This window comes from Brevundimonas sp. (genome assembly GCF_050729455.1).
GTDB lineage: Bacteria > Pseudomonadota > Alphaproteobacteria > Caulobacterales > Caulobacteraceae > Brevundimonas.
The window spans coordinates 1-55276 of sequence record NZ_JBOHLI010000012.1; the positions used below are offsets into that span (position 1 = coordinate 1).

Annotated in this window: 55 protein-coding genes and 1 tRNA gene (1 of these 56 cut by a window edge); 17 read left to right on the forward strand and 39 right to left on the reverse strand. The window is 66.6% G+C overall.

Annotated elements, in window-relative coordinates; all coding sequences use genetic code 11:
• Positions 1-413: 413 nt before the first annotated feature.
• Positions 414-1718, reverse strand: coding sequence for a LytR/AlgR family response regulator transcription factor (locus ACREEF_RS04705; protein WP_431564455.1), 1305 nt, complete (start codon positions 1716-1718; stop codon positions 414-416).
• A gap of 221 nt (positions 1719-1939) precedes the next feature.
• On the opposite strand from ACREEF_RS04705, the gene ACREEF_RS04710 reads away from it, so the two are divergent.
• The gene (locus tag ACREEF_RS04710; protein ID WP_431564456.1) at positions 1940-3397 is read left to right on the forward strand and encodes an alpha/beta fold hydrolase; all 1458 of its coding nucleotides are present in this window, start codon (positions 1940-1942) and stop codon (positions 3395-3397) included.
• Between the two features lie 20 nt (positions 3398-3417).
• Positions 3418-3543: a hypothetical protein gene (locus tag ACREEF_RS04715; RefSeq protein WP_431564457.1), complete on the forward strand. Its 126-nt coding sequence runs from the start codon at positions 3418-3420 to the stop codon at positions 3541-3543.
• A 167-nt stretch (positions 3544-3710) separates the two neighbouring features.
• On the opposite strand, the gene tatC is transcribed toward ACREEF_RS04715, so the two are convergent.
• The 3 genes from tatC to ACREEF_RS04730 are packed head-to-tail and all read right to left on the reverse strand — an operon-like array spanning position 3711 to position 5415.
• Positions 3711-4598 carry a twin-arginine translocase subunit TatC gene (gene tatC / locus ACREEF_RS04720; RefSeq protein WP_431564458.1) on the reverse strand — a complete coding sequence of 296 codons (888 nt, stop codon included), beginning with the start codon at positions 4596-4598 and terminating at the stop codon, positions 3711-3713.
• On the reverse strand, positions 4595-5170 hold the full coding sequence (gene tatB, locus ACREEF_RS04725) for a Sec-independent protein translocase protein TatB (protein WP_431564459.1): 576 nt from the start codon (positions 5168-5170) through the stop codon (positions 4595-4597). The genes tatC and tatB overlap by 4 nt, the downstream gene beginning before the upstream one ends.
• Positions 5171-5196: 26 nt before the next feature.
• Positions 5197-5415, reverse strand: a complete 219-nt coding sequence (locus tag ACREEF_RS04730; RefSeq protein ID WP_431564460.1) for a twin-arginine translocase TatA/TatE family subunit — start codon at positions 5413-5415, stop codon at positions 5197-5199.
• Positions 5416-5525: 110 nt separating this feature from the next.
• On the opposite strand from ACREEF_RS04730, the gene rnhA reads away from it, so the two are divergent.
• A complete protein-coding gene (gene rnhA, locus ACREEF_RS04735; protein ID WP_431564461.1) occupies positions 5526-5978 on the forward strand; it encodes a ribonuclease HI in 453 nt (150 codons plus the stop codon).
• Positions 5979-5999: 21 nt separating this feature from the next.
• Here rnhA and ACREEF_RS04740 read toward each other — a convergent pair whose 3' ends face one another.
• Genes ACREEF_RS04740 through ACREEF_RS04750 form a run of 3 tightly spaced genes read right to left on the reverse strand, consistent with a single transcriptional unit; the run spans position 6000 to position 7983 of the window.
• Positions 6000-6458, reverse strand: coding sequence for an NfeD family protein (locus tag ACREEF_RS04740; RefSeq protein WP_431564462.1), 459 nt, complete (start codon positions 6456-6458; stop codon positions 6000-6002).
• A 3-nt stretch (positions 6459-6461) separates the two neighbouring features.
• On the reverse strand, positions 6462-7490 hold the full coding sequence (locus ACREEF_RS04745; RefSeq protein WP_431564463.1) for an SPFH domain-containing protein: 1029 nt from the start codon (positions 7488-7490) through the stop codon (positions 6462-6464).
• 25 nt (positions 7491-7515) lie between these two features.
• Positions 7516-7983, reverse strand: a complete 468-nt coding sequence (locus ACREEF_RS04750) for an NUDIX hydrolase (RefSeq protein ID WP_431564464.1) — start codon at positions 7981-7983, stop codon at positions 7516-7518.
• A 77-nt stretch (positions 7984-8060) separates the two neighbouring features.
• On the opposite strand from ACREEF_RS04750, the gene ACREEF_RS04755 reads away from it, so the two are divergent.
• From ACREEF_RS04755 to ACREEF_RS04770, 4 genes are all read left to right on the forward strand, one after another.
• The gene (locus tag ACREEF_RS04755) at positions 8061-9464 is read left to right on the forward strand and encodes an FAD-binding oxidoreductase (protein WP_431564465.1); all 1404 of its coding nucleotides are present in this window, start codon (positions 8061-8063) and stop codon (positions 9462-9464) included.
• A gap of 94 nt (positions 9465-9558) precedes the next feature.
• Positions 9559-10332, forward strand: a complete 774-nt coding sequence (yaaA, locus tag ACREEF_RS04760) for a peroxide stress protein YaaA (protein WP_431564466.1) — start codon at positions 9559-9561, stop codon at positions 10330-10332.
• A 64-nt stretch (positions 10333-10396) separates the two neighbouring features.
• Positions 10397-11194, forward strand: a complete 798-nt coding sequence (locus ACREEF_RS04765) for a 3-hydroxybutyrate dehydrogenase (protein WP_431564467.1) — start codon at positions 10397-10399, stop codon at positions 11192-11194.
• A 21-nt stretch (positions 11195-11215) separates the two neighbouring features.
• On the forward strand, positions 11216-12256 hold the full coding sequence (locus tag ACREEF_RS04770) for a patatin-like phospholipase family protein (RefSeq protein WP_431564468.1): 1041 nt from the start codon (positions 11216-11218) through the stop codon (positions 12254-12256).
• Here the strand turns inward: ACREEF_RS04770 and ACREEF_RS04775 are convergent.
• Both ACREEF_RS04775 and ACREEF_RS04780 read right to left on the reverse strand, forming a co-directional pair.
• Entirely contained in the window at positions 12253-13173 is a 921-nt protein-coding gene (locus ACREEF_RS04775) for an L-threonylcarbamoyladenylate synthase (RefSeq protein WP_431564469.1), read from the reverse strand. The genes ACREEF_RS04770 and ACREEF_RS04775 overlap by 4 nt on opposite strands.
• Complete coding sequence (locus ACREEF_RS04780; RefSeq protein WP_431564470.1) at positions 13170-13721, reverse strand: cytochrome b; 552 nt, start codon at positions 13719-13721, stop codon at positions 13170-13172. The genes ACREEF_RS04775 and ACREEF_RS04780 overlap by 4 nt, the downstream gene beginning before the upstream one ends.
• Before the next feature lie 122 nt (positions 13722-13843).
• Between ACREEF_RS04780 and ACREEF_RS04785 the strand changes: the two genes are divergently transcribed.
• Entirely contained in the window at positions 13844-15628 is a 1785-nt protein-coding gene (locus tag ACREEF_RS04785; protein WP_431564508.1) for an acyl-CoA dehydrogenase, read from the forward strand.
• 59 nt (positions 15629-15687) lie between these two features.
• Here the strand turns inward: ACREEF_RS04785 and ACREEF_RS04790 are convergent, their stop codons facing one another.
• Positions 15688-16500: a trypsin-like serine peptidase gene (locus ACREEF_RS04790; RefSeq protein WP_431564471.1), complete on the reverse strand. Its 813-nt coding sequence runs from the start codon at positions 16498-16500 to the stop codon at positions 15688-15690.
• A 64-nt stretch (positions 16501-16564) separates the two neighbouring features.
• Between ACREEF_RS04790 and ACREEF_RS04795 the strand changes: the two genes are divergently transcribed.
• From ACREEF_RS04795 to ACREEF_RS04805, 3 genes are all read left to right on the forward strand, one after another.
• Entirely contained in the window at positions 16565-18742 is a 2178-nt protein-coding gene (locus tag ACREEF_RS04795) for a S9 family peptidase (protein ID WP_431564472.1), read from the forward strand.
• Entirely contained in the window at positions 18739-19281 is a 543-nt protein-coding gene (locus ACREEF_RS04800; RefSeq protein ID WP_431564473.1) for an N-acetyltransferase family protein, read from the forward strand. The genes ACREEF_RS04795 and ACREEF_RS04800 overlap by 4 nt, the downstream gene beginning before the upstream one ends.
• 99 nt (positions 19282-19380) lie before the next feature.
• Positions 19381-19457, forward strand: a tRNA-Asp gene (locus ACREEF_RS04805).
• Between the two features lie 188 nt (positions 19458-19645).
• Here ACREEF_RS04805 and ACREEF_RS04810 read toward each other — a convergent pair.
• From ACREEF_RS04810 to rpmF, 15 genes are all read right to left on the reverse strand, one after another.
• Complete coding sequence (locus tag ACREEF_RS04810; protein WP_431564474.1) at positions 19646-23221, reverse strand: M1 family aminopeptidase; 3576 nt, start codon at positions 23219-23221, stop codon at positions 19646-19648.
• Positions 23222-23231: 10 nt separating this feature from the next.
• The gene (locus ACREEF_RS04815) at positions 23232-24125 is read right to left on the reverse strand and encodes an ABC transporter ATP-binding protein (protein WP_431564475.1); all 894 of its coding nucleotides are present in this window, start codon (positions 24123-24125) and stop codon (positions 23232-23234) included.
• A gap of 91 nt (positions 24126-24216) precedes the next feature.
• Positions 24217-25167 carry a transcriptional regulator GcvA gene (gene gcvA / locus ACREEF_RS04820; protein WP_431564476.1) on the reverse strand — a complete coding sequence of 317 codons (951 nt, stop codon included), beginning with the start codon at positions 25165-25167 and terminating at the stop codon, positions 24217-24219.
• Positions 25164-26168: a cysteine synthase A gene (locus ACREEF_RS04825; protein WP_431564477.1), complete on the reverse strand. Its 1005-nt coding sequence runs from the start codon at positions 26166-26168 to the stop codon at positions 25164-25166. Before ACREEF_RS04825 ends, gcvA begins: the two co-directional genes overlap by 4 nt.
• A gap of 68 nt (positions 26169-26236) precedes the next feature.
• Positions 26237-27643 (reverse strand): dihydrolipoyl dehydrogenase, encoded by a 1407-nt coding sequence (gene lpdA, locus ACREEF_RS04830; RefSeq protein ID WP_431564478.1) that lies wholly within the window; start codon positions 27641-27643, stop codon positions 26237-26239.
• A 2-nt stretch (positions 27644-27645) separates the two neighbouring features.
• Positions 27646-28125 carry a glutathione peroxidase gene (locus tag ACREEF_RS04835; RefSeq protein ID WP_431564479.1) on the reverse strand — a complete coding sequence of 160 codons (480 nt, stop codon included), beginning with the start codon at positions 28123-28125 and terminating at the stop codon, positions 27646-27648.
• A 72-nt stretch (positions 28126-28197) separates the two neighbouring features.
• Positions 28198-29472: a pyruvate dehydrogenase complex dihydrolipoamide acetyltransferase gene (locus ACREEF_RS04840; RefSeq protein WP_431564480.1), complete on the reverse strand. Its 1275-nt coding sequence runs from the start codon at positions 29470-29472 to the stop codon at positions 28198-28200.
• On the reverse strand, positions 29469-29777 hold the full coding sequence (locus ACREEF_RS04845) for a DUF5076 domain-containing protein (RefSeq protein ID WP_431564481.1): 309 nt from the start codon (positions 29775-29777) through the stop codon (positions 29469-29471). The genes ACREEF_RS04840 and ACREEF_RS04845 overlap by 4 nt, the downstream gene beginning before the upstream one ends.
• The gene (locus ACREEF_RS04850; protein ID WP_431564482.1) at positions 29777-30094 is read right to left on the reverse strand and encodes a DUF5076 domain-containing protein; all 318 of its coding nucleotides are present in this window, start codon (positions 30092-30094) and stop codon (positions 29777-29779) included. Before ACREEF_RS04850 ends, ACREEF_RS04845 begins: the two co-directional genes overlap by 1 nt.
• Positions 30091-31425: a pyruvate dehydrogenase complex E1 component subunit beta gene (locus ACREEF_RS04855; RefSeq protein ID WP_431564483.1), complete on the reverse strand. Its 1335-nt coding sequence runs from the start codon at positions 31423-31425 to the stop codon at positions 30091-30093. The genes ACREEF_RS04850 and ACREEF_RS04855 overlap by 4 nt, the downstream gene beginning before the upstream one ends.
• A 3-nt stretch (positions 31426-31428) precedes the next feature.
• Positions 31429-32415: a pyruvate dehydrogenase (acetyl-transferring) E1 component subunit alpha gene (gene pdhA, locus ACREEF_RS04860; RefSeq protein ID WP_431564509.1), complete on the reverse strand. Its 987-nt coding sequence runs from the start codon at positions 32413-32415 to the stop codon at positions 31429-31431.
• 157 nt (positions 32416-32572) lie between these two features.
• Complete coding sequence (locus tag ACREEF_RS04865) at positions 32573-32893, reverse strand: FtsB family cell division protein (protein ID WP_431564510.1); 321 nt, start codon at positions 32891-32893, stop codon at positions 32573-32575.
• 149 nt (positions 32894-33042) lie between these two features.
• A complete protein-coding gene (eno, locus tag ACREEF_RS04870; RefSeq protein ID WP_431564484.1) occupies positions 33043-34320 on the reverse strand; it encodes a phosphopyruvate hydratase in 1278 nt (425 codons plus the stop codon).
• A gap of 79 nt (positions 34321-34399) precedes the next feature.
• Complete coding sequence (locus tag ACREEF_RS04875; protein ID WP_431564485.1) at positions 34400-34996, reverse strand: hypothetical protein; 597 nt, start codon at positions 34994-34996, stop codon at positions 34400-34402.
• 109 nt (positions 34997-35105) lie between these two features.
• The gene (rpmF, locus tag ACREEF_RS04880) at positions 35106-35288 is read right to left on the reverse strand and encodes a 50S ribosomal protein L32 (protein WP_114816620.1); all 183 of its coding nucleotides are present in this window, start codon (positions 35286-35288) and stop codon (positions 35106-35108) included.
• A gap of 208 nt (positions 35289-35496) precedes the next feature.
• Between rpmF and ACREEF_RS04885 the strand changes: the two genes are divergently transcribed.
• Positions 35497-36372 (forward strand): hypothetical protein, encoded by an 876-nt coding sequence (locus ACREEF_RS04885; RefSeq protein ID WP_431564486.1) that lies wholly within the window; start codon positions 35497-35499, stop codon positions 36370-36372.
• Between the two features lie 88 nt (positions 36373-36460).
• On the opposite strand, the gene ACREEF_RS04890 is transcribed toward ACREEF_RS04885, so the two are convergent.
• The 4 genes from ACREEF_RS04890 to lipA are packed head-to-tail and all read right to left on the reverse strand — an operon-like array spanning position 36461 to position 39587.
• Entirely contained in the window at positions 36461-37024 is a 564-nt protein-coding gene (locus tag ACREEF_RS04890; protein WP_431564487.1) for a sugar O-acetyltransferase, read from the reverse strand.
• Positions 37021-38151: an NAD(P)/FAD-dependent oxidoreductase gene (locus ACREEF_RS04895; RefSeq protein WP_431564488.1), complete on the reverse strand. Its 1131-nt coding sequence runs from the start codon at positions 38149-38151 to the stop codon at positions 37021-37023. The genes ACREEF_RS04890 and ACREEF_RS04895 overlap by 4 nt, the downstream gene beginning before the upstream one ends.
• Before the next feature lie 4 nt (positions 38152-38155).
• Entirely contained in the window at positions 38156-38608 is a 453-nt protein-coding gene (locus tag ACREEF_RS04900) for a type II toxin-antitoxin system RatA family toxin (protein ID WP_431564489.1), read from the reverse strand.
• A 7-nt stretch (positions 38609-38615) separates the two neighbouring features.
• Positions 38616-39587: a lipoyl synthase gene (gene lipA / locus ACREEF_RS04905; RefSeq protein ID WP_431564490.1), complete on the reverse strand. Its 972-nt coding sequence runs from the start codon at positions 39585-39587 to the stop codon at positions 38616-38618.
• 197 nt (positions 39588-39784) lie between these two features.
• Between lipA and ACREEF_RS04910 the strand changes: the two genes are divergently transcribed.
• Both ACREEF_RS04910 and ACREEF_RS04915 read left to right on the forward strand, forming a co-directional pair.
• Positions 39785-41341, forward strand: a complete 1557-nt coding sequence (locus tag ACREEF_RS04910) for an AMP-binding protein (protein WP_431564491.1) — start codon at positions 39785-39787, stop codon at positions 41339-41341.
• A gap of 106 nt (positions 41342-41447) precedes the next feature.
• On the forward strand, positions 41448-41867 hold the full coding sequence (locus tag ACREEF_RS04915) for a DoxX family protein (protein ID WP_431564492.1): 420 nt from the start codon (positions 41448-41450) through the stop codon (positions 41865-41867).
• Between the two features lie 21 nt (positions 41868-41888).
• On the opposite strand, the gene ygiD is transcribed toward ACREEF_RS04915, so the two are convergent.
• The 3 genes from ygiD to ACREEF_RS04930 all read right to left on the reverse strand — a co-directional run bounded on the left by ygiD (position 41889) and on the right by ACREEF_RS04930 (position 44055).
• Positions 41889-42644, reverse strand: coding sequence for a 4,5-DOPA dioxygenase extradiol (ygiD, locus tag ACREEF_RS04920; protein WP_431564493.1), 756 nt, complete (start codon positions 42642-42644; stop codon positions 41889-41891).
• An 81-nt stretch (positions 42645-42725) separates the two neighbouring features.
• Positions 42726-43193: a hypothetical protein gene (locus tag ACREEF_RS04925; RefSeq protein WP_431564494.1), complete on the reverse strand. Its 468-nt coding sequence runs from the start codon at positions 43191-43193 to the stop codon at positions 42726-42728.
• A complete protein-coding gene (locus ACREEF_RS04930; RefSeq protein ID WP_431564495.1) occupies positions 43168-44055 on the reverse strand; it encodes a D-alanyl-D-alanine carboxypeptidase family protein in 888 nt (295 codons plus the stop codon). Before ACREEF_RS04930 ends, ACREEF_RS04925 begins: the two co-directional genes overlap by 26 nt.
• Before the next feature lie 112 nt (positions 44056-44167).
• Between ACREEF_RS04930 and ACREEF_RS04935 the strand changes: the two genes are divergently transcribed.
• The 3 genes from ACREEF_RS04935 to ACREEF_RS04945 are packed head-to-tail and all read left to right on the forward strand — an operon-like array spanning position 44168 to position 46998.
• Positions 44168-45532, forward strand: a complete 1365-nt coding sequence (locus tag ACREEF_RS04935) for an MFS transporter (protein WP_431564496.1) — start codon at positions 44168-44170, stop codon at positions 45530-45532.
• Positions 45533-46321: a nucleoside triphosphate pyrophosphohydrolase gene (mazG, locus tag ACREEF_RS04940; protein WP_431564497.1), complete on the forward strand. Its 789-nt coding sequence runs from the start codon at positions 45533-45535 to the stop codon at positions 46319-46321.
• Complete coding sequence (locus tag ACREEF_RS04945) at positions 46321-46998, forward strand: HAD family hydrolase (RefSeq protein ID WP_431564498.1); 678 nt, start codon at positions 46321-46323, stop codon at positions 46996-46998. The genes mazG and ACREEF_RS04945 overlap by 1 nt, the downstream gene beginning before the upstream one ends.
• On the opposite strand, the gene ACREEF_RS04950 is transcribed toward ACREEF_RS04945, so the two are convergent.
• The 7 genes from ACREEF_RS04950 to ACREEF_RS04980 all read right to left on the reverse strand — a co-directional run.
• The gene (locus tag ACREEF_RS04950) at positions 46989-48617 is read right to left on the reverse strand and encodes a Na+/H+ antiporter (RefSeq protein ID WP_431564499.1); all 1629 of its coding nucleotides are present in this window, start codon (positions 48615-48617) and stop codon (positions 46989-46991) included. The genes ACREEF_RS04945 and ACREEF_RS04950 overlap by 10 nt on opposite strands.
• A gap of 4 nt (positions 48618-48621) precedes the next feature.
• Positions 48622-49950, reverse strand: coding sequence for a GTPase HflX (gene hflX, locus ACREEF_RS04955; protein ID WP_431564500.1), 1329 nt, complete (start codon positions 49948-49950; stop codon positions 48622-48624).
• Positions 49951-50196: an RNA chaperone Hfq gene (gene hfq, locus ACREEF_RS04960; RefSeq protein ID WP_003164861.1), complete on the reverse strand. Its 246-nt coding sequence runs from the start codon at positions 50194-50196 to the stop codon at positions 49951-49953.
• Positions 50197-50346: 150 nt separating this feature from the next.
• The gene (locus ACREEF_RS04965) at positions 50347-51108 is read right to left on the reverse strand and encodes a class I SAM-dependent methyltransferase (RefSeq protein ID WP_431564501.1); all 762 of its coding nucleotides are present in this window, start codon (positions 51106-51108) and stop codon (positions 50347-50349) included.
• Between the two features lie 10 nt (positions 51109-51118).
• Positions 51119-51979, reverse strand: coding sequence for a D-amino-acid transaminase (locus ACREEF_RS04970; protein ID WP_431564502.1), 861 nt, complete (start codon positions 51977-51979; stop codon positions 51119-51121).
• Positions 51979-53388 carry a sigma-54-dependent transcriptional regulator gene (locus tag ACREEF_RS04975; RefSeq protein WP_431564503.1) on the reverse strand — a complete coding sequence of 470 codons (1410 nt, stop codon included), beginning with the start codon at positions 53386-53388 and terminating at the stop codon, positions 51979-51981. The genes ACREEF_RS04970 and ACREEF_RS04975 overlap by 1 nt, the downstream gene beginning before the upstream one ends.
• A gap of 9 nt (positions 53389-53397) precedes the next feature.
• Positions 53398-55276: the 3' portion of an ATP-binding protein gene (locus tag ACREEF_RS04980; protein WP_431564504.1), read on the reverse strand. The gene runs 374 nt beyond the window's last position; the window shows 1879 of its 2253 coding nt (coding positions 375-2253); the start codon falls outside the window, past its right edge; its stop codon occupies positions 53398-53400.

Below are 55276 nucleotides of genomic sequence, written 5' to 3' on the forward strand. Positions count from 1 at the left end.
TGCGCAGGATGAAAGCTGCGCGGCCCGGCCTGTTGCTCACCCCACGCTGCGAGGCGTAACTAACCCAAGGACTCTGGTCGCCGCTGGATGAAACCTCAGAGGCACGTCATATGCGCCTCGCTCGAACGAAAACCTATCGCGATTGAAAATCGCAGAGTTTGCGTTTCATCCGCCCCCGAGTCGCGCGGTTTGCGTTTGGCGTTTGGCCTCTAGACGCTGGATTCGCTGATGTGGTTAGTCGCAAGCAATGAATTACAGGTCAGTTTTCTTAGTCGCTGCGACTCCAGCGCGACTCCCGGTCTCACCTGGGAAAAGCGATCTGGATTGAGGTCGGCGTCTTCCATCTGCAGACATTCGCCAATTATCGGAAAGGCCGACACTAGCCCGCTTGGGTCAGCATATTGTCGAGCAAATCAGTTGGGTTCATCGAGGGCGTCGCGAACGGTCGGAAGGCGATTTCGACTGATGGGCAAGGGCGAGCCTTCATCCATCAGCAATCGACCCCGTCCGCCGTCGCGCTCGAAGCCGCGGACATGGGCGAGGTTGGCGATCACCGAGCGGTGGACCCGAAGGAAGCTCGTGGACAGTTCCTGTTCGAGCCGATCGAGACGGGCGGCGTGCAGCAAGCGCCGCCCGTTCGTCAGGCGCAGTTCGACATAGTCGTCCGCCCCGACGACGGCCACGATGTCGGCGAGCGGCACCCGCTCGACCCCGCGTGACGAGGCCACCGTCAGACAGTTCGGACGAGCGGCGGCGCGGGTGAGCGCGACCTCCCGCTCCTGATCGTCGCGCCCCAGTCGCACCACCTCGGCCATCAAGAGGGGCAGCACGAGGCCGGCGGCGAACAGAAAATAGGACAGGTCGACCAGCCAGTTGGGGAAGAGCACGCCGATCGCCATGAAGGCGCCAAGATAGGCCAGGCTCAGACGGGCGCCCGGCAGACGACGACGCGCCCCGACAGCGGCCGCCATGGTGGAAAGCGCCAGTCCAACCAGCAAGGCTGCCGCCGTCTTCAGATCAAAGCCGGGGGCCAGCCAGGTCGCCGCCACGGCCGCCACGGCAAGGGCGATCAGCGGACGGCGCGCCTGCGGCCAGAAACGCGACACGACATAGGAGACCAGCAGAACGGCGAAGGCGGCGGTCAGAACCCAGATGCCGACCAGACGCAGGCCATGAACGGGATAGGCATAGGGAACCAGGGCCCTCAGGCTTTCAAAGACGGCTTGCAGGCCCGCGACCCCGGCCAAGCCCGCCAGAGCCAGGCTCGAACCTGTGCGGCGCAGGCTGTAGATGACGCCAAAGCCGAAGGCGGCGGCGAACAGGGTGCCGGCCATGAGGAAGGTGATCGCCACCGGGATCGTGCGCGACGGCCAGGGATAGGGCGCGACCATGATCCCGCCGATGGGCCCGTCCAGACGCACCACCCCATGGAATGACGACAGGCGGACCACGACGACATTGTCCGCGAGCCGCCACATCCGCTGCGGAATCGGGAAGGCCGCTTCGTAACGGCCCGGTGTTTCCATCGCCGGCGAAGCGCCCGGTCGTCCGTTGGCGCCCAGCTTCTGACCGTTGAGCCAGGCCTCAGAGGAGGCGGCGCCGACGACATACAGAGCGACAGGATCGTCGCCGGTCGGGCGCTGCGCGACGGAGCGAAGCCAAAGCTCCCTCCCCTGCGGGTCGATGACGCCATCGACCGGGCGACAGTCGCGGAGCATGGGCGCCGCCGCGCCAGCTTCACCGCGACACATCTCCCAGTCTTGATCCTGCGCCCGCAGCGCCGTCGGAAGCGAGGTAAAGAGAATCGCGATGAGAAGAATGCGCCACATGGCGACGACCTTATCGTCATTCGCCGCAAAGCGCTGCCGTTCACCGACGTAGGCCGACCATTGGCCGAAGTGCGCCCCACAGCGCCGAAAGGCCTGCTTCAATCGTGGTCATGAAACACACATCGCTGAACCGCCGCTCCATCCTCGCCGCCGCCGGCCTCTCCCTTCCCGGCCTGGCGCTTCTGTCCGGCGCCGCCCGAGCCCAGGAGGCCCAGCCCGAAGCCGGTCCCTTCCGCTACAAGTCTGGTGACGGCCAGGAAGTCGACGCCGAACGCGGCTTCTTCGAGGTGCCCGAGGATCGGCGCATCCCCGGTTCGCGTCGCATCCGCCTCGGCTATGTGCGCTTCGCCTCGACCGCGAAAAACCCCGGCCCGCCCATCGTCTATCTGGCCGGCGGACCGGGCGGATCCGGCGTGCGCACCGCAATGGGCCCGCGCTTCCCGATCTTCATGGCCCTGAGAGAAGTGGCCGACGTCATCGCCTTCGATCAGCGCGGCACCGGCCTGTCGTCCAGCATTCCTGATCGGGCCGCCACCACGCCCTACCCCGCCATGACCCATGCCGGCGTGAGCGCCTGGTACCGCGAAGAGATGCAGAAGGCCTGGATCGACTGGTCCCGCGCCGGCATCGCCATGACCGGCTACAACACCGAACAGAACGCCGACGACATCGAGGACCTGCGCCGTCACCTGGGCGTGGAGAAGGTCAACCTGTGGGGCATCAGCTACGGCACCCATCTGGCCCTCTCGGTGCTGAAACGGCACCCGAACTCGATCGGCCGCGTCGCCCTGGCCAGCCTCGAAGGTCAGGACCAGACCATCAAGCGTCCGGCGCACATCGACATGTTCCTGGACCGCGTCGATCATCTGATGGGGACGGACCCCGCCGTCCGCGCGGCGATCCCGAATATGCCCGCCCTGATGCGCCGCGTGCATGAGCGGCTTGAGGCCGATCCGGCGACGGTGACCTTCGCCGGTGAAAGCGGCCCCGTCGACGTCCAGGTGGGCGGTTTCGGGGTCCAGCTCCTGGCCTCCGCCCTGGTCGCCAATCCGCCGCAACTGACCATGCTGCCGAAAATCTACCTGGCGCTCGACGCCGGGAAGACCGATGTCCTGGCGCCGATCATCCCGCCGCCCCACCGCTACTTCGGCATCTCCGGCATGCCCGAGGCGATGGACCTCGCGTCCGGCATTTCGCCCGCACGCCTGGCGCTCATCACCAGGGAGGCGAAGACGGCGGTTCTGGGCGACGCCTTCAACCTGCCCATGCCGCACCTGATAGGCGCGATCCCCGGCGTCGATCTGGGCGAGGACTTCCGGGCGCCGATCCGCATCGAGACCCCCGCCCTTCTGGTCGCGGGTTCGCTCGACGGCCGCACCCCGCTGGAGGAACAGGCCGAGGTGATCGCCCAGTTCCAGAACAAGGCGCAGATCCTGGTCGAAAACGCCGGTCACAACGTCTTCGAGGCCCACCCGGAGGTCCAGGCCCAACTGGTGAAGTTCTTCGGCGAACAGCCGGTGAGCGACACCAAACTGACCCTGCCGCCGCCGACCTTCCCAGTCGCCTGAGGAACACGCTCGATGTGAGGATGGCCGCCGATCCTGGAGGGATTGGCGGCTCATCGGCGTTCAGCGCCACGAACAAGGGGCGCCGTTTTTACATCGACATTGAATTTAGCCCTGAATTCGATCCTGACGGCGCTTTCTGCCTGTGACCTATCAGCCGTGGCCTCGGACCGACGGAGGGGCAGGCGAAAGGATGTGCCGTTCGCGTTGGATGCCGAGGATCGCTCGCTGCACCGTATGGGAGCGCGAAGGGAATTGATGTCCGCGGCGGAGTATGGCGCTATCGCTCATTCACTCCCCGCCCTGAGACTGACCCCTAGACGGCCAGTCCCTCGGGCGCGTCGGCCTTCTTGCGGCGCAGCTCGATGATGCGGACGCACCAGATCGAGACTTCGTAGAGCAGCACCATAGGCACGGCGAGCATCAGTTGGCTGATGGGGTCCGGCGGGGTGACGACGGCGGCGACCACGACGACGGCCACGATGGCGTAGCGGCGGCCCTTGGCCATGACCTGGGAGCTGATCAGACCGGCCAGGCCCAGCAAGGTCATGACGACCGGAAGCTGGAAGCACAGGCCGAAGGCCAGGATCAGGGCCGTCACCAGGTTCAGATAATCCGACACCTTGGGCAGCAGTTCCGCCGCCACGCCCTCGCCGATGATCTCCTGGCTCAGCGAGAACCACATGACGAAGGGCAGCATGACGAAATAGACCAGCGCCGCGCCCAGCAGGAACAGCAGGGGCGCCGCAACCAGGAACGGCAGGAAGGCGCCCTTCTCGTTGCGATAGAGGCCCGGCGCGACGAAGCGATACAACTGCCAGGCCAGAACCGGGAAGGCCACGATGACGGCGCCCAGCCCGGCCAGCTTCATCTTGGTGAAGAGGATTTCCAGCGGCGCCGTGTAGATCAGCTTGACGCTCTGGTGGTCCACGTCCGGCACGGGAACCAGCCCGGCCGTGCCCAGGATCAGGTCGAACGGCGAGACATGGCCGTGCGCGCCCACCGTCTGGTGGAAGGCCGCCGACACCACATAGGGCTGGACCAGGAAGAGGTAGAGTTTCTCGGAAAAGGCGAAGCACCCGATGAAGGCCACCGCGAAGGCCACGACGCAGATCAGCAGCCGCCCGCGCAGCTCGATCAGGTGATCCATCAGGGGCGCGCGCGAGGCCTCGATGTCGGCCTCGTCCCGGTCGAGCGACGTCATTGATCGACCTTCTTCTTACGCAGGGCCTTGGGTTTGGGCGCCGCAGCTTCGGCGACAGCCTTCGCAGTCGGCTTGACTGCGGTCTTTGCGCTGGCCTTGGCCGGAGCGCGCGCCGTCTTCGGCTTTGCGGTCGCCTTGGCCTTGGGTTCAGCGACGACGGTCTCGGCGGCCGGTTCAGCCGCAGGCTGGAACTCGTCCGGCCATTCATCCACGCCTGTAGCGACCGGCGCGGTCTCTAAGACGGCGGGCGCCGCCAGAGCCGGGGCGTCCAGCGGCGCCTCCAGGTCCTTGCGGATGTCCTTGAAGGCCGCTTCGGCGTCGGCGCCGAGCGGGTGCATGCCCTGCCCCGACCGCAGCGCCTCGACCTCCTTGCGAAGGTCGTCCAGCTCGGACTGGCGCGCCATTTCGTCGAAGCTGGCGCGGAATTCGTTGGCCATGCCGCGCGCCTTGGCGACGAACTGACCGACCTTGCGCATCAGCATCGGCAAGTCCTTTGGCCCCACGACAAGCAGGGCCACCAGACCGATGACAAGGATTTCGAACCCGCCGATTCCGGGGCCAAGACCACCCATGATTCAGCGTCTTTCCGCGAACGCGATCAGCGGTTCAGGTCTTCTTTTTCGGCCTCGGTGCGCGGCAGCGAGCTGACGCCTTCCTTCGGCCCCTTGGAATCACCGTCGTCCTTCAGGCCGTCCTTGAAGGCGCGAATGCCCTTGGCCGCGTCGCCCATGATGCCGGACAGCTTGCCGCGACCGCCGAACAGCAGGGCGATGACGACGATGACGATGGCCCAGTGCCAGATGCTCATGGAGCCCATGGCGTTACCTCCTCAAGGGGACCACGAAAGCGATCCCGTCCGACTGATTGTTGTGCGTCATATAGGCTGACTGATGGCGGCGCGCCAAGGGACGCTGTAGGCATCGCGCCATGAGTCTGGTCGATCACGTCATCATCCACACCGACGGCGCCTGCAAGGGCAATCCCGGCCCTGGCGGCTGGGGTGCGATCTTGCAGACCGGCGGGGGGCACGAGAAGGAATTGTGGGGCGGCGAGCCCAACACGACCAACAACCGCATGGAGCTGATGGGGGCCATCGCCGCGCTGGAGGCCCTGAAGCGTCCTTGCCGCGTCGATCTGCATACCGACAGCAAATACGTTATGCAGGGCATCACCGAGTGGATCAGGGGCTGGAAGGCCCGCGGCTGGAAGACCGCCGACAAGAAGCCGGTCAAGAACGACGACCTGTGGCGGCGTCTGGACGAGGCCCGCAGCCGCCACGAGGTCAAGTGGCACTGGGTCAAGGGCCACGCCGGCCACGTCCTGAACGAACGGGCCGACGGACTGGCGAATCGCGGCGTCGACGAGATGCGACGCCGCTAGGCCGCCAAACCCAACCTGGCCTTAGATCGAGCGGACCCGCAGGCGCGGCCCATCGACCGATTCGACCACCACGCTTTCGCCGGCCAGCGGCGCCGCGCCTTCGATCTCGGCGGGCCATTCGGCGCCCGAGACGAAGACCCGGCCGCGGCCACCCACGAAGGCTTCGACCACCTGCGCCCGTTCGCCGACCAGACGCAGATCGCGGTCGTTGATATCGGGCTCGTCCTTGGGATTCACTCGCTTGATCAAGCGGCGCGACAGGACGGTCGAGGTGACCGTCAGGGCGGCGAAGACGCCGATCTCGACCGGCAGGCCCAGATTGGGCGCCAGCGCTGTAATCAGCGCTACCAGCCCGGCTGAGACGGCGGGCCACAGCAGCCATTCGGTCGAAGCCGCCGCCTCGATGGCCAGCAGGACCACGCCCACCGCCAGCCACAGCCAGAAGGGCTGGGCGGCGTAGAGGTTCATGAGCCAGTCCATTTCCTACTCCGTGGTCGGCACAGCGCCGCCGGGGCGACGCGGCGCGGGACGGGCCGGTGCGGCGGGCGCCGGCGTCGGGGCGGGACGCGCAACGGCGCGCGTCTCGGCGCGCGTGTGCTGCTGCTCCCTGGCCAGGCCGACCAGTTCGCCCAGGCCGGCGATGGTGCCGACCAGGCCGCCCATTTCGGCGGGCACGATGACCGTCTTCTGCTGCGGGCTGCGGGCCAGTTCGGCGAAGGCTTCGACGTACTTCTGGGCCACGAAGTAGTTGATGGCATTGACGTCGCCGCGGGCGATGGCTTCGGACACCATTGCGGTCGCCTTGGCCTCGGCCTCGGCTTCACGCTCGCGAGCCTCGGCGTCGCGGAAAGCGGCTTCGCGACGGCCCTCGGCTTCCAGAATCGCCGCTTGCTTGGCGCCCTCGGCGCGGGCGATGGCGGCCTGCTTCTCGCCGTCCGCCTCGGTGATGACGGCGCGACGCTCGCGCTCGGCCTTCATCTGACGCGCCATGGCGTTGGTGATGTCGGTCGGCGGGGTCAGGTCCTTGATCTCGATGCGGTTGGCCTTGATGCCCCACGGCTCGGTCGCTGCGTCAATGACGTGCAGCAGGCGGGTGTTGATGGCGTCGCGCTGCGATAGCACCTCGTCCAGTTCCATCGAGCCGACCACGGTGCGCAGATTGGTCATGCAAAGCTGGGCGATGGCGTAGGGCAGATTATCGACCCGATAGGCGGCGCGGGCGGCGTCCATCACCTGGATGAAGACAATGCCGTCCACCTTCACCATGGCGTTGTCCTTGGTGATGACCTCCTGGGTCGGGACGTCGAGCACCTGTTCCATCATGTTCATGCGTCGACCGACCCGCTCGACGAACGGTGTCAGGATGCTGATGCCGGGCTTCAGCGTCTTGGTGTACTTGCCGAAACGCTCCACCGTGAATTCACGGCCTTGCGGCACGATCTTGATGACACTGAACAGGAAGATGATCGCGAAGGCCGCGAACACCACAAAGAAGATAAGCGAGAAATCCATAGGCCCCTCCGGTTGAGAGCGGAGCTTAACGGTCGCCTGGTCCCGACGCCACAGAATCCGGTTCACTGGCGATGACAAGGTCGTCAGCGCGACGATCCGCCGCCATGGCGCGCGCCTGTCGGATGATCCGCCGCGTCTCGGACCAGTCGACCCGGCGCAGGGCTTCCTCGAACGGGACGAAGGCCGCCTCTGCCGCGTCGTCGCCCGCGGCTGGCTCGCTGCCGGTCCAGAGCGCAGCGTAGTCGATCAGCACGTAATGCCGCCCCGCCTCGGGAAACAGGCCGTCGACGACATCGATCAGGCCGATCAGTTCAGCCTCGACGCCCGTCTCCTCATGCAGTTCGCGCAGGGCCGCGTCGGCCAGCCGTTCGCCCGGCTCCAGTCGCCCGCCCGGCAGGCTCCATTCGCCCTGACGCGGCGGCGTGCCGCGACGGATCAGCAGGACTTCGTCGTCTCTCAGGCAGACCACGCCCACGGCCGGGACTGGAATCATGTTTTCTCCCCGAATTGACCGCCTAGAGGCAGGGTTTTGCGCTTCCACCACGCCACGCCTTTTGCCACAAGGCGGATATGACCCTCCCCATGCCCGCCGCCCTCGAAGAGCTGAAATCCGCCCTGCCCGGCGCCTGGACCACGGACGCCGACGACATGGCGCCCTGGTTGACCGAATGGCGCGGCCGTTGGACGGGCGAAACGCCGATCTTGCTGCAGCCGCGCACAACGGAAGAGGTGGCCAAGGCCATCGAGATCTGCGCCCGTCACGGCGTCGCGGTCGTCACCCAGGGCGGCGGCACGGGCCTGGTCGGCGGTCAGATTCCGTTCGGCGAAGTCCTGCTGTCCACGCGCAAGCTGCGGACCGTGCGCGACGTGACCCCGCTGGACGACGCCATGACGCTGGAGGCCGGCGTGACCCTGCTGGAGGCGCAGCAACTGGCCAAAGAGAAGGACCGCTTCTTCCCGCTCAGCCTCGCGGCCGAAGGTTCGGCCACCATCGGCGGCGTCATCTCGACCAACGCCGGCGGCACGGCCGTGCTGCGCTACGGCATGATGCGCGACCTGGTGCTGGGCATCGAGGCGGTGATGCCGGACGGTCAGGTGTTCAACGGCCTGAAGCGGCTTCGCAAGGACAACACCGGCTATGACCTGAAGCAGCTGTTCATCGGCGCCGAGGGCACGCTCGGCGTCGTCACGGCGGCGACGCTGAAACTGTTCCCCATCATGCGCAGCCGCGCCACGGCCATCGTCGGGCTGGAAAGCCACCACGCCGCCGTCGCCCTGCTGGCCCGCGCCAAGGCCGAGACCGGCGGCGGGGTCGAGGCCTTCGAACTGATGAAGCGTCTGGGCATGGCCCTGGTGCTCAAGAACATCCCCGACACGCGCGAGCCGCTGGAAACCACCCCGCCCTGGTACGTCCTGATCGAGCTGACCTCGGGCGAGCCCGGCGGCGCCGATTCGGCTATGGAGCGGCTGCTGACCGGCGCCTTCGAGGAAGGTCTGATCGTTGATGCGGCCATCGCCCAGAACGACGCTCAGAAGGCTGCCTTCTGGCGTCTGCGCGAGGAGCACTCGGCGGGGCTCAAGCCCGAGGGCGGCGGCTGGAAGCACGACGTGTCCGTGCCGGTCTCCCGCATCGCCGACTTCATTGACGAGGCCACGGCGGCGGTCGAGAAGTTCCACCCTGGCTGCCGGGTCTCGGTCTTCGGCCACGTCGGCGATGGCAACCTTCACTATGACGTGATCCCCGGCGTCGGCGAGGACGTGCCGGCCTTCATCGCCCGCTGGATGGAAGGGTCCGAAATCGTTCATGATGTGGTCGCCCGCTACAACGGCTCCATCTCGGCTGAACACGGCCTGGGACGGCTGAAAACCGACGAGGCGCGGCGCTACAAGTCGCCGATGGAGATCGCGACCATGCAAGCGATCCGTAAGGCCATCGACCCCCAGCGGATCATGAATCCGGCCGTCCTCTTCTAGGCACCACGACCGGATATGACGCCGCCGACGGTTCAAATCGTCACGGAAGCAGCCTAAGACGCCCGCTTCCCGATGCTTCGGAGCCTGTGTCGCCTTGCTGATCGTCCTGTCCCCGGCCAAACGGCTGGACTTCACGCCCCCCGCCCTCGACGTGGCCTCGACCCCGCGTCGATGCGCCGACGAAACGGCGGAACTGGCCAAGGTCACGAAGAAGCTGAGTCGCGCCGACCTGCGCCGTCTGATGTCGATTTCCGACGCCCTGGCTGACCTGAACTACGAACGGTTCCAGGCCTTCGACAACGAGACGACCGAGGGTGCGCTGCAGGCCGTCTTCGCCTTCGCCGGCGACGTCTATGACGGGTTGGACGCGCGCGCGCTGGCCCCTGCCGATCTGGACTGGGCCCAGGATCACCTGCGCATCCTGTCCGGCTTCTACGGCCTGCTGCGTCCGCTGGACGCCATCCAGCCCTATCGGCTGGAGATGGGCACACGGCTCAAGACCAAGCGCGGCGCCAACCTCTATGACTTCTGGGGCGAACGGATCTCGCAGCGCCTGAACGCCGACGCCGAGCCGCTGGCCGACCGCACCCTGGTCAACCTGGCCAGCCAGGAATACTTTGGCGCGGTAGACGCCAAGGCGCTGAAGCTGCCCGTCATCACGCCCCACTTCAAGGAGCGCAAGGACGGCGAGGCCCGCATCATCTCCTTCTTCGCCAAGAAGGCGCGCGGCGCCATGGCCCGCTACGCCATCGAGAACCGCATTGAAAAGGCTGAGGATCTCAAGGCTTTCGATCGCGACGGCTACCGCTTCGACAAGGCGCTTTCCACCGACTCGGACTGGATATTCATCAGAGAAGGAAATTCCTGATCGCCAGATTGAACGACTACGGTTAGGCTGCGTTGCAGCATAGCTATCCACGGGTTCTCTCTGCATGTTCGCCATGAACGATCTCAAGGGCCAGGTCGCCGTAGTCTCCGGCTCGACCTCCGGCATCGGCCTGGCTCTGGCGCGCGCCGTCGCTGAATGCGGCGGCGACGTCGTGCTGAACGGCTTGGGCGATCCCGCTGTCATCGAACAGACCCGCGCCGATCTGGCCGCCGAGACGGGCGTGCGCGTCCTCTATCATCCCGCCGACATGACCCAGCCGGATCAGATCGCGGACATGGTGGCCACGGCGCACCGCGAACTGGGCCGCCTCGACATCCTGGTCAACAACGCCGGTATCCAGCACGTCGAAGCCGTCGAGAACTTCCCCGCCGACGCGTGGGAGAAGATCATCGCCATCAACCTGTCCTCGACCTTCTACGCCACCAAGGCGGCGATCCCGATCATGAAGGCCCAGGGGCGCGGCCGCATCGTCAACATCGCCTCGGCCCACGGTCTGGTCGCCAGCCCGTTCAAGTCCGCCTATGTCGCCGCCAAGCACGGCGTGATCGGCTTCACCAAGACGGTGGCGCTGGAACTGGCCCAGCAGAACATCACCTGCAACGCCATCTGCCCCGGCTTCGTCGAGACCCCCATCGTCGCCAAGCAAATCGAGGATCAGGCCCGCACGCGCGGCATGACGCCCGAGGACGTGATGAAGAACGTCATCCTGGGTTCGCAGCCGACCAAGCGGTTCGTCACGACCGACGAACTGGCGGGCATCTTCCTCTATCTGGTGTCCGACCTTGGGGGCTCGGCCAACGGGTCACACTACTCCGTCGACGGCGGCTGGACCGCGCAATAGCGGCCTGAAGGGAGGCGGATGATGGCCAGGTCAAAGTCCCTCCCCGACCGCCATCCTATCTGCCTCGCGCTTCAGGGCGGCGGCTCGCACGGCGCCTTTCAGTGGGGCGTACTGGATCGGCTGCTGGAGGCCGACATCCTCGACATCCGCGCCGTCACCGCCGCCTCTGCGGGAGCGATGAACGCCGCCGCCCTGATCACCGGGCTGGAGCAAGACGGCGCTGAGGGCGGTCGCGCCGCGCTCGACAAGCTCTGGCGCGAGGTCAATCAATCCGGCGGCCGCAACGTCTTCGGCGACAGCGCCATATGGTCAAAGGCCCTGACGCCCGGTTGGCTCAAGGGCAGCCCGATGTGGAAGGCCGGCGAGACCCTGGCCCTGTCCATGAGCCCCTACTCGTTCAACCCCTTCAACCTGAACCCGCTCAAACGGGTGCTGGAAACCGCCGTCAATTTCGACACGGTACGCGGGTCCGACATCCATCTGATCGTCTCGATCACGGCGGTCCGCGCCGGTCGGTCGCGCCTGTTCCGAACACCCGAGATCACGCCCGGCGTCCTGCTCGCCTCCGCCTGTCTGCCGCACCTGTTCCAGGCGGTCGAGATCGAGGGCGAGCCCTACTGGGACGGCGGTTATCTGGCCAATCCGGCGCTGTGGCCGCTGTTCCACGCCGACACCCCGGACGACATACTGCTGCTGCCGCTCAACCCCTTCGCCCGCGACGAGGCTCCGCGCGAGGCTGGCGAGATCATGGATCGCCTGAACGAAATCCTGTTCAATGCGCCCTTGGTCGCCGAACTGCGCGCCGTCGCCTTCGTCCAGGATCTGATCGCCGAGGGCAGGCTGAGCCGGAACGAGGACCGTCATCGCGCCGTCCGGATGCACGCGGTTGAGGCCGACGACTGGTTAGGCAGCCTGTCGCTGTCGACCAAGTTCGATACGGAATGGAGCTTCCTCAACGACCTGAAATCGCGCGGACGTCAGGCGGCCGAGCAATGGCTGGAAACCTGCGCCCCGCAGGTGGGCAAGGCCTCCAGCGTCGATCTGAAGGCCCGCTTCCTCTAGCCAACGAAGCCCGCGGCGCGACGCAGCCGGTCGTTGATGGCCTCGCCCAGTCCCTTGTGCGGGATCGGCGAAACGGCGATGCCGACCGGCTTGGTCCGGTCCGCCTCGCGCAGCAGCCGGAACAGATTGGCCGCCGCCTCGCGCAGGTCGCCGGACTGGCTCAGGCTCCAGCGAGGTTCGCCGACGCCGGGGCCGAAGCCCAGCAGGATTTCGCCCGCGTTAGCCGTCTCAACCTCGATCCGCACCGGAGCGTCGGGGGCGTAGTGCAAGGCCAATCGACCGGGCGAGCGATGCCCCTGTCCGCTTTCGGCCAGCGGGCCGACCACGGCCTCGATCTCCTCGCGCGTCACCGATCCGGGACGCAGCAGGGCGACCAGCCCGTCCAGCACCGAAACGACCGTGCTTTCCACGCCCACGGCGCACGGCCCGCCGTCCACGGCCGCGCCGACGGCATGGCCAGTTTCCTCCAGCGCGTCATCGAAGGTCGTGGGGCTGGGTCGCCCTGAGCGATTGGCAGAGGGCGCCACAACGGCTCCGCCAAAGGCCGCGATCACGGCGCGCGCTCGCGGATGACCCGGCACGCGCACGGCGACGCTGTCCAGACCGGCGCGGGCTAGATCGCAGACACGCTCGCGGTCCCGAACCGGCGCCACGATGGTCAGAGGACCGGGCCAGAAGGCCTCGGCCAGGGCCCGCGCCCGGTCGTCGAACACGGCGATCGCCTCGGCGTCCACGGCGCTGGAAACGTGTGCGATCAAGGGGTTGAAGCGCGGTCTTCCCTTAGCCTCGAAGATGCGCGCCACCGCCTGCGGGTTGGAGGCGTCGGCCGCCAACCCATAGACCGTCTCGGTCGGCAGGATCACCAACCGGCCGGTCTTCAGCGCCTCGGCGGCGATCTCGGGCGTGTCGCCCTTCATGGCCGGCGCGGGATCAGAGGGATCATGCGATGCAGCACATTGTCCCGGTTGATGAACTGATGCTTCAGCGCGCCCACGACGTGCAGCAGGATCAGCACATAGAGCAGCTTCGCCACCATCTCATGCACATCCATGAATTGCCCCGCCGCTTCGCGTCCGCCGCCGACCGGCAGCAGCGGCCATTGGAACAGGCCGAACCAGCTGATTTCGCGCCCGCCCGCCGACGACGCCAGCCACCCGGTCAACGGCATGACCAGCAGCACGACATAGAAGGCGATCTGCGTCGTCCGCGCCAGAACCCGCTCCCACCTCGGCATCTCGACCGGCAGGGCGATCAGCGGATTGGCCAGCCGCCAGCCGATTCGCCCCAGAGTCAGGACCAGAATGGTCAGGCCGACCGCCTTGTGAACCTGCACGAACTCGCGCGACAGCGGCCCCTCGGTCGCGTCGTGCGCCATGATCAGCAGCACCTGGGCGATCACAGCCAGAGCGATGACCCAGTGCAGGATCAGCGAAACGGTCGAATAGCGGTTCCGGGGTTCGGCCAAGGTCTTTCCTTCCGCGACGGCACTGGGGCAGAGATTGGCGCGAACCGCGACCAAAGTCCAAGCGCCCTTGCATCACTGACCGCTCGGGCGTCAGAAGCATGTTGAAGATTCTGGAGACCGCCATGAGCTACCGCGCCCCCGTCCGTGACCTCGCCTTCGCCCTGGAAGTCGTCGCCGGCATTGATCAGGTCGCCGCCACCGGCGCCTTTGCCGACTACGACGCCGACGTCATGGGCGCGGTGCTGGAGGCCGCGGGCCAGTTCTCGGAACAGGTGCTCGCCCCGCTGAACCGCCCCGGCGATCTTGCCGGCGCCAAGTACGCCAATGGCGCCGTCACCGCCGCGCCCGGCTTTGTCGACGCCTACAAGCAGTTCGCCGAGGGCGGCTGGACCAGCCTGACCGCCTCGGTCGAGGCTGGCGGACAGGCCCTGCCCAAGGCGCTGGAACTGGCGGCCTATGAAACCGTCCACGCCGCCAACATGGCCTTCGGCCTGTGCCCCATGCTGTCGCTGGCCTCGATCGAGGCGCTGGAAGCCGTCGGCACCGAGTATCAAAAGGCCACCTATCTGACCAAGCTGGTCAGCGGCGAATGGACCGGCGCCATGGTGCTGACGGAGCCGCACGCCGGTTCGGACCTGGGGGCCCTGACCACCACAGCCACGCCGAACGGCGACGGCACCTACGCCCTGAACGGCCAGAAGATCTTCATCACCTGGGGCGACCACGACGCCACGGACAACATCGTCCATCTGGTGCTGGCCCGCCTGCCAGACGCCCCAGCGGGACCCAAGGGCATCAGCCTGTTCCTGACGCCCAAGTTCGCGGTCAACGCCGACGGCTCGCTGGGCGAGCGCAACGCCTTCCACCCGGTCGGGGTCGAGCACAAACTGGGCATCCACGCCTCGCCCACCTGTGTCATGTCTTATGAAGGCGCCCGCGCCGAACTGGTCGGCCGTCCGAACGAGGGCCTGGCCCATATGTTCGTGATGATGAACGCCGCCCGTCTGGCCGTCGGTGTCGAAGGCGTCGGCATCGCCGAGCGCGCCTATCAGCACGCCCTGGCCTATGCCCTGGAACGCCGTCAGGGCCGCTCGGTCTGGACCGGCGAGAAGAACGCCTCGATCTTCGACCACCCCGACGTGCGCCGCACCCTGGGCGTCATGAAGGCCAAGATCGCCGCCGCCCGCGCCATCTGCCTGTCCACCGGCGTCGCCGCCGACCTGGCCAAGCACGCCGCCACCGAGACCGAGCGCAAGGCATGGAAGGGCCGCGAGGACCTGTTCACCCCCATCGCCAAGGCCTGGTCCACCGACGTCGGCTGCGAAGTCGCCTCGCTGGGCGTTCAGGTCCACGGCGGCATGGGCTTCATCGAGGAAACCGGCGCGGCCCAATATTATCGCGACGCCCGCATCACCCCGATCTACGAAGGCACCAACGGCATCCAGGCCATGGATCTGGTCGGCCGCAAACTGTCGATGGACGGCGGCGATTCCGCCAAGGCCCTGATCGCGGACATGAAGGACACCCTGGCCCAGATCGACCGCCTCTATGTCGGCAAGCCGGTCGAGCGTTTCGCCACCGCCATCGAAGCGGTCGAGGACGCCACCCTGTGGCTGCTGGACCGCAAGGCCGCCGCGGATGGCGCCGCCGATGTTCTGGCCGGCGCCGACGCCTATCTGAAGCTGATGGGCGACGTGGTCGGCGGCTGGATGCTGGCCAAGGGCGCGCTGGCGGCCCAGGCGCGACTAGCCGCCGGAAACGGCGACCCCGTCTGGCTGCAAGGCAAGCTGGACCTCTACGAACTCTACGCCGCCAACGTCCTGGGCCATGTCTCCAGCCGCCTGGCCGCCGTGGGGCAAGGCGGGGAACTGCTGCAAGGCCTCAGCGTGGAGGCCTTGGCGGGCTAAGGTCGAAGCATCGCCCCGGAAGGCGCGCCGCGCCTGTCCGGGGTTCGCAGAAAGCGGCGCTACGGACGGGATGACGCAGCGGGCTGATCCAGCAACGCAATCGCCTCGCGCACATACTGGGCATGGGCGACCACGCCCAGCTCCAGACCCTCGCCGCCGCCCTGCACTTCCTGGACCAGAACCCCGGCGATGTAGGGATGGTCAGGCGTCGGCAAGCCCGGCCGGCGATGCACGGCGGGCGTCCAGAAGACCGGGCCGCCCGAGTTGCCCTGCGACACGGCGAAATCGAGCAGGAAGATGGGGAAGTGTCGGATCGGCGTCAGCGGCCAGGAACTGATCCGGCCCAGGCGCAGGATCGGGAACCCCGCCTTGTTGGCCGCCAGTCCGTGGGGATAGCCCAGCGCCATCAGTTCATCGCCCGGCCCCACGCGCCACTGATCAAGGGTCGCGTCGTCGGCCAGCCAGCCCAGCGGAATGGCGGCCTGGGCGAAGGCGTCCGGCGCGGTGATCTCCATGACCGCCACATCCCGCTCGGGATGCTGGGTCCACAGGGGCGCGCCGGCGCTGTCCCGGATCATCAGGCCCTCAGGCGCGAACTTCCATGCCCCGTCGGCTTCTGCGGTGCGCCAGCCGATGCGCGCTTCTGACCCTGGCATGACGTTCAGCACGTGGGCCGCCGTGACCAGAACCACGCGCGGCGCGCCGTCCGGCCGCGGCGCAGAGATCAGGAATCCGGTGCCGACCTTGCGTGTGCTTTCATTCAGCGGCTGATCCAGTTGCACCGTGGCGTTGATCAGACCCAAGGTCAGATCCCATTCCACGGGAGCGGCCACGGCGGCGGGCGGTTCGAGCGGAGCGTCCGAAGTGATCATCCGGACATTTGACGCGGGTCGTCCGCGCGCACAAGGTCCGGCGGACCATACAGGGGATGACTCAATGAATCGCCGTGAACTGATCGCCTCGACCGCCGCCGCCGGCCTGGTCGCCGCCTCCCCTGCCCTTGCTCATTCGACTACCGGAGCCTCGATGTCCCTGCCCCCACCGCCCGTCGCCAAGAAAGTCCCCGTTCGCATCGAACAACTGGGCCGGGTCCGCACCGACGACTATCAGTGGATGAAGGACGACAACTGGCAGGCGGTGCTGCGCGATCCGTCGCTGATCAAGGCCGACGTGAAGGAGCACCTGACGGCAGAGAACGCCTATCGCGAGGCCGTCATGGCCTCGACCCTGCCGCTGCAGGCCGCGATGTTCGAAGAGATGAAGGGCCGCATCAAGGAGGACGACAGCTCGGTTCCCGCCGCCGACGGCGCTTGGGAATACTACGTCCGCTACAACACCGGCGACCAGCACCCGCTCTATTGCCGCCGCCCGCGTGGCAAGACTGAAGGCGAGACCATCCTGCTGGACTGCAACAAGCTGGCCGAGGGTAAGGCCTATTCGGAGGTTTCGGCTGTCGATCACAGCCCCGACCACGCCCTGTTCGCCTATGCCGAGGACGCGCAAGGCTCGGAGGTCTTCAAGATCTACGTCAAGGACCTGGCGTCCGGCGAGGTCCTGCCCAACCCCATCGAATCGGCGACCGAGAACTTCACCTTCTCGCCTGACAGCCAGTGGATCTTCTGGACCAACCGCGACGACAACGGCCGTCCCGACAAGATCTTCCGCCGCCCGGCGCGCGGCGGCGAGACAAGCCTGGTCTATGAGGAAACCGACGACGGCATGTTCCAGAGCGTCAGCCGCACCTCTGACGACGCCTTCATCGTCATCGGCATCGGCAATCAGGAAACCTCGGAAGGCCGCATCATTCCGGGTTCAAATCCGACGGCGACGCCCGTGGTGGTCGAGCCGCGCCTCGGCGGCCGCCTGTACGACCTGGACCACTGGGGCGATCGCTGGGTGATCCGCACCAACGCCGACGACGCCATCGACTTCAAGGTCGTCGAGGCCCCGACCGCGACGCCCGCGAAGGCGAACTGGAAGGACCTGATCCCCCACACGCCGGGTCGCTTCATCGAAGGCGTGGCCCTGGTGAAGGACTATCTGGGCCGTCAGGAACGCGCCGACGCCAACACCAGGATCGTCATTCGCGACCGCGCCGGCGCCGAGCATGAGATCGCCGTGGACGAGCCGGCCTACGCCCTGTCCTTGGGCGGGGCGTCGGAGTTCGACACCACGGTCATGCGCTACGGCTACAACTCGCCGTCCACCCCGACCTCGACCTATGACTACGACCTGAAGACGCGCGAACGGACGCTCCGCAAGGTTCAGGAAATCCCCTCAGGCCATAATCCGGCGGACTATGTGGTCGAACGTCTGAACGCCCCGGCCTCGGACGGCCAACTGGTGCCGGTGACGGTGCTGCGCAAGAAATCCACGCCGGTCGATGGCTCGGCGCCGCTGCTGCTCTACGGCTACGGCTCCTACGGCATCCCCATGGCGGCCAGCTTCTCGACCAACCGGCTGTCGCTGGTGGATCGCGGCTTCATCTACGCCATCGCCCACATCCGCGGCGGCTCGGACAAGGGCTGGAACTGGTTCCTCAGCGCCCGGCGGATGACCAAGAAGAACACCTTCACCGACTTCATCGCCGCCGCCGAACACCTGATCGACCGGAAGTACGCCACGGCCGGCAAGATCGTGGCCCAGGGCGGATCGGCCGGCGGTCTGCTGATGGGCGCGGTCACCAACATGCGACCCGATCTATGGGCCGGCGTCATCGGCAGTGTTCCCTTCGTCGACGTCATCAACACCATGAGCGACACCTCCCTGCCGCTGACGCCGCCGGAATGGCCCGAGTGGGGCAATCCGATCGAGGACGCCGCCGCCTACGACTATATGCTCAGCTACAGCCCCTATGATCAGATCGAGGCCAAGCCCTATCCGGCGGTGCTGGCGACCGGCGGCCTGTCCGATCCGCGCGTCACCTATTGGGAGCCGGAGAAGTGGGTGGCCAAGCTGCGGCCCGCGACCACCTCGGGCAATCCCGTCCTGCTGAAGATCAACATGACGGCGGGTCACTTCAGCTCGGCGGGCCGGTTCGACTATCTGAAGGACGTCGCCCACGATTACGCCTTCGCCGTCTGGGCCATCGACAAGGGCTGGGAAAAGGCGTGATCGTTCGGCCGTTCACGAACGCCGACCTGGCCGCCGTCACGGCCATCTATGCCGAGAGCGTGCTGAACGGCACGGGGACGTTTGAGCTGGACGTCCCGTCAGCGGATGAAATGCGAGCGCGTCTGGCCGCGCCAGCTGCGCTCGGCCTGCCCGTCCTGACCGCCGAGATCGACGGTCAGGTCGCGGGCTATGCCTACGCCGGTCCCTACCGCCTGCGCGCCGCCTATCGCTACCTGGTCGAGGACTCGATCTATGTGGCCGAGGCGTTTCGCGGGCGGGGCGCCGGCAAGGCTTTGCTGGACGCTCTGCTGGGCGCCTGCGAGGCCCTGGGGATGCGTCAGATGGTGGCGGTGATCGGCGACAGCGCCAACGCCGGTTCCATCGCGCTGCACGCCGCCGCCGGCTTCGAACACGTCGGCGTCTTTCATGCCGTGGGATGGAAGTTCGACGACTGGCGCGACGTGGTTTTCATGCAAAAGGCCCTCGGCCCCGGCGCCACGGCCACGCCGGATGCTCCCGGCCTGGACTGCGGGCGCTAGAAGCTGAATTCGCAGCTTTTTTCAGCCGCTTCGCACATTGCGCTTGACCCAATCGTGAGTCGCCCTTAATCGGCCCTTCTCCTCCTCGCGGAGGGGAACGCGGGTGTAGCTCAGTTGGTTAGAGTGCCGGCCTGTCACGCCGGAGGTCGCGGGTTCGAGCCCCGTCACTCGCGCCATTCTCTTCGCTGAAGAGAATGGCGCACACCGCCTTCTCAATCCTGAAAATCTGAAACGAACAGCGCGCCCTGGCCGCTGCGTCTTTGCGTGCGACCTGGTCCGCGCTCTTGCCGTCCTCGTGTCCGCAGACATGAAAAAGGGGGAGAGCGACGACGCCCTCCCCCAAATCAACACCAGTCGCTGAGGATCAGCTGACGGGCTTCACGTTGTCGTCCGAGTTGCGGTCGATCCACCGGTTGTAGGGGTCGATCCCCGCATAGGCCGGCTTCTTGTCCGTGACGAAGCGGAAGACCTGGATTCCGCTGCGCAAGGGACGGCGCTCCATCAGCATGACCGACTTCTGGTCGAACGCCCCCTTGCCCGGCTCGGCCGAGAACAGGCCGACGTCGAAGGTCTCGTTCAACGGAGACTCGGTCTCCTCGCCCTTGCCGTCGGCGTAGAGTTTGCGGGCCTCGACCGTCAGGGCGACGTCCCACTTGCCGTCGGCGCGGCGGGTCGCCGTGACCGACTTGGTCTTCACGTCATACAGGGTGATCTTCTCGAACAGGTCGGTGATCAGGGCCTGCTTGTCAGCCGGCGCCTCGGCGCGGATGGCGGCCAGCAGATCCAGCGAGCGCGGATAGGGCGCAGGCTTGAAGGCGTATTGCGCCAGCACCCGACGCAGGGCGCGGTTCACCGCCTCCTCGCCGATCTGATCGCGCAGCAGGTACATGACCAGGCCGCCCTTCTGATAGTGGATGTATTGCTGGTTCTCGATCCGCAGCAGCGGCATCTCCTCCAGCCGTTCCATGCCGCGCGAACGCAGGTAGCGGTCCAGTTCGTACTTGAGGAAGCGACGGATCTTGTCGGGTCCGTACAGCTTCTCCATCACCATCAGCGCCGAGTATTGCGCCAGGGATTCCGACAGCAGGGTCGAGCCCTGTTGGTCCGATCCGATCACCTGGTGCGCCCACCACTGATGGCCGACCTCATGGGCGGTGACATAGGTGACGTAGTCGATCTTCTCCTCGTCCGTCAGGTCGGCGATGAAGCCGAGCCCCTCCGAGTAGGGCATGGTGTTGGCGAAGGCCTGGGCGAAGCTGGCGTAGGCCGGGAACTCGATGATCCGGGCCTGACGGAACTGATACGGGCTGAACGCCGTGCCGTAGTAGTCCAGCGCCGACTTCATGCCGTTCAGCATCCGTTCGACGTTCCGCTCGTGGCCCTTGTGGTAATAGACCGCCAGCTCGATGGGGCCGTGCTGCTCCTTGGCCACCTGATAGTCAGCGGACTGCACCGAGAAGAAGTTCAGCACCGGGGCCTCGGTGACGAAGCGGGCCGTGCGGCGGCCGTCCCTGGTCACATCCGACACCTTGTAGCCCGGCGCGATCGGCGTCTGATCGGCCACCGTGGTCACGGTGATGTCGGCGTTGACCCAGCCGGAACCGATGTAGTTGTGGTTCTGCGCGCTGACGTCCTCCAACTTGGCCATGCGCAGTTCGGCCGGCAGACCATGCTTGCGGCGCTTGGAGCGATCGGACAGCAGGCCGTCGCGGCCCATGCCGATGGTCAGGCCGAACTCGCCGTTGTTGACGAAGGTGCCGTTGTCGACGATCCGCGTGGTGTCGCCGCTGTTCTTGAAGCCGCGCTGTTCCAGCACCGTTTCAAAGGCGATGGTGCGCTTCTCGCCCGGCTGCATCGGGGTCGCGAAGCGATAGATGCGGTACTCGAACGTGGGCCACGCCTGGGCCACTGTCGCGCCCTGGACGTCCAGCTTGGCGATCTTCAGGTCGTCGTTCCAGCGCAGGTGCACCTCGCTGAGAGGCGCGCCCGTCTGGTTCTGGATGACATAGGTCCCCTTGGTCGTCAGACGCGGCTGGTGCGGATAGAGGTCCAGGTCCAGCTTGACGTCGGTGATCGAGGGCTGAGGCGTCTTCGCGTACTTCAGCAGGGTCTTTTCATAGTCCGCCATCAGTTGCTCGCGTTGATCGCGGCTGCGGTACTCGTTCCAGACGTTGGTGTTGATGAAGGTGAAGACGCCAAGCGCGACAAAGGCGGTCAGGGCGACGCCGCCGATCGCGCCCGCCGGTCCCATCAGGCGACGCGGCAGACGCTGCAGTCGCGGCAGGAACCGCGTCTCCGCCCCCCGACGCCACAGGCCATAGGCGATGACCAGCAATACGATGGCGAAGGCCGACCAGTAGGCCTGCATCCAGCCGGCGTAGCCCGCGAACTTGCCCAGGCCGTTCATGTCCGACAGCGGCATCCCCGTCCCCGAACCATAGCGGTAGAGGATGTGGTCGAAACCCAGGTTGGTCAGGACGATGGTCGAGATCAGATAGACCACCATGATGGCCCAGCCGACGAACTTGTTCGGCGACAGCGACTGCACAAAGATGGCCAGGACCGCCATCAGCGCGAAGCTGATCGACTGGGGCACGACATACCAGAACAGGTATTTGCCGATCTCGTAGTTCGTATAGCCCTTGATCGTCTGCACGATCATCCCGGCCAGCGAAGCCGCCGCCAGCGTCGAGACCAGCACCAGGATCAGGGCCAGGGTCTTGGGCAGCAGGAAGGTCCAGTCCGGCGTCGCGGTCGAGTCGATGATCTCATGCGTGCGCCGCTCGCGATCGCGCCAGACCAGCTCGCCCGAATAGTAGATGGCGATGATCATGGTGATCAGACCGAACGAGCCGCCCAGCGTCTCGATCACCACGCGCGTCACCGGCAGGACCGGCGCGCCGTAGAACTCGCCCGCAAACAGCAGGACGGCGATGCCGAAGGCGAAGCCCAGGGCCAGCATGACGAAATAGGCCGGGCTCAGGAACACGGCCTTCATCTCGAAGGCGGTGCGCGAGACCAGCTGCGTCCAGCCGGCCTTGAAGCCGTAGGTGGGCGAGGCCAAAGGCGCGACGGGTGCGCGGGCGTCGGGAGCGGCCTCGGCCATCGCCTTCAGCTTCTCCTGCTTGCGCAGCTTCGATCCGCGCGGCGACGGGCGATACAGAGGATAGGCGGCGGCCAGGAAGGCCAGGCTGACGCCCAGCCACAGCAGCTTGTTGCCCAGCAGGACGCCGGTCAGCGGCGCGTTGATCGTGTTCCGCTCAGCCGCCGTCCAGTACTTGGTCGCCAGGCCATAGGCGCCGGCGCCGAAGGGCTCCAGCCAGGCCACCAAGGTCTCCAGCTCAGGCTTGGAGCCGAACACCGAGGTCGTCGTCATGTAGAAGATGAAGACCCCGACGACGCCGACATAGGTCGCCATCATCGAACGGGTCACGGTCGCCAGGGTGAAGAAGACCGCCGAGCTGAACAGCAGCCCCGGCAGGCCCATGACGACGAAGCCATAGAGGTAGTCCAGCGGGCGGAAAGGCCCGACCGTTTCCTTGTCCACCCACGGCATCAGCGTGCCGATCAGGATGCCGAGCGCCACGCTCAGGAAGGCCAGGGCCACCACGGCGAAGGCGCCGAGGAAGCGCCCGTACAGATAGTCGAACTTCGACAATCGGCTGGCCTGGATCATCGGGCCGAAGCCGGTCGTGGCGTCACGCACCACGACGTTGGCGACGATGGCCGTCGTCGCCAGCATGAAGAACAGATTGAAGATCAGGTGGGCCTGAGCAATGGCGAACGGCGCGTTCTTGAAGATGTTGCCGCCCGACCCGACGCTGACGTTCGGGCTGGCGACCGAGCCGAAACTCAGCAGGAAGAAGAGGATGGAAATGACCCAGAAGGCGGGCTGGCGAAGCTGATAGCGGAACTCGAAGGCCGCGACTTTCCCGAACATGATGCGGGCCTCAGGCGGCTTGAGCGAGGGCCGGGCGGCGCGAGGCGGCCAGGGTCGAGAAATAGACGTCTTCCAGACCGCCCGAGGCCAGCTCGAAGCCCTCTCCCGGTTTGGCGTCGGCCAGGACGTGGATCACGGTCTGACCCGCGAACAGGCGCGTCGAGATGACCTCGTAGCGGGCGCGGTGTTCCGGCAGCGCCTCCTTGGCGATGGCCTTCTTCCAGACGCGACCGGCCATCTGCTTCATCAACTCCAGCGGCGCGCCCTCCAACTGGATCTTGCCGCCCGCCAGCACCGCCATGCGCGGGCACAGGTCGGCCACGTCCTCGACGATGTGGGTCGACAGGATGACCACCACGTTCTCGCCGATCTCGGCCAGCAGGTTGAGGAAGCGGTTGCGCTCCTCCGGGTCCAGCCCGGCGGTGGGCTCATCGACGATGATGAGGCGCGGGTTGCCGATCAGGGCCTGGGCGATGCCGAAACGCTGGCGCATCCCGCCCGAGAAACCGGCCAGGGCCTTGCGCCGGACGCTCCACAGATTGACCTGGTTCAGCAGGGCCTCGACCGTCTGCTTGCGTTCCTTGCCGTCAGCTATGCCCTTCAGCACCGCCATGTGGTCCAGCATGTCGTAGGCCGAAACGCGGGGATAGACGCCGAAGTCCTGGGGCAGATAGCCCAGGGTGCGGCGCAACTGCTCCGGCTGGCGGATCACGTCGATGTCGCCGAAGCGGATCTCGCCCGAGGTCGGGCTCTGCAGGGTGGCGATCGTCCGCATCAGCGTAGACTTGCCTGCCCCGTTGGGGCCCAGCAGGCCGAACATCCCGGTCGGGATTGTCAGGCTGACGTCGTCCAGAGCCCGCGTCCCGTTGCCGTAGACGTGGACCAGATTGTTGATGGTCAGCATGAAGCGCCCCCGCGTGTAAAAGGTGCTTTACGCTGACGGATTCAACACCCGTTCATCAAGTTACAAATCAGACAGAAAAGCGGCAAACCGATCAGAGGTCGTCCACGCGCTGTTCCGCCGCCTGGACCTCGGCCTTCATCCAGCGGACGAAGGCGCGAGCGGGTTCGGACACGCCGCTGCGGCGGGTCAGGACATGATAAGCCATCTCGGTCGAAAGAGCCCCGTCAGCGAAGGGCGAGACCAGACGTCCCGACGCCAGGTCCTCGGCCACAAAGGCGTAGGGCGCCAGGGCCACGCCCTGACCGTGGGCGGCGGCCTCGATGGCCAGCGCCGTCTGGTCGAAGCGCGGTCCGGCCGTGGCGTCGACCTGGTCCACGCCCCTCGCCTTCAGCCAGGTCGCCCAGTCCGGTCGAGGCTCTTCCAGTTCACCGGCGCGCAAATGGATCAGGACATGCTTCGCCAGATCAGTCGGACGCTTCAGCGCCCTGGGTCCGACCAACAGGGCCGGGCTGCACACCGGGGTCACGTCGGCCGACAGCAGGCGCTCGGAGCGCACGCCGGAATAGTCGCCGCGGCCATAGCGGACGGCCACATCCACCCGTCCGCCGCCGACATCGGCCAACCGCATGTCCGCCGACATCCACACCTCGACCTCGGGATGGGCCGCTGCGAACCGGGCGATGCGCGGGGCCAGCCACTTGGCGGCGAAGGACGGCGGCACGCTGACCGCCAGGGCGTGGCGACGGTCCGGGCGATACAGCAGGTCCCCTGCCCGTTTCAGATAGTCGAAGCCGTCGTGCAGCAAGGGATAGAGCTCGGCGCCCAGGTCGGTCAGGGCGATCTGGCGCCCCTCGCGATGGAACAGCGGCGCGCCCGCGTGCTCCTCCAGAATACGGATCTGCTGGCTGATCGCGCCGGGCGTGACCGACAGCTCCTCGGCGGCGCGGGTGATGTTCAGACGGCGCGCCGCGGCCTCGAACGCCTTCAGGGCGTTCAGCGGGGGGATGCGGCTTTCGACGGCTGCGTCCTTCTTGCGGCTCATCGGGGCAGCCACTCCGGCGTCGGCAGGCCGCGCGCGGTCAGGAAGGCGGGGTCATAGACCTTGCTGGAATAGCGCTGACCGGCGTCGCACAGGACGGTGACGATGGTCTTGCCCGGCCCCAGGTCGCGGGCCATGCGGATGGCCCCGGCGATGTTCACCCCGCTGGACGGCCCCAGCGACAGGCCCTCGTGTTTCACCAGATCGAACAGGATGGGCAGGAATTCGGCGTCCTCGATGCGGTAAGGGTGATCGACCGCCAGCCCGTCCAGATTGCCGGTGATGCGGTTGACGCCGATGCCCTCGGTGATCGACGAGCCCTCGCCCTTCAGCACCCCCTCGGTGAACCAGCTGTAGAGCGCGGCCCCCGGCACATCGGCCAGACCGATGGCGATGCCCGGCTTCTGTTCGCGCAGATAGGCGGCGCATCCGGCCAGCGTCCCGCCCGATCCGACGGCGCAGATGAAGCCGTCGATCTGGCCGTCCGTCTGCTTCCAGATTTCGGGCGCGGTGCCTTCATAATGGGCTTCGCGATTGGCCAGGTTGTCAAACTGATCGGCGTAAAAGGCCCCGTTCGGCTCGTTCCCGTTCAGTTCCTCGGCCAGACGGCGGGAATAGGCGACGAAATGGTTGGGGCTGGCGAAGGGCGCGGGATCGACCTCGATCAGACGGGCGCCGTGCAGACGCACCGCGCGCTTCTTCTCGTCCGTCTGGCTGCGCGGCATGACGATGACGACGGGGTGGCCCAGCGCCGCCCCGACCAGGGCCAGGCCGATGCCGGTGTTGCCCGCCGTGCCTTCGACGATGACGCCGCCGGGCTTCAAGGCGCCGGACGCGCGGGCCTTCCTGATGATGCTGAGCGCCGCCCGGTCCTTGATCGAACCGCCGACGTTCATGAACTCGGCCTTGCCGAGGATCTCGCAGCCGGTCAGCTCCGACGCGCGCTTGAGCCGCACCAGGGGCGTGTTGCCGATCAGGCCGAGGGCGTCAGAGGCGACGATCATGGAACTTCCGAACCGTGGACCAGGAGGGTCGTTCTCTTAGCCACAGTTCAGAAATTCTAACAACCACATCAGATGTGGATGACGCGTCCATAGGCGTCCAGAGCGGCCTCGTGCATGGCCTCGGACATGGTCGGGTGCGGGTAGACGATGCCGTGGATGTCTTCCTCGGTCGCTTCCATGGTGATGGCGGTGACGTAGCCCTGGATCATCTCGGTCACTTCGTGGCCGATCATGTGGGCGCCGATCAGGGCGCCGGTCTTGGCGTCGAAGATGACCTTGACGAAACCGTCGATCTCGCCGGCCGCCACGGCTTTGCCGTTCACGCGGAACGGGAAGCGGCCGATCTTGACCTCGCGCTTCTCGGCGCGTGCGCCCTGCTCGGTGATCCCGACCGAGGCGACCTGCGGCTGGGCATAGGTGCAGCCGGCGATGGGTGAATGGACGTTCGGCGTCTTGTAGGCCGCGATGTGCTCGGCGGCGTGGATGCCTTCGTGGCTGGCCTTGTGCGCCAGCCAGGGCGCGCCGGCGCAGTCGCCGATGGCGTAGAGGCCCTTGACGTTGGTCTGGCAGTGGCTGTCGGTCTTGATGTGGCCGCGGTCCAGTTCGACGCCCAGCGCCTCCAGACCGATGCCGTCGGTGTTGGCGGTGATGCCGACGGCCGAGATGCAGACCTCGGCCTCCAGCGTTTCGGCCTTGCCGTTGACTTCAACAGCGACCTTCACGCCCTTGGAATCCTTGGAGACCTTGGTCACCTTGGCGCCGACCTTGAACTTGATGCCGCGCTTCTCGAAGGACTTCTGGGCGGCCTTGGAGACCTCTTCGTCCTCGACCGGCATGATGCGGTCGACGGCTTCCACCACCGTCACCTCGGCGCCCAGGGCGCGATAGAAGCTGGCGAATTCGATGCCGATGGCGCCTGAGCCGATGACGACGAAGGTCTTGGGCAGTTTCTTGGGGGCCAGGGCGTCGCGATAGGCCCAGATCTTGTCGCCGTCCGCTTCCAGGCCGATCTGCGGCAGGGCGCGGGCGCGGGCGCCGACGGCGAGCATGACGGTCTTGGCTTCGATGGCGCGCGTGCCGCCGGCCTTGAGGGCGACGACGACCTTGGGCGCGACAGCGCCCTTCTCGAGCGTGGCCGAGCCTTCGATCACCTCGATCTTGTTCTTCTTCATCAGGAAGCCGATGCCCTTGTTCATCGTCGCCGCGACCCCGCGCGAGCGCTGGATGATGGCGTCGAAGTCAAAGGACGCGCCCGAGGCGGACAGGCCGTATTCCTTGAGGTGGCTCAGGCTCTCGAACTTTTCGCCCGACTTCAACAGGGCCTTGGTCGGGATGCAGCCCCAGTTCAGGCAGATACCGCCCAGGTTCTCGCGCTCGACGATGGCGACCTTCAGGCCCAGCTGGCTAGCGCGGATCGCCGCGACGTAACCGCCGGGGCCCGAACCGATGACGACGAGATCGAATTCAGCAGCCATGGTCAGATCAACTTCTCGATGTCGGCCTTGATGGCCGCGGGTTCAGTCTGGGGCGAATAGCGCGCGACGACGCGGCCTTCGCGGTCGGTCAGGAACTTGGTGAAGTTCCACTTGATGGCCTGGGAGCCGAGGAAGCCGCGCTTCTGCTTGGTCAGCCAGGCGTAGAGCGGGTGTCGGTTCGGCCCGTTGACCTCCACCTTGTCGAACAGGGGGAAGGTCACGTCGAAGCTGGTGGCGCAGAAGGCGGCGATTTCCGCCGCCCTGCCCGGCTCCTGCTGGCCGAACTGGTTGCAGGGAAAGCCCAGGACCTCAAAGGGCGCGTCGGCGAAGTCGCGGTGCAGCTTCTCCAGCCCGTCATACTGACCGGTGAAGCCGCATTTGGACGCCGTATTGACGATCAGCAGCGCCTGACCGCGATAGCGGTCCAGCGCCACGTCCGTGCCGTCAATGGCCCGGGCGGAGAAGTCATAGACCGAGGTCATGACCCCTCTCCTCCCACTTTTTCAGCACATGATCTCATCCGAAAACCGCTGACACTTTTCGGGATCATGTGACTAGGCCAGCATCGCCACGGGATCTTCGATCAGCGGCTTGAACGCCTGCAGGAAGCGGGCGCCCGTCGCGCCATCGACCACGCGGTGATCGCAGGTCAGGGTCACGGTCATGACCGTGGCCGGCACGATCTGGCCGTCCTTGACGACCGGACGCTGCTCGCCGGCGCCCACGCTCATGATGCAGCCCTGCGGCTCGTTGATGATCGAGGTGAACTGCTTGATGCCGAACATGCCCAGGTTGGACACCGAGAAGGTGCCGCCCTGGAACTCTTCCGGCTTCAGCTTGCGTTCGCGGGCGCGCTTGGCCAGATCCTTGGACTCGGTCGCGATCTGCGCCAGGCCCTTGGTCTCGGCCTTTTTGATGATCGGGGTGATCAGGCCGCCGTCGATCGCCACCGCCATCGAGACGTCGGCGTTGTGGTGCATGGCGATGCCTTCGGGGGTGTAGGAGGCGTTCGCCTCCGGCACCATCTTCAGCGCCATGGCCGCGGCCTTGATGACGAAGTCGTTGACCGAGACCTTGATGCCCTGCGGCTCCAGCATCTTGTTCACCTTGGCGCGAACAGCCATCAGCTGGTCGATCTCGCAGTCGATGAACAGCGGGAAGTGCGGGACGTTCTGGATGCTGTCGACCATGCGACGCGCCACGGCCTTCTTCATCCCGTCCAGCGGGATCAGGTCGTAGCTGCCGTCCGGGATGCCCATCTGGGCCAGCGACAGAGCCTGACGCGGGGCGATGCCCGTGGTCGCGGCGGTCGTCGTCGCGGCCGCCGGTTGAGCGGCTCCCTTCGGAGCCCCCTCCACGTCGCGCTTGACGATGCGGCCGTGCGGGCCGGTGCCCTTGATCGACTTCAGATCGACGCCGTTCTGGGCGGCGATGCGGCGAGCCAGGGGCGAGGCGAAGATGCGTTCGCCGCTGGCCGACTTCGGCGCCGCCGGAGCCGTCGGGGCAGCAACCTTCGGCGCTTCGGCCGGAGCGGCTGCGGCCTTGGGAGCCTCTTCAGCCTTGGCGGCGGGCTTGGGCGCAGCAGCGCCGCCCTCTTCCTTCAGGCGGGCGATCGGGGTGTTGACCTTCACGCCCTCGGTGCCTTCGGCGACCAGGATGTCGGTGACTTCGCCCTCGTCGACGGCCTCGACTTCCATCGTGGCCTTGTCGGTCTCGATCTCGGCGATGACGTCGCCGGCGGAGACGACGTCCCCGACCTTGACGTGCCACTTGGCCAGAACGCCCTCTTCCATCGTCGGCGACAGGGCCGGCATCAGGATGTCGGTCATTGGGCGGGCTCCGTCTTGGCGGTCGCTGCGGCCTGGGCGTGGGCCTTGTCCCAGCTGTCGCGGATGGCCTTGAACGCCTCGGCCTGGTCGAAACCGTGATGTTCGGCGTAGGCGTGGGAATAGTGCCAGGCCAGTTCCGCCAGGACGACGCCGATATTGCCCGGCTCAGCCAGAGCCGGGCGGATGTTCATGATCGGACCGGTCCCGTTCCACCAGACGCGGGCCAGCTCGATGATCTGATCCTCGGGAGCGTTCAGGCCCTCGGGGATCGGCAGGGAACGTTGTTCCAGAGCGGCGGCGTCCATCAGGCGTTCCCCTTCGCTTTGACCGCAGGCTCGGCCACGGTCTGCACATTGTCGGCCTTCACGACCTCGGAAAGGCCCTGAAGGATGCGATTGTAGGCTTCGCGCTCATTGTGACCGTGACGCACGGCGTAGCCATGCGCCATGTGACGCGCGGCATAGGCCAGCATCTGGCCGAACTGGATCGGGTCTTTGAAGGCCGGCTTCACCGACATGACCGGCTCGTTCTTCGACCACCACATCCGCAGCACCTCGATGGCCTGCGGGTCGGCGGCGACGCTGTCCGGCGTCGTCAGTTGGAACTCGGACGCCTCGCTCACGCCATCACCTGCTTCACGGCGGCCACGATCTTGTCCACGCCCGGCAGCGACAGCACTTCCAGGTTGGCGGCGTAGGGCAGCGGCACGTCTTCCTGGTGCACGCGCAGCGGCGGGGCGTCCAGGTAGTCGAAGGCGTGTTCGATCACGCGGGCCACGACCTCGGCGCCGACGCCCATCGGACCCCAGCCTTCTTCGGCCGAGACCAGACGGCTGGTCTTCTTGACGCTTTCGACGATGGTTTCATGATCCAGCGGACGCAGGGTGCGCAGGTCGATGACCTCGGCCTCGATGCCTTCCTCGGCCAGCTTCTCAGCGGCCTGGAGGGCGAAGCCGACCATGCGGGCGTGGGCCGTGATGGTGACGTCCTTGCCTTCGCGACGGACCTTGGCCTTGCCGATCGGCAGGACGTAGTCGTCGCCTTCCGGCACGTCGAACTCGGTGCCGTACAGCATTTCGTGTTCGAGGAAGACGACAGGGTTCGGATCGCGGATGGCGGCTTTCAGCAGACCCTTGGCGTCAGCCGCGTCGTAAGGCGCGATGACCTTCAGGCCGGGGATCTGGGCGTACCAGGCCGAATAGTCCTGGCTGTGCTGGGCGCCGACGCGGCTGGCGGCGCCGTTCGGGCCGCGGAAGACGATGTCGGCGCGGATCTGACCGCCCGACATATACAGGGTCTTGGCCGCCGAGTTGATGATGTGGTCGATCGCCTGCATGGCGAAGTTGAACGTCATGAACTCGACGATCGGCTTCAGGCCCGCCATGGCGGCGCCGACGCCGAGACCGGCGAAGCCGTGCTCGGTGATCGGGGTGTCGATCACGCGCTGGGCGCCGAATTCCTGCAGCAGGTCGCGGCTGACCTTGTAGGCGCCCTGATACTGGGCGACTTCCTCGCCGATCAGGAAGACGCGGTCGTCACGACGCATTTCCTCGGCCATGGCGTCGCGCAGGGCGTCGCGCACGGTCGTCTTGACCAGCTTGGCGTCGGCCGGGATTTCCGGGTCGCGCAGTTCAACCTTGGGCGCAGCCGGAGCAGCGGCGACCGGAGCAGCCTGAGGCGCCGCTTCAGCCTTGGGCGCGGGCGCAGGCGCGCTGTCTTCGCCGGCCAGACGTGCGATCAGTGTGTTGACCTTCACGTTCTCGGAGCCTTCCGGCACCAGGATTTCCAGCACTTCGCCTTCATCGACGGCTTCGACTTCCATCGTCGCCTTGTCGGTTTCGATCTCGGCGATCACCTGGCCGGCCGACACGGTGTCGCCTGCCTTGATGTGCCACTTGGTCAGCGTGCCCTCTTCCATCGTGGGGGACAGCGCCGGCATCAGAATGTCGGTCACGGATCAGGCCTCCACGTAGACGTCAGTATAGAGCTCGGACGGATCCGGCTCAGGGCTTTCCTGTGCGAACTGCACGGCTTCGGCGACGATGGCTTTCACCTCGTTGTCGATGGCCTTCAGCTCTTCCTCAGTCGCCTTGGCGGCGGCGAGCAGCACCTTCAGGTGATCGATCGGGTCGCGGGTCTTTTTGACCTCGTCGACCTCTTCCTTGGTGCGGTACTTGGCCGGGTCCGACATGGAGTGGCCGCGATAGCGGTAGGTCTTCACTTCCAGGATGTAGGGGCCGCCGCCTTCACGGGCGCGCTTCACGGCGCGGGCCGTGGCGTCGCGGACCGCCAGCACGTCCATGCCGTCGACCTGCTCGCCTGGGATGCCGAAGCTGGCGCCGCGCATGTAGAGTTCGGTCGTGGACGACGAGCGCTCGATGCTCGTGCCCATGGCGTACTGGTTGTTCTCGATGATGTAGATGGCCGGCAGCTTCCACAGCTGGGCCATGTTGAAGCTCTCGTAGACCTGACCCTGGTTCGAGGCGCCGTCGCCGAAATAGACGAAGGCGACCGAGTCATCGCCGCGGTACTTGCCGGCGAAAGCCAGACCGGTGCCCAGCGCCACCTGGGCGCCGACGATGCCGTGACCGCCGTAGAAGCCGGTCGGCACATCGAACATATGCATCGAGCCGCCCTTGCCCTTGGACGAGCCGCCGATGCGGCCGGTCAGCTCGGCCATGACGGCGTTGGGATCCATGCCCGCGGCCAGCATATGGCCGTGGTCACGGTAGCCCGTGATGATCTTGTCGTGGCCCTGCCTGACGCTCTCCTGAACGCCCACCGCCACGGCTTCCTGGCCGATGTACAGGTGGCAGAAGCCGCCGATCAGGCCCATGCCGTAAAGCTGGCCCGCGCGCTCCTCGAAGCGGCGGATGAGGACCATCTCGCGATAGAAGCGCAGCAGGTCTTCCTTCGAAGCCTGGGGCGCGTTCGGAATCTTCATGTCGCCCGAATTGGACGATGATTTCTGAGCGGCGGCTTTCGCCATCCGGCATCTCCCGGCTGTGCCCCGGTTTCAGGGCTTCTTATCGTTACGGAAGGGGCTTTAGCAGCCTTCGTTCCCGAAACGCAAAGCGCGCCAGCCTGGCTGTAACAATAGTTCAGGAGGCGCGGATCGCGCCAGGGTTGCGTGCGGCCGGGGCGTTAAGGCGAACCACGTAGTCGCGAGGATCGGCGAAGCCGAGCACCGCCCGCGCCCGCTCTTCCAGCAGGTCCTTCGACAGGCTCTCGGTCCGCAGGTAGCGCACGCGGACTTCCAGGTCGCGGCGTTGCTCCGTCAGGTGGGCCAACTGCGCCTCGCGCCTGGCCAGAAGCGCGTCGCGCTCGCCGCCGCTCAGCAGGCCGCGCTGCCCGGTCAGGGCCTGAACGCCCAGATAGACGATCAAGAACAACAGGAAGACGGACGGCAGGTAGGGCTTCATCTGCTCGGGCACGACTGACGCTCCTTCTGAGCGCAAACACGGTTTCCTGATCCTGAGCGAAAATGCCTAACGAACCGTAGCTTGGCCGCAATTGCGAACGCCGCCCCCGAGGTCCGGAGGCGGCGTCGCGCACTTCATTGTGAGAAGGCTTACTTCAGCAGCATGCCGTCGCCGAAATAGGCGGCCTGGTCGCCCAGCATCTCTTCGATGCGCAGCAGTTGATTGTACTTGGCCGTACGGTCCGAGCGGGCCAGCGAGCCGGTCTTGATCTGACCGCAGTTGGTGGCGACGGCCAGGTCGGCGATGGTCGAGTCCTCGGTCTCGCCCGAGCGGTGGCTCATCACCGAGGTGTAGCCGGCGCGGTGCGCCATATCGACGGCGTCCAGGGTCTCGGACAGGGTGCCGATCTGGTTGACCTTGATCAGGATGGAGTTGGCCAGGCCTTCGCCGATGCCGGCCGCCAGGCGGCGCGGGTTGGTCACGAACAAGTCATCGCCGACCAGCTGAACGCGGTCGCCCAGACGGTCCGTCAGCAGCTTCCAGCCGTCGAAGTCGTCCTCGGCGCAGCCGTCCTCGATCGAGACGATGGGGAAGCGCTCGACCAGATCGGCCAGGTAGCCGACCATGCCGTCGGCGTCGAAGCTCTTGCCCTCGCCCGTCAGGTTGTACTTGCCGTTCTTGAAGAACTCGGTCGAGGCGACGTCGAGGCCCAGGTGGAAGTCCTCGCCCGCCAGATAGCCGGCCGACTGGCCCGCCTTGGTGATGAAGGCCAGGGCTTCTTCGGCCGAGGCCAGGTTGGGCGCGAAGCCGCCCTCGTCGCCGACGTTGGTGTTGTGGCCCGCGTCTTTCAGCGCCTTCTTCAGGGCGTGGAAGATTTCAGCGCCCATGCGCAGGGCGTCCGAGAAGCTGTCGGCGCCGGTCGGCAGGATCATGAACTCCTGGATGTCGATCGGATTGTCGGCGTGGGCGCCGCCGTTGATGATGTTCATCATCGGGGTCGGCAGGATGCGGGCCGAGACGCCGCCGATGTAGCGATGCAGCGGCAGGTTCGAGCTGATGGCGCTGGCCTTGGCCGCAGCCAGCGACACGCCGAGGATGGCGTTGGCGCCGAGGCGGGCCTTGTTGTCCGTGCCATCCAGTTCGATCAGGGCCTCGTCCAGGCGGCGCTGGTCTTCGGCGTCCATGCCGGACAGGGCGTCAAAGATCTCGCCATTGACGGCGTCAACCGCCTTCTGGACGCCCTTGCCGCCCCACATGTCCATGTCGCCGTCACGCAGCTCGACCGCTTCGTGCGCGCCGGTCGAGGCGCCCGACGGCACGGCGGCGCGGCCAAAGCTGCCGTCTTCCAGGGTGACGTCCACTTCGACCGTCGGATTGCCCCGGCTGTCGAGAATCTGGCGGGCGACGATGTCGGCGATGTCGGTCATGAGGAAGGCGCTCTGTCAGGAGGAGAAGTTCAGCCCCCGGTTTAGACCAGCCGCCGCCGAATCGCCAACCGCGCCGAAGCTAACCGCAGCTTTCGACCAACTGGATCGACGGGCCGCCGCCGTGGATGGCCTTCACCTTGCCGTCTACGCCGACATCATAGCGAACGCCGCGCGCGGCCGTGTCGGTGACATAGGGCTCGCTTCTGGGCCCGCCGCTCCAGACGGTGACGTATTCCGACGGCGCCGATTCGTACTTGTGGGGCGAGAGCTGGGCGGCGGCGCCATAGGCCTGCTTCACTGCGGCGGCGGGCGCGCCCAGGCCCAGGGCATGGTCGGTCACGGCCGATGCGCCATCGCGCAGCGTCACCCGGCTGACCTTGCCCTCTTCCGTCATAACCCAGACGCCTTCGGGCGCGCGGGCGGGATGGAAGACATTGCAGCCGTTGGGATCGGCGATGGGCTTGTCCGGCGCGCCATAAGCCCGCTCGACTTCGGCGATGGTCTGGCCGACGCGAATGGCGCCGAAACCCTCGGCCGTCAGATGATCCGCTACAGGGCCCTCGGTCGTGACGACCGCAGCGGGCGCTTCCGGCGCAGCGGGCGCGGGTTCAACTGGCCCCTTGCACCCCGCCAGGGCGAGGACAGCGACAGAGCCGAGGGCGGCGAAGCGGGTCATGCGAGCATCTCCTGGTCAGGTTCGACGCAGACTACGCACGAAAACGGCGCGCGATACATCGCGCGCCGTTGAATTCATCGTCCGGCCGAAGCCGAGGCCTTATAGAAGACTAGTCTTCCTTCGGCGTAATGACCTGACGGCCGCGATAGGTGCCGGTCTTCAGGTCGATGTGGTGGGGACGCTTCAGCTCGCCCGTGTCCTTGTCTTCGACGTAGGAGTTGGCGCCCAGGGCGTCGTGTGCACGACGCATATTGCGACGCGAGGGGGATACTTTGCGCTTCGGAACGGCCATGTCCGTCTCAATCTCTAAGTCGGTGCGCCGTGAAGACGCGAAAACAACAGCGGCGGCCCCCCGATAAGAGCCGCCACGCGAGGGCGGGCTTATGCATGAAGCCGCAACCGATTTCAAGCCGTGCCGTGACAATCGACCCGACACGCCAGGCTGGCGGTCCAAAGCCGCTTGCGGCAGTGTCCTGATACCGATGTCACGGGAGGGCGGAATGCGCAAACTTTGGACGACGACCCTGGTCGCGAGCCTGGCCTTGGGCACGATGCTCGCCTCTACGCCGACGTTCGCGCAGTCGGGCCCGACTGTCCTGCCCCTCCCCGACGACGCTGCCTATCCGGAGGGCGTCACGGTCGATCCGGCGACCGGCGCCGTCTATACCAACAGCGCCGACACAGGCGTGATCTTCCGGATCGATCCCGATACAGGCGTCGTGACCCGCATCGGCGACCCGCTCGATCTGGCCGATTCTCGGCCCGCGAGGCCTGTCTCCGTGGCGCTGGGCCTCAAGGCCGACGGACAGGGCCGCCTATGGGTGGCCGGGGCGCGGACCGGTTCGATGCACGTCGTTGACATCGCCACTGGCGCGCGGCTGGCGCGCTTCACCACGCCCGAAGGCCCCTGGCTAATCAACGACGTGGCCCTGACGCAGGACGCCGCCTACTTCACCGACACCCTGCGTCCGGTGCTGTGGCGCGTCGCGCGTGATTCGGTCGCCGACACCGCTCTGGAGCCCTGGCTGTCGTTCGAGGGGACGGCGCTGGAATACGGCGAGGCCCCCAATCTGAACGGCATCGTCGCCACGCCGGACGGCCGCTACCTGATCGTGGTCCTGATGAGGACCGGGCGGCTGTTCCGCATCGACACCCTCACCCGCGAGGTGGTCGCGATCGACACGGGTGATTCGGTTCTGGATGGCGGCGACGGCCTGGCGCTGATCGACCAGCGACTGTTCCTTGTGCGTCAGTCGGCGGGTGAGGTCGTGGCTCTGGACCTGTCGGCCGACCTGGCTTCGGCCGTCGAAGCGAAACGCATCAAGCCGGCCGAACTGGCGTGGCCGGCCACCATCGCTGTCCGGGGCGACCGCTGATCGTGGCCAACAGCCAGTTGAACCGACGCGGCTCGGGCGACCCGGTTCTGCCGTTCAGCCTGGTTTCGATCCCGCTGACGGCCTTCGACTAGGCCTCGCGCGGCAGGGCCTTCACCACGCGAGCCGGGTTGCCGACGACCACGACATCGGACGGAATATCCTTGGTCACGACCGATCCGGCGCCGATCACGACCCGGTCGCCGACGGTCACGCCGGCCAGAATCACGGCCCCGCCGCCGATCCAGACGTCATTTCCGATGCGGATGGGACGGGCGCTTTCCACGCCCGAACGCCGCTCAGCCGCGTCCAGCGGGTGTTCGGGCGTCAAAAGCTGCACGCCTGGGCCGCACTGGAAGTCGTCGCCGATGACGATCTCGGCGCAGTCCAGAAAGACGCTGTTGGCGTTGACGAAGGCCCGTGCGCCAAAGCGGATGTTATCGCCGTAGTCGCAGAAGAAACCCGGCATGATCACCGCCCGACCATCAGACGCATGCACTAGCTCATTGACCAGGGCGCTGCGTTTTTCGCGATCCGGCTCCTGATTGATTCGCATGGTCAGGCCGACCGCCCGTGCCCGACCCGCGACCAGTTCGGCGTCGCCCGGATCGTAGTTCAGCCCGGCCAGCATCTTCGCCCGTTCCGTCATGCTCATGCCTTGGTCAGCACCTCAGCCACGGCCTCCCCGATCGCTAGCGAACTGGTCAGGCCGGGGCTTTCGATCCCGAACAAAGTCATCAGGCCGTCGATGCCGTGACATTCGCGTCCATGAAGTTGGAAGTCCGGCTGGGCCTCGCCCGGCCCGTGCAGCTTGGGTCGGATCCCGGCGTAGTCGGGCGTCAGCCGCTCGACCGCCACCCCCGGCCAGAAGCGGCGGATGTAGTGGGCGAACTCGTCGGCCTTGGCCGGATCGACCGAATAGTCCTCGGTCTCGACATAGGCCAGGTCCGGCCCGAACACCCCCTGCCCGCCCAGATCCTTGCGATAATGGGTGCCCAGGGCGCCGGGAATGGGCGGGGGGTAGATCAGCCGATTGAAGGGCGCCGGCCCCGTCAGACGGAAATAGACGCCCTTGCCCAGATGCCGCGCCGGGATGTCGGCGGCGGGATAACCGTCGATGGCCGCGGCCACGCTCTGGGCCGACAGGCCGGGCGCGGTGACCAGAAGCCGGGTCGTCAGCACTGCCCCGCCCTCTCCCGAATCTGGGCCGCCCGCCGTGATGCGGAACCCGCCGCCCGGTAGGGACTCGGCCCGCTCGAACGGCGTGGAGACCACGACCGAGCCGCCTGCGTCCTCGATCTCGCCCTGCAGGGCCAGCATGTAGTCGTGGCTGGCGAAGACCCCGCTCTCGGGCGACAGGATGGCGGCGTGGGCGTTCAACTCGGGCTCCAAGGCCCGCGCCTGGGCGCCGGTCAGGTGTTCCAGCCCCTCGACGCCGTTGGTCGTCGCCTGCTCGAAGATGGTCTCGATGCGGGCAGCCTCGGCCTCCTCGGTCGCCACGACCAGCTTGCCGCACTTCCAGTGGTCGATCTTGTGGCTGCTCAGGAAGTCATAGAGCGCGCGCCGCCCCTCGACGCAGAACTTCGCCTTCAGCGACCCGGTCGGATAATAGAGCCCGCCGTGGATGACCTCGGAGTTGCGCGAGGACACGCCCTGGCCGATGTGGGCTTCCTTCTCGAGCACCAGCACTGACAGGCCGCGTTTCGCCAGCGCCCGCCCGCAAGCCAGCCCCACAGCCCCCGCCCCCACGACCGTCGCATCGAAGTCGAAAGGCGCGGCCATGGTCCTACCTCTTGCCGTACAGGGCCCTGGCGCGGCCCTCGAAACACTGGATCAGCTTGTCGACCGCCCGGTCGAAATTCGCCTGCAGCATCATGTCCAGCATGCGCGACTTGAAGGCGAAGTCGATGAAGAACTCCAGCCGCGTCCCTTCGGGATGAGGATGGAACTCCCAGCGGTTCTTCAGGTGCTTGAACGGCCCGCGGATCAGGCCGACCTCCACCTTGGGCGCATGGATGTCATGGCGGACCCAGGTCGAGAACCGTTCGGCCAGGAAGGCGAAGCCCACGCCGGCTTCGGCGTCCAGCAGACGGACGCCCAGCGCCTCATCCCGCTTGTTCCAGACGCGCATGGAGGTGATCCAGGGCACGAATGCTGGATAGGACGCCACGTCCGCGACCAGGTTCGCCAGTTGCTCGGGCTCATACGGAAGGATGCGCGTAACGCGATGAACAGCCATCCAGGGCTTAACGCGCCGAACGGCCTGCCTGCGCCAGACGCGCGGCCTTCAGGCGGGCGAAATCGTCCCCGGCGTGGTGCGACGAGCGCGTCAGCGGCGACGACGACACCATCAGGAAGCCCTTGGCGCGCGCAATCGCCTCATAGGCCTTGAACTCTTCGGGCGTGACGAAGCGGTCGATGGCGGCGTGCTTGCGCGTCGGCTGCAGGTACTGGCCGATGGTGATGAAGTCGACGCCGGCGGACCGCATGTCGTCCATCACCTGCATGACCTCTTCCTTGGTCTCGCCCAGGCCGACCATGATGCCGGACTTGGTGAACTGGTTCGGGTCGCGCTCCTTGACCATCTGCAGCAGGCGCAGGGAGTGGAAGTAGCGGGCGCCGGGGCGGATCTTCAGATAGAGGCGCGGAACAGTCTCGAGGTTGTGGTTGAAGACGTCAGGCGTGGCGTCGATCATCACCTCGGCCGCGCCGTCCTTGCGCAGGAAGTCGGGCGTCAGGATCTCGATGGTGGTGTTCGGCGCCTGCAGGCGGATCTGGCGCACCACTTCAGCAAAGTGAGCGGCGCCGCCGTCGGCCACGTCGTCGCGGTCCACCGAGGTGATGACGACGTGGTTCAGGCCCATCTGCTGGACGGCCAGGCCGACCTTGGCGGGTTCTTCAGGGTCGAGCGGCTGCGGCAGGCCGGTCTTGACGTTGCAGAAGGCGCAGGCCCGCGTGCAGGTGTCGCCCATGATCATGAGCGTGGCGTGCTTCTGGCTCCAGCACTCGCCGATGTTCGGGCAGGCCGCCTCTTCACAGACCGTCACCAGCCCCTTGGAGCGGACGATGTCCTTGGTCGCGTTGTACTGGCCCGAACCGGGCGCCTTGACGCGCAGCCAGTCAGGCTTCTTCAGCACCGCCGATTCAGGGCGGTTCTGTTTCTCCGGGTGACGCAGCTCGGAAGGCTTCTTCGTCAGGGTGTCGATCAGCGTGACCATAGCCGGCGGTCTGGCTCCTGTGCAGAAGGGCGGTATGTCGGCTTTCCGACCGCCGATGGCAAGCCACAGACGGTTTCAGTCGGTGATCGGATTGCTTCACGCGACGTTACGCATCTTTTCAAGGCGACCTTACGTCACTAGTTTCCCGCCTCTTGTAACCGAGAGGGCCGCTGAGAGCTCTCCGAAGGAGGACGTGCTTGCGGGCTGCCCTGGACCCCAAGGTCTATGATGAATCCCTGTTCGACGCGCTGATCGATGCGCGCGCCCGCTTTGGCGACAAGGAGATCCTGGAGGACCAGGATCGTCATCCCCTGACCTACACCGGCCTGATCCGCGCCGCATTCGTGCTGGGCCGCAAGATCGCCGCCATGACCCAGCCGGGCGAGCGCGTCGGCGTCCTGCTGCCGTCCAGCGCGGGCGTGGTCGTCACCTTCTTCGGCCTGCACGCCTTCGGCCGCGTGCCGGTCATGCTGAACTTCACCTCGGGCGAGGCCAATCTGAAGGCTGCGCTGAGAACGGCGGGCGTCAGCAAGATCCTGTCGGCCAAACGCTTCGTCACCCAGGCCAAGCTGGACGACCTGATGGAAGCCCTCGGCGAGGTCGCCGAGATCGTCTGGCTGGACGACGTGCGCAAGACCATCGGTCTGGCCGACAAGTTGTATGGCCTCAGCGCTGGCATGGCGCCGCGCCGCTTCCGCGTGAAGACCGATCCGGATTCGCCGGGCGTGGTTCTGTTCACCTCGGGCAGTTTCGGCGCGCCCAAGGGCGTGGTACTGAGCCAGCGCAACCTGGTCGCCAACGCCCGTCAGGTCGCAGCCCATATCGACCTGAAGCCCGAATGGGTCATGTTCAACCCCCTGCCGACCTTCCACTGCTTCGGCCTGACCGGCGGGGTCATCCTGCCGCTGCTGCAAGGGATGAAGGCGTTCGAATACCCCTCCCCCCTGCACGCCAAGCAGATCACCGACCTGCTGCCCCAGGTGAAGGCGTCCATCCTGTTCGCGACCGACACCTTCCTGAACCAGTACGCCCGCGTGGCCGAGCCGGGCGACTTCGCCACCCTGCAATTCGCCGTCGCCGGGGCCGAAAAGGTTCGCGACGAGACCCGTCAGATGTTCAACACCAAGTTCGGCGGCGTCGAGCTTCTGGAAGGCTATGGTGCGACCGAGGCGGCGCCTGTCGTCGCCGTGAACCACCCCGACCGCAACCGCCCCGGCACCGTCGGCCAGATCATGCCGGGCATGGAATACCGTCTGGACAAGGTCGAGGGCATCGAGGGCGGCGGACAGCTTTATCTGCGCGGACCGAATGTCATGGCGGGCTATATCTCGCCGAACAACCCCGAGGGCATCGAGCCTCTGGAGGGCGGCTGGCACGACACCGGCGACATCGTCGACATCGACGATGAGGGCTACATCACCATCCTCGGCCGGGTGAAGCGCTTCGCCAAGGTCGGCGGAGAAATGGTCTCCCTGCTGGCGGTCGAGGACATGGCCGGCGCGGTCTGGCCCGAGCATCGGCACGCCGCCGTCTCGGTGCCGGACAGCAAGAAGGGCGAGCGGCTGATTCTGGTGACCGACCACGAAAGCGCCGAGTCCGCCCGGCTGTCGGAATGGGCGCGCGACAACGGCGCGCCGGAACTGGCGGTCCCGAAAAAGATCATCAAGGTCGCCGCCATTCCCGTCCTGGGCACCGGCAAGACCGACTACGTGGCCATCCAGAAGCTGGTCGAGGACCTGTTGAAGGCCGGCTGATCGGGACGGCTTGCAGAGCTCGCGACTTCGCCTAACCTCCGCCTTTGCGCCTTGCGTCGGTCCGGTTCCCGGACCCGGCGGTCGTGCGTCATCGGGAGGAAAACGAATGGCGAGTTCAACGTCTCTTTCGGGCTGGGCACCGCGCTTCCAGAGCATTCTGCGGATCGTGGCCGGCCTGCTGATCTTGCAGCACGGCGCGCAGAAAATCCTGGGCTTCCCGCCCGGCGGGCAAGGCGGCGGGTTTGACCTGTCCAGCCTGTCCACCCTCCCCGGCTGGTCCGGTCCGATCGAACTGGTCGGCGGCGTCCTGATCGTGCTGGGCCTGTTCAGCCGGCCGGCCGCCTTCATCCTGTCCGGCTTCACGGCCGTGGCCTACTGGATGGTGCACGCGCCGCAGAGCCCCTACCCGATCAACAACGGGGGCGAACTGGCGGCGCTCTATTGCTTCGTCTTCCTGTACCTGTTCTTCGCCGGTCCCGGTCCAATCGCGCTGGACAGCGTGCTGCGCGGCGGCCGCCGCCGCTGATCGCTCGAAACGGCGCCTGGATCAGCCGATCCGGGCGCCGGTCATCGAGATCGAGCCGCCTTCGATCACGTCGTTGAAGAAGCTCACCGCCTCGCCCGGAGCCTGCTGGGCCGCGACGTAGAGCAGCGGCAGATAATGCTCATCCGTCGGCACGCTGAGCTGAGCCTGTTCGGCCAGGTTCACCCAGTCGATCAGGGCGTCGTGATCTCCGGCGAGGAAGGCGCGCTTCACCGCCTCGTTGAAGTCGACGGCCCAGTCGTAGGGCTCGCCGCCCGCGCGTTTCCACGTCCGCAGATTGTGCACGAAATCGCCTGAGCCGGCGATAATGACGCCTTCGTCCCGCAAAGGGCGCAGACGCTTGGCCAGTTCATAGTGGGCGCGCGCGTCGATGGTGCGGTCCAGCGACAGTTGGACGACCGGGACGTCGGCCTCGGGCCAGACGTGGGCCAGCACCGACCAGGTCCCGTGATCCAGGCCCCATTGGGTCGTCTGCTGCGCGCCGGTCAGTTCCGCCACCCGCGCCGCCAGCGAGGGCGATCCCGGCGCCGGATACTGCATGGCGTGAAGTTCCGGCGGGAAGCCGCCGAAATCATGGATGGTTTCCGGTCTCTCCTGCGCCGTCACGCCCAGGCCGCGCGTCTCCCAGTGGGCCGAGACCATGACCACGCCCTTGGGCTTGCCGATCTCCTCTCCCAACGCACGCCAGGCGTCCGCGAAGGGACCGCCCAAGGCGTTCATCGGAGAGCCGTGACCGAAAAAGATGGCGGGCTGTTTCATGACTTGACCATTCTTGCGACGCTTATTGCGCCAACAACTGTTGCAGATGATCTAGTGCGACGCGCCGTCGATGCAAGAGGGCTAGATCTCCATCCGTCGCGCCAGCGGGCAGACCCGATCATAAAAAGCCTGATTGGCGGGCGCACGGCCCCCGCGCGACAGAATGAAGCGGTGTTCCACCACCATGGCCTGCTGCTCGATATTCAGACCGCTCCAGTCGCAAAGATCGTCCAGCGGATAGGCGTAGGCGGCTGGTCCGTCGCCCGCCCTCAGCTTGCTCAGCAGCAGGTTCAGCCCGTTTTGCGCCTGCCAGACATGGACCAGTTCATGGATGAAGACGGCCTGGGTCCGCAGCGGCGCGCGCGACAAGTCCGGCTCCAGCGTTTTCTTCGGCCAGACGATCCAGTCGCGATTGAACCAGCTGCCTGGCACGAAGGCCCGGTCAAACGGCCACGGCGAGCCCAGAAAGCGGATGTCGTCCAGCCTCAGCGCCGCGCCGAAGACCTCGCGCGCCAGCGCCGCTTCACCGTCCGCCAGCGCGCGTATCATCGCCTGTCCATTCCCAGTGCCAAGGTTCAAAGACATAGGGCGTAAAGCCGAAACGGGAAGCATTGGCCACCAGCCAGCGATAGGCCGGCCCCTGGGCCATGTGGCGACGGCTCAGAGGATCGGTGGAATCCACGCCCATCCCGACGACGTGGCCGACGTGGATGTCCACGGCGGTTCCGGTCCGGTGCGGTGAACAGGCGGCGCGGCGCAGGCCGTCGCAGTTGCCTTGCGCGGCGCAGCGCGCGGCGTCGGCCTCGGGGTCGCGGAAGCCCGAGAAGATCTGCATCAGTTCCGGATCGGCGGCGATGGCCGGGACCTCGGCCCGCGCGGCGGCGACCATGCGGCGATAGGCGTCCAGCACGTCCCGGCGCAGCAGGCGGGTCATGCGCTGGGCGTGCTCCTCAGCGGGGTCGAGATAGCCCAGCAGGCTGATCGGCGGCGGCTCGGGACACTCCCCCCTCACCCGCGCCATGACGAAGGGGCGCCGCTCCTGCCACAGGCCGCGAAACACCTGAAAGGTCGCCTGATCGAACTGACCGGTCCCAACCAGTCCATAGCGCGCCTGAAACCCCGCCAGGGCCTCGGCGAAGGCGGGCGACGCCGGATCGCAGGGCGTGCCGATCTCGCGCTGGATCAGGGGGGTATAGGTCTCCCACCCCCATTCCACCGTGCCGAACGGCGACCATTCCAGGGTGTAGAGCGAGATTCCGTTGGCCTGGGCCGCGCCGTCCCAGGCATTGGTCGGCCGATCGCAGATCTGGGCGCCGCCGTCGGGCAAGGCGACGTCACCGGCCTGAGCCGTTCCGGCGCCGCCGAAAACCGCGAGGAAAGCGGCGGCAAGGATCGCAAATCGCACTGACATGAGACCAGCAGGCCCCAGCTTGCCGGGATCCGCAAGGCCGACTTCGCCTGTTCGCGGAAAACCGGCATGGTGAAGCTGCGGCCGACTCAGGCCGACCAAGCCCGGACGCCTGATGTCATCTGTTGTCGCCGCTGACGCTCCCCGTCGCTCCAACGCCGTTCTGGCCGCCTTTTCCGGGCCCTGCCTGCCCCTGGCGGCGTTCGGCGTCGCCCTGCCCGTCACCCTGCCGGAATTCTACGCCACCCACGTCGGGCTGGAGTTGGGCGTGGTGGCCGCCGTCTTCATGGCGGTGCGGCTGATCGACATCGTCTTCGACCCCTTCATCGGCTGGGGCATGGACAAGACCAAGACGGCCTTTGGTCGCTATCGCCCGTGGATGCTCGTCTCGACGCCGATCCTGATGCTGTCGGCCCTGATGATGTTCGTGATGGTCCAGCCCGGCGCGGGCCCCGCCTATCTGTTCGCCTGGCTGCTGGTCCTCTACCTCGGCTTCTCGATCGGCACCCTGAGCCAGCTCGGCTGGGCGGCGGTTCTGGCGCCCCAGTATGACCAACGCAGCCGCGTCTATGGCTGGTGGCAGGTGTTCAACATCATCGGCGTCATCCTGATCCTGATCCTGCCGACCGTGGTGGTGAAGTCGGGCATCGGCGACTACGCCGACGGCGTGCGGATCATGGGGTGGGCCATCCTGATCGCCCTGCCCGTCACCATCGGCCTGGCCATGATCGCCGTGCCGGAACCCGTCAACGTCGGCGCCCCGCCGCACGGCGGACCCAAGGCCTATCTGGCGCTGTTCAAGATGAAGACGGTGCGCAAGCTGCTGATCGCCGATCTGCTGCTGGGCGTCGCGCCGGGCATCACCGGCTCGCTGCTGTTCTTCTTCTTCGGCCAGATCAAGGGCTACGATCACACCCAGGCGTCGCTGTTCATGCTGTTCTATTTCGTGGCCGGACTGGTCGGGGCGCCGATCTGGGCCTGGCTGGCCACCAGGATCGGCAAGGACAAGGCCCTGGCCGTCGCCAGCCTGATCTTCGCCGGCCTCTATATCGCCGCGACCCTGGTCCCCGGCGGCAACTTCGCCCTGACGGCCGTGGTCATGTTCATCGCCGGCCTGCCCTATGCGGCCGGTCTGTTCCTGCTGCGGGCCATGATGGCCGACGCGGGCGACGAGGTGCGGCTGGAGACGGGCGTGGACCGCACCGGCCTGATGTTCTCCATCCTGTCGGCCACGACCAAGATCGGTCACGTGGTGGCGTTGATCCCCTACCTGATCCTGCAATGGGTGGGGTTCAAGGCGCTGCCGGGTCCGGCGGGCAACAGCGAGTTTTCGCTGCTGGCGCTGCAAATCCTGTTCATCGCGGTGCCCGGCCTGCTACTGGCGGCGGCCGCCTGGGTGCTGAAGGGCTATCCCCTGACGTCCAAGCGGCATGATGAAATTCGCGAGGCCCTGGCTATTCGCGACGCCGGGACCGCCTGAATGACCCACTCCGTCGACCGCCTGAAAGAGATCATGGTTCGCCTGCGCGATCCGAACGGCGGTTGCCCCTGGGACGTCGAGCAGACCTTCGCGACCATCGCCCCCTATACGATCGAGGAGGCCTACGAGGTCGCCGACGCCATCGAGCGCGCCGACATGGAGGAGTTGAAGGTCGAGCTGGGCGACCTGCTGTTCCAGGTCGTCTTCCACGCCCGCATGGCCGAGGAAGCCGGGCATTTCGCCTTTGACGACGTGGCCGAGGCCATGGCCGACAAGCTGGTCCGGCGTCACCCGCACGTCTTTGGCGAGGAAGCCGCCAAGCCCAGCGGCTCGGCTCAGAAGGCGCGCTGGGAGGACATCAAGGCCGCCGAACGCAAGGCCAAGGAACAGCACGGCGTGCTGGACGACGTGCCGGTCGGCCTGCCCGCCCTGACCCGCGCCGCCAAGCTGACCAAGCGCGCCGGCCGCGTCGGCTTCGACTGGCCCTCGACCGACGAGGTTTTCGACAAGCTGGCCGAAGAGGTCGAGGAACTGCGCGTCGAGATCGCCGCCGGCGACAAGGACAAGGCGCGCGAGGAGTTGGGCGACCTGTTGTTCGTCGTCGCCAACCTGGCTCGCAAGCTGGAGGTCGAGCCCGAAGACGCCCTGCGCGCCGCCAACACCAAGTTCGTCCGCCGCTTCGGCTTCATCGAAGCCGAACTGGCCAAGGACGGCCGCACGCCGGAACAGTCGAACCTGGCCGAGATGGACGCCCTGTGGGACGCGGCCAAGGCGGCTGAGAAGGCCTGATGAACGGTCCTTTCGACCTCATCATCTTCGACTACGACGGGGTCATCGCCGACAGCGAACTGCTGAACAACGCCGTGATGGCCGAACTGCTCAGCGAAATCGGCCTGCCGACCACGCTGGACGACGCCCTGGCCAGCTATCTCGGCAAGCGCTGGCTGGACTGCGAGCCCATCATCGCCGAGCGACTGGGCTCGCCCTGCCCGCCCGGCGTTCGGGAGGAATGGACCCGCCGTTGCCACGACCGCGCCCAGCGCGACTTGACGTCCGTGGCGGGGTTCAGCGCCTTCCTGGCTGGCCGCGGCGAGCGGCGCTGCATCGCCTCTTCCAGCCCGCCTGACTGGATCGAGCTGGGCTTGCGCCATTTCGGCGTCCATGAAGCCTTCGCCGGGCCGATCTTCAGCGCCGCCGTTCACGTCAATCGTGGCAAGCCGCATCCCGACCTGTTCCTGTTCGCCGCCGAGGCGATGAAGGCGGCGCCGTCGCGCACTCTGGTGATCGAGGACAGCCCGACCGGCGTCCTGGCCGGGGTGGCGGCGGGCATGAGCGTCGCCGGACTGTGCGCTGGCGAACATATCCGCGATGGTCACGCCCAAGGCCTGGCTAATGCCGGGGCACATCAGGTTTTCGACAGCTATGCCGATCTGGCGGCCTGGATCGCGACCGAGCCTCAAACGTAGCGCAGTTCCTGAAGATCGACCTCGCGGATCAACTTCCGCGCCGTTTCCTCATCGACCAACCGCATCCGGCCCAGGCGCACCAGTTCGGCGCGCTCGGCCGCCAGCCCGGCCAGACGCAGATGGCGTTCGATCTCGTCCGCCTGTCGGGCAAGGATGACGTCGTCGCCCTCGACATGGGTGCGCGTCTCGATGCGGTGACGATAGAGCTCCATCAGGCGCGCGGCCGTCTCGGCGTATAGGTCGGGGTTGCTCTTGCCTTCGGCCATGGCGTGCTGGGTGTCTTCGATGGCGCGCATGGCGGCGGAGGCAGCGGCGATGCGCGAGCGATCCTCCTCCTCAAGGTGAGACGGCTCAGGCGGCAGCTCGATGCCCTTCAGCAGACGCGGCAGGGCGACGGTCGCCAAGACCAGGGAGACGATGATCACCCCTGCCGCCAGGAAGATGGCCAGGTTGCGCGCCGGCATGGGCGTGCCGTCGCTCAGCACGAAGGGCAGGGTCAGGATACCGGCCAGGGTGATGGCCCCGCGCACGCCCGCCAGCGACATGACAGCGACCAGCCGCAGCCCCACCCGAGGCGGCGCGCCGCGCCCCCGCTTGCGGTACAGGGTCAGCTTCAGCGAGGTCCACACCCAGACGAAACGCAGCGTCGCCAGCGCCGCCACGATGGCGAAGACATAGACCGCCAGCCACCAGACCTCCTTGTGCTGGGTCGTCTGGATGACCTCGGCCGCGCGCGCCATGATCGACGGCATCTGCTCGCCCAGGATGACGAAGATCAGGCCATTGGCGACGAACTGCACCGTATCCCAGACCACGGCGCGGCGGATGCGGGTGGCAGCCTGGGCCATGCCGTTGCGCTCGGTGAAGCTCATGGTCACGCCCGCCGCCACGGCGGCCAGGATGCCCGAGCCGTGCACGGCTTCGGCGGCCAGATAGGCGGCGAAGGGAATCAGCAGGCTGATCAGGATCTGCCCGCCGACATCCTCGCCCCAGCGGCGGCTGATCCAGCCCTTGAGCAGGCCAATGGCCAGGGTCACGGCCACGCCGACCGCGATCCCGGACACGGCCAGCCAGGCGAAGGCGCCGATGGCGTTGGTCAGCGAGAAGACCCCGGTCGTCGCGGCGACCACGGCGATCCGCATGCAGGTCAGGCCGGTGGCGTCGTTGAGCAGCGCCTCGCCTTCCAGGATATGCATCAGCCGCTTGGGGATCGGCGCACGCGCGGCCACGGCCGACACCGCGATGGGATCGGTCGGCGACAGGATGGCGGCCAAGGCAAAGGCCACCGCCAGCGGCATGGCCGGGATCATCCAGTGGATCAGGAAACCCAGCCCGACGACGGTGAAGACCACCAGCCCCAGCGCAAGCTCCAGGATCACCACCCGGTCGCGGAACAGGGCCTCGTTGGGAATGCGCCAGCCGTCCACGAACAGCAGCGGCGGCAGGAACAGCAGGAAGAAGATGTCCGGCTTCAGATCAACCGATTCCCCGGTGATCAGGACCACGGCCGCACCGAGGCCGATCTGCACCAGCGGCAGGGCGATCCGCGTCATCCGCGCCACCCAGCCCGAGACCACCACGGCCAGGAGCAGGAAGAGGATGGTCTCGATCAGGTGCATGGGCCTAGTCGATGATGTCCGGGTAGAGGCGCTCCAGGCGTCCCAGAGCCGACGGGTGCAGACGCACCACCATATGGGTCCGGCCGTCGACGTCCGTGTCGCGGAAAGTCACCCGGCCGTTCTCATACAGCCAGGCCAGAGCCTCGCCCTGATCTGGTTGCAGCGTCAGTCGGGTTTCAGGATCGTCGTCGATCAGGCCGGCGATGGTTTCGCGCAGGGGTTCAATCCCCTCGCCCGTCCCGGCCGAGACCGCGACCGCCTTGCCCTCGCGCGCTAGACGTTCGGCCTGCCCCAGAACCGCTTCGCGCACGTCGGCGTCCAGCAGGTCGATCTTGTTCCAGACTTCCAGGATACGGCGGGTCTTCTTTTCGCCGTTGGGGCCCTCCGGCGTCGGGATCTGCTCCAAAACCGCCTCGACGTCCTTGGCCTGGGCGTCGCTGTCGGGCGAGGCGATGTCGCGGACATGCAGGATCAGGTCGGCCTCGCCCACCTCTTCCAGCGTGGCGCGGAAGCTCTCGACCAGTTCGTGCGGCAGGTCGGAGATGAAGCCCACGGTGTCGGCGATGATGGCCGGACGGCCCTGCGGCAGACGAATGGTGCGCTGGGTGGTGTCGAGGGTGGCGAACAGCAGGTCCTTGGCGAAGACCTCGGAGCCCGTCAGCCGATTGAACAGCGTCGACTTGCCCGCATTGGTGTAGCCGACCAGAGCCACTGACGGGAAAGGCACCTTCTTGCGGGCCTTGCGGTGCAGGCCGCGCGTGCGCCGCACCTCTTCCAGTTCGGCCTTCAGCCGCACGATCCGGTCGGCGATCAGACGCCGGTCCAGTTCGATCTGGGTTTCACCGGGCCCGCCGGTCGAGCCCGTGCCGCCGCGCTGGCGTTCCAGGTGGGTCCAGGTGCGGACCAGACGCGAGCGTTCATAGTCCAGCCGGGCCAGTTCGACTTGCAGCCGACCTTCCTTGGTCCGCGCGCGACGTCCGAAGATTTCGAGGATCAGGCCGGTGCGGTCGATGACCTTCACCTCCCACGCCTTCTCCAGATTGCGCTGCTGCACCGGCGACAGGTCGTCGTCGACGACCACGGCCTCGGCTTCGGCGGCGCGGATCAGGGCGGCCAGTTCCTCGACCTTACCCGTTCCGAACAGGGTGGCGGGCGTGGTTCCGCGCAGACGCACGACCTCTTCGGCGCGCACGTCGAGATCCAGCGCGCGGGCCAGGCCCGCGGCTTCCTCAAGGCGCTCGCTCGCCAGCCGGGGGCTGTCCGAGCGTCGGTCGGGATGGATGACAACCGCCCGGATCAGCGGGACGGCATGGTCGATCAGTTTACTGGACAATCAGTCTTCTTCGGCGTCGGGCTCGTACAGTTGCACGGGCGCGGACGGCATGATGGTCGAGATGGCGTGCTTGTAGACGAGCTGCGACTGGCCATCGCGACGCAGCAGCACACAGAAGTTGTCGAACCAGGTCACAATTCCCTGCAGCTTGACGCCATTGACCAGGAAGATGGTCAGCGGGGTCTTGGTCTTGCGGACGCTGTTGAGAAAGGTGTCCTGAAGGTTTTGTCGTTTGTCTTGCGACATGGCAGGTTTTTTCCTGTTCTTGGTTATTCGTCACCCAGAGGGCGCGGGCCGGGAAGGCGAACCGACCTTAACCGCCGTCTCGCCAAGGCCGCAACGGTCGATGACCGTTTTCGCTAGATCGTCACGGTACGGCCTCGGTGCAAGTGCCGATTACGACGCCTTGCGGCCGTAGATGAAGGCGCCATGGAAACCGCCGTGATCGGTGTGGGTCAGTTCCATATCCGCTATGCCGGCAGCGAACAGAATGGCGGCGATCACCGTCAGATCATAGTCGAACATCACCATCTCGCCCTTGGGCAGATTCCTGAGCGCCGCAACGTTCGATATCGTCGAGAAGCCTTCCCCGATCGCGATACGCCCTCCCGGCACCGCCGAATGGCGAGGGTCGCGATAAAGCGCGAACTGCAAGGTGATGAACCCGCCCGGGGCCAACCGCTCCATCAAGGCCTTCAGCAACGGATAGCCGCGTTCGGGCGGGATATGCTGAAACACGATGATCGATACGATCCAGTCGAAAACGCGATCCGGCAGGTCGCGTCCGAATGCGGCGCCGCTCGGGGCCGAGCGTCGGGCCTCGACCAGCATCGCCTCGGACACGTCAACGCCAAAAGCGTCACCGGTCGCCGCGGCCAGCGCGCGCGTCAACCGCCCCACGCCGCAACCGAAATCAAGGGCCGAGGCCGGTGCGAAGTCCGGGTAGCGTCGCTTCAGAATCTTGGACGCCTGGCGGATATCGCCTTCGCCGCTCCTGAAGAAATCGACAAGGGCCTCGTCATTCAGGTTTTCGGCCCTGAAGCGAGGGTCCGTCAGCACGCCGTAATAGGGATTGGATCGACCGATCTCCTCCCAATCCGCATCGGTGTCGCGGGATTCGGCGAGGCGGCCGTCCCGCTCAAACAGCCGCTTGAACATGACCTCCCCCTCAGACGGCGTCGCGCCTGGCCTGTTCCAGATAAACCTCGCGCAGGCGGGTCGCGATCGGGCCCGGTTTTCCGTCCGCGATCTTCGCTCCATCCAGCGACACGATGGGCATGACGAAAGAGCTGGCCGCTGTGACGAAAATTTCCTTCGCCCGTTTGGCCTCGTCCACGCTGAACGGCCGCTCGTCCAGTTCGATGCCCTCGGCCTCGACCAGCTTCAGGATCGCCGTGCGGGTGATCCCGCGCAGGATGTTGGCCTGAGTGTCGCGGGTCCGAAGCTTACCCTCTTCGTCGACGATCCAGGCGTTGGTGGACGAACCTTCGGTCACCAGGCCCATGTCATCGACCATCAGGCACTCATAGGCGCCCTTCTCGCGCGCCGCCTGCTTGGCCAGGACGTTGGGCAGCAGGCCCACTGTCTTGATATCGCAACGGCCCCAGCGGATGTCGGGCATGGTCACGCCCGCGGCGCCCTTGGCGGCCAGGGCCTCTCCCTTCGACAGGTCGATGGTCTTCGAGGTGACGATGACGCTGGGCGGCGTGTCCTTCGGGAAGGCGTGGTCGCGCGGCGAGGTGCCGCGCGTCACCTGCAAATAGACGATGCCGTTGCGCACCCGATTGCGCCGGATGGTTTCCTTGAGCACGCGCTCCAGGGCCTGGGCCGTCATGGGGATCGGGATGCGAAGCTCAGTCAGGCTGCGAGCCAGACGCGTCATATGGCCTTCGAAATCGGCCAGCTTGCCGTCGAACACCGACCAGACCTCATAGACGCCGTCGGCGAACTGAAAGCCGCGATCCTCGATATGAACCGTGGCGCCGCTGTGCGGCTGATAGGTTCCGTTGACATAGGCGATCCTGGACATCAGGCGCCCTCTCCTTCTTCGTCTTCGCCGCCGCGGGCGGGCGAAACGCCCAGCGACTTCAGTTTGCGGTGCAGTGCGGATCTTTCCATGCCGATGAAGGCGGCCGTGCGCGAGATATTTCCGCCGAAACGCATGATTTGCGCGGCCAGATAGTCCCGCTCGAACACTTCACGCGCCTCACGCAGCGGCAGGGCGATGATGCGGTCGGCGCCCAGCGACGACGCGCCCCCCGACGACGCCACTTCCTGCGGCAGCATTTCAGCGGTGATCGGTTCGTCGGCCGCGCCGGTGGCCAGGATCAGCAGCCGCTCGACGTTGTTGCGCAACTGGCGGACGTTGCCCGGCCAGGGGTGGACCTGCAACACGGCCAGGGCGTCCTCAGCGATACGGCGACGTGGCAGGCCTTGGGACGCGGCGAGGCTTTCGACGAAATACTCGATCAGTTCGCTGATGTCCTCGCGGCGTTCGGACAGCGGCGGAACGCGGATCGGCACCACGTTCAAACGGTGGAACAGGTCCTCGCGGAAACGGCCTTCGGTGATCTCGACTCTCAGGTCGCGGGCGGTCGAGGTAATGACACGGACATCGACCTGCACGTCCTGTTCGCCGCCGACCCGGCGGAAGCGCTGTTCGACCAGGACACGCAGGATGCGGCTCTGGCTTTCGCGCGGCATATCGCCGACGTCGTCCAGATAGAGGGTGCCGTTGTGAGCCCGTTCGAACACGCCGATCTTGCGCGGACGACCGTCGCCGCCTTCTTCGCCGAACAGTTCGACATCCAGCCGCTCGGGCGTCATGCCGGCGGCCGAGATGGCGACGAACTCGGACTTGGCGCGCGGGCTGGCGTCGTGGATCTGCCGGGCGACCAACTCCTTGCCCGATCCCGGCGGGCCAGAGATCAGCACGCGGCTGTTGGCCGGCGCGACCTTGGCGATGGTGCCGCGCAGCAGTTGCGCCGCCGCCGACTTCCCGATCAGTCCGGTCAGGGCCATGGTCTGGGTTCGCAGGCGACGGTTCTCGCGTTTCAGCGAGGCGGCTTCCAGCGCACGCTCGACCACGACCACCAGGCGATCGGACTTGAACGGCTTTTCGATGAAGTCATAGGCCCCGCGCTTCAGGGCGCTGACGGCGGTTTCGATATTGCCGTGGCCCGAGATCATGACGATCGGCAGGTCTTCATCCAACCCTTTAACAACGTCCAGCAACTCCAGCCCGTCCAGACCGCCGCCCTGCATCCAGATGTCGAGCACCGCCAGCGACGGCTTGCGGGCGCGGATGGCGGCCAATGCCTCGTCCGAGTTGGCTGCCACGCGGACCGAATGGCCCTCGTCCTCGAGCAGGCCCGAGACCAGTTCGCGGATGTCCGCCTCGTCGTCCACGACCAGAATGTCGGCACCGGTGTTGCGCATGACGCCTCTCTACTCCGCTGCTCGCGCCGAGCCGGGGGCACGGTGAGCAGCCTTGCTGTCTTGGCTCAGGGGGAAGGTCAGGCACACGCGTGCGCCCGACAAGGTCTCGGCGTCGGCCAACTTCAGCTCGCCGCCGTGGTCTTCACAGATGCGCTTGACGATGGCCAGGCCGAGGCCCGTCCCCTTCTCGCGCGTCGTGACATAGGGCTCGGTCAGGCGATCGCGATCCTTGGCTGGGAGGCCGACGCCATCGTCCTCGATGGTGAAGGTCGCCACGCCGCCGTCCACGTTCAGGCGGGCGATGATGCCGGTCGCCCCCGCCGGCATGGACGCGCGCAGCCGCTTGGCGGACACGGCCTCGCCGGCGTTCTTCAGGATGTTGGCCAGCGCCTGGCCCACCATCCGGCCGTCGCATTGCAGGATGACGTCCGGCAGGGGCTCCACCAGTTCGACGCCGATGTCCGCCGCCGCGACACGCTGGGCGAAGACCGCCTCGCGCAGCATCTCGGCCGGGTTCTCGCGGGTAAAGCGCGGCGCCGGCATGCGGGCGAAGGACGAGAACTCGTCCACCATCCGACCGATGTCCCCCACCTGCCGAATAATGGTCTCGGTGCAGCGGTCGAAGACCTCGACGTCGTCGCCGACCTGAGAGCGGTACTTGCGCCGCAGCCGCTCGGCCGACAGCTGGATCGGCGTCAGCGGGTTCTTGATCTCATGGGCGATGCGGCGGGCCACGTCGCGCCAGGCGGCGTTGCGCTGGGCCGTCACCAGGCGGGTGATGTCGTCGAAGGTCAACACCATCTCGCCGCCCTGACCGCCCTCGATGCGGACCCGCAGACGCCGCGTCTCGCCGTCGCGGCTGACGTCGATGTCTTCCTCGATATGGGCCTCGGCGCGTTCGGACAGTTCGGCCAGTTCCGGCGCGACCTCGGCCAGAAGACGCCCCTGAACCTCGCTGTCGCTCATGGCCAGAAGCTGGCTGGCGCTGTCGTTGATGGCCGAGATACGGCCCTTCCGATCCAGGCCGATAACTCCGGCGCTGACGCCTGACAGGACGGTCTCGATGAAGCGACTGCGGCCCTGGGCGTCGTCGCTGGCGGTCTTCAGCGCCGCCTGCTGGGTCATGATGTCGCCAGTCATCCGGTTGAAGGCCTCGGACAGGACGATCAGTTCAGACGGCGCGCCCGTATTGTCGACCCGCGCGCTCAGGTCGCCGCCCGCCACCTGGTCCGCGGCCTTCACTAGGCGACCGATGGGCGCCGAGATCGAACTGGCGGCCGACATGGCCAGCCAGACCGCGCCGACCAGAACCAGCAGCGCCGTCTCCAGATAGCTGAGGGCGAAGGCCGCCTGAATCCGCGCCCGGCTTTCCTCCGCGGCGCGATAGGCGGCGATGGATTCCTCGCCGTTGCGCATCCGCTGGATCAGTCCCGGCGCCAAGGGTCGAACGACGTAGAGGTAGGCGTGACCATAGTCGGGCAGCGGATAGAGGGCCCGCACCATGTCGGGGTTTTCCGTCACGGTCGTCGGCGCGACCTCGCCTGCGGCCACCGTCTCGAAGGCCTCACGCGGCGGCGCGACATAGGGCGGCGCGCCCGGCTGCTCGCCGCTGGCCAGGACTTCGCCGTCGCCGTTCAGAATATAGAGCGCCGGATAGCCGAAGAAGTCGCCGATCTGGGCCAGAGCTCGCGAAAATTGAATTCGATTATCGAACAGGCCGCGCACGCCGCCCAGTTCGGTGGACATGGTCTCGAGGTCGGTTTCCAGCCCTGCGCCGACGTCGGCGACATAGGCACGGCCAATCTCAGCTCCGTTCCGAACCGCGGACTGCACATTCTCGCTGAACCACTGATCCACGCCTCGGTTGACCAGAACCCCGAACACCAGT

What these genes read in the sequence shown, in the direction of transcription:
- ACREEF_RS04705 (WP_431564455.1), bottom strand. Translation starts at nt 1,718, where the DNA reads ATGCTCCGCGACTGTCGCCCGGTCGATGGCGTCATCGACCCGCAGGGG.
- ACREEF_RS04710 (WP_431564456.1), top strand. Translation starts at nt 1,940, where the DNA reads ATGAAACACACATCGCTGAACCGCCGCTCCATCCTCGCCGCCGCCGGC.
- ACREEF_RS04715 (WP_431564457.1), top strand. Translation starts at nt 3,418, where the DNA reads ATGGCCGCCGATCCTGGAGGGATTGGCGGCTCATCGGCGTTCAGCGCC.
- tatC (WP_431564458.1), bottom strand. Translation starts at nt 4,598, where the DNA reads ATGACGTCGCTCGACCGGGACGAGGCCGACATCGAGGCCTCGCGCGCG.
- tatB (WP_431564459.1), bottom strand. Translation starts at nt 5,170, where the DNA reads ATGGGTGGTCTTGGCCCCGGAATCGGCGGGTTCGAAATCCTTGTCATC.
- ACREEF_RS04730 (WP_431564460.1), bottom strand. Translation starts at nt 5,415, where the DNA reads ATGGGCTCCATGAGCATCTGGCACTGGGCCATCGTCATCGTCGTCATC.
- rnhA (WP_431564461.1), top strand. Translation starts at nt 5,526, where the DNA reads ATGAGTCTGGTCGATCACGTCATCATCCACACCGACGGCGCCTGCAAG.
- ACREEF_RS04740 (WP_431564462.1), bottom strand. Translation starts at nt 6,458, where the DNA reads ATGGACTGGCTCATGAACCTCTACGCCGCCCAGCCCTTCTGGCTGTGG.
- ACREEF_RS04745 (WP_431564463.1), bottom strand. Translation starts at nt 7,490, where the DNA reads ATGGATTTCTCGCTTATCTTCTTTGTGGTGTTCGCGGCCTTCGCGATC.
- ACREEF_RS04750 (WP_431564464.1), bottom strand. Translation starts at nt 7,983, where the DNA reads ATGATTCCAGTCCCGGCCGTGGGCGTGGTCTGCCTGAGAGACGACGAA.
- ACREEF_RS04755 (WP_431564465.1), top strand. Translation starts at nt 8,061, where the DNA reads ATGACCCTCCCCATGCCCGCCGCCCTCGAAGAGCTGAAATCCGCCCTG.
- ACREEF_RS04765 (WP_431564467.1), top strand. Translation starts at nt 10,397, where the DNA reads ATGTTCGCCATGAACGATCTCAAGGGCCAGGTCGCCGTAGTCTCCGGC.
- ACREEF_RS04770 (WP_431564468.1), top strand. Translation starts at nt 11,216, where the DNA reads ATGGCCAGGTCAAAGTCCCTCCCCGACCGCCATCCTATCTGCCTCGCG.
- ACREEF_RS04775 (WP_431564469.1), bottom strand. Translation starts at nt 13,173, where the DNA reads ATGAAGGGCGACACGCCCGAGATCGCCGCCGAGGCGCTGAAGACCGGC.
- ACREEF_RS04785 (WP_431564508.1), top strand. Translation starts at nt 13,844, where the DNA reads ATGAGCTACCGCGCCCCCGTCCGTGACCTCGCCTTCGCCCTGGAAGTC.
- ACREEF_RS04790 (WP_431564471.1), bottom strand. Translation starts at nt 16,500, where the DNA reads ATGATCACTTCGGACGCTCCGCTCGAACCGCCCGCCGCCGTGGCCGCT.
- ACREEF_RS04795 (WP_431564472.1), top strand. Translation starts at nt 16,565, where the DNA reads ATGAATCGCCGTGAACTGATCGCCTCGACCGCCGCCGCCGGCCTGGTC.
- ACREEF_RS04810 (WP_431564474.1), bottom strand. Translation starts at nt 23,221, where the DNA reads ATGTTCGGGAAAGTCGCGGCCTTCGAGTTCCGCTATCAGCTTCGCCAG.
- ACREEF_RS04815 (WP_431564475.1), bottom strand. Translation starts at nt 24,125, where the DNA reads ATGCTGACCATCAACAATCTGGTCCACGTCTACGGCAACGGGACGCGG.
- gcvA (WP_431564476.1), bottom strand. Translation starts at nt 25,167, where the DNA reads ATGAGCCGCAAGAAGGACGCAGCCGTCGAAAGCCGCATCCCCCCGCTG.
- ACREEF_RS04825 (WP_431564477.1), bottom strand. Translation starts at nt 26,168, where the DNA reads ATGATCGTCGCCTCTGACGCCCTCGGCCTGATCGGCAACACGCCCCTG.
- lpdA (WP_431564478.1), bottom strand. Translation starts at nt 27,643, where the DNA reads ATGGCTGCTGAATTCGATCTCGTCGTCATCGGTTCGGGCCCCGGCGGT.
- ACREEF_RS04835 (WP_431564479.1), bottom strand. Translation starts at nt 28,125, where the DNA reads ATGACCTCGGTCTATGACTTCTCCGCCCGGGCCATTGACGGCACGGAC.
- ACREEF_RS04840 (WP_431564480.1), bottom strand. Translation starts at nt 29,472, where the DNA reads ATGACCGACATCCTGATGCCGGCCCTGTCGCCGACGATGGAAGAGGGC.
- ACREEF_RS04845 (WP_431564481.1), bottom strand. Translation starts at nt 29,777, where the DNA reads ATGGACGCCGCCGCTCTGGAACAACGTTCCCTGCCGATCCCCGAGGGC.
- pdhA (WP_431564509.1), bottom strand. Translation starts at nt 32,415, where the DNA reads ATGAAGATTCCGAACGCGCCCCAGGCTTCGAAGGAAGACCTGCTGCGC.
- ACREEF_RS04865 (WP_431564510.1), bottom strand. Translation starts at nt 32,893, where the DNA reads ATGAAGCCCTACCTGCCGTCCGTCTTCCTGTTGTTCTTGATCGTCTAT.
- eno (WP_431564484.1), bottom strand. Translation starts at nt 34,320, where the DNA reads ATGACCGACATCGCCGACATCGTCGCCCGCCAGATTCTCGACAGCCGG.
- ACREEF_RS04875 (WP_431564485.1), bottom strand. Translation starts at nt 34,996, where the DNA reads ATGACCCGCTTCGCCGCCCTCGGCTCTGTCGCTGTCCTCGCCCTGGCG.
- rpmF (WP_114816620.1), bottom strand. Translation starts at nt 35,288, where the DNA reads ATGGCCGTTCCGAAGCGCAAAGTATCCCCCTCGCGTCGCAATATGCGT.
- ACREEF_RS04885 (WP_431564486.1), top strand. Translation starts at nt 35,497, where the DNA reads ATGCGCAAACTTTGGACGACGACCCTGGTCGCGAGCCTGGCCTTGGGC.
- ACREEF_RS04890 (WP_431564487.1), bottom strand. Translation starts at nt 37,024, where the DNA reads ATGAGCATGACGGAACGGGCGAAGATGCTGGCCGGGCTGAACTACGAT.
- ACREEF_RS04895 (WP_431564488.1), bottom strand. Translation starts at nt 38,151, where the DNA reads ATGGCCGCGCCTTTCGACTTCGATGCGACGGTCGTGGGGGCGGGGGCT.
- ACREEF_RS04900 (WP_431564489.1), bottom strand. Translation starts at nt 38,608, where the DNA reads ATGGCTGTTCATCGCGTTACGCGCATCCTTCCGTATGAGCCCGAGCAA.
- lipA (WP_431564490.1), bottom strand. Translation starts at nt 39,587, where the DNA reads ATGGTCACGCTGATCGACACCCTGACGAAGAAGCCTTCCGAGCTGCGT.
- ACREEF_RS04915 (WP_431564492.1), top strand. Translation starts at nt 41,448, where the DNA reads ATGGCGAGTTCAACGTCTCTTTCGGGCTGGGCACCGCGCTTCCAGAGC.
- ygiD (WP_431564493.1), bottom strand. Translation starts at nt 42,644, where the DNA reads ATGAAACAGCCCGCCATCTTTTTCGGTCACGGCTCTCCGATGAACGCC.
- ACREEF_RS04925 (WP_431564494.1), bottom strand. Translation starts at nt 43,193, where the DNA reads ATGATACGCGCGCTGGCGGACGGTGAAGCGGCGCTGGCGCGCGAGGTC.
- ACREEF_RS04930 (WP_431564495.1), bottom strand. Translation starts at nt 44,055, where the DNA reads ATGTCAGTGCGATTTGCGATCCTTGCCGCCGCTTTCCTCGCGGTTTTC.
- ACREEF_RS04935 (WP_431564496.1), top strand. Translation starts at nt 44,168, where the DNA reads ATGTCATCTGTTGTCGCCGCTGACGCTCCCCGTCGCTCCAACGCCGTT.
- mazG (WP_431564497.1), top strand. Translation starts at nt 45,533, where the DNA reads ATGACCCACTCCGTCGACCGCCTGAAAGAGATCATGGTTCGCCTGCGC.
- ACREEF_RS04945 (WP_431564498.1), top strand. Translation starts at nt 46,321, where the DNA reads ATGAACGGTCCTTTCGACCTCATCATCTTCGACTACGACGGGGTCATC.
- ACREEF_RS04950 (WP_431564499.1), bottom strand. Translation starts at nt 48,617, where the DNA reads ATGCACCTGATCGAGACCATCCTCTTCCTGCTCCTGGCCGTGGTGGTC.
- hfq (WP_003164861.1), bottom strand. Translation starts at nt 50,196, where the DNA reads ATGTCGCAAGACAAACGACAAAACCTTCAGGACACCTTTCTCAACAGC.
- ACREEF_RS04965 (WP_431564501.1), bottom strand. Translation starts at nt 51,108, where the DNA reads ATGTTCAAGCGGCTGTTTGAGCGGGACGGCCGCCTCGCCGAATCCCGC.
- ACREEF_RS04970 (WP_431564502.1), bottom strand. Translation starts at nt 51,979, where the DNA reads ATGTCCAGGATCGCCTATGTCAACGGAACCTATCAGCCGCACAGCGGC.
- ACREEF_RS04975 (WP_431564503.1), bottom strand. Translation starts at nt 53,388, where the DNA reads ATGCGCAACACCGGTGCCGACATTCTGGTCGTGGACGACGAGGCGGAC.